At 64.6% G+C, this 56,036-nt stretch carries 55 protein-coding genes, 2 tRNA genes and 1 riboswitch (2 of these 58 cut by a window edge); of the genes, 25 read left to right on the forward strand and 32 right to left on the reverse strand.

Annotated elements, in window-relative coordinates:
• Positions 1-996, forward strand: partial view of a phosphoenolpyruvate carboxylase gene (locus tag CK222_RS23110; RefSeq protein ID WP_095801974.1) — the 3' end only. 1,689 nt of this gene lie to the left of the window's left edge; 996 of the gene's 2,685 nt are visible here — the last part of the coding sequence; the start codon falls outside the window, past its left edge; it ends in the stop codon at positions 994-996.
• Between the two features lie 146 nt (positions 997-1,142).
• On the opposite strand, the gene CK222_RS23115 is transcribed toward CK222_RS23110, so the two are convergent.
• Positions 1,143-1,227, reverse strand: a tRNA-Leu gene (locus CK222_RS23115).
• A gap of 240 nt (positions 1,228-1,467) precedes the next feature.
• Between CK222_RS23115 and lipB the strand changes: the two genes are divergently transcribed.
• On the forward strand, positions 1,468-2,211 hold the full coding sequence (gene lipB / locus CK222_RS23120; protein WP_067329200.1) for a lipoyl(octanoyl) transferase LipB: 744 nt from the start codon (positions 1,468-1,470) through the stop codon (positions 2,209-2,211).
• Between the two features lie 10 nt (positions 2,212-2,221).
• Here the strand turns inward: lipB and CK222_RS23125 are convergent, their stop codons facing one another.
• The 23 genes from CK222_RS23125 to CK222_RS23235 form a co-directional block, all read right to left on the reverse strand.
• Positions 2,222-3,343 carry a site-2 protease family protein gene (locus CK222_RS23125; RefSeq protein WP_245433195.1) on the reverse strand — a complete coding sequence of 374 codons (1,122 nt, stop codon included), beginning with the start codon at positions 3,341-3,343 and terminating at the stop codon, positions 2,222-2,224.
• A gap of 623 nt (positions 3,344-3,966) precedes the next feature.
• Entirely contained in the window at positions 3,967-4,650 is a 684-nt protein-coding gene (locus tag CK222_RS23130; protein ID WP_176477718.1) for an ABC transporter ATP-binding protein, read from the reverse strand.
• Entirely contained in the window at positions 4,647-5,930 is a 1,284-nt protein-coding gene (locus CK222_RS23135; protein ID WP_067001237.1) for a lipoprotein-releasing ABC transporter permease subunit, read from the reverse strand. The genes CK222_RS23130 and CK222_RS23135 overlap by 4 nt, the downstream gene beginning before the upstream one ends.
• On the reverse strand, positions 5,930-7,255 hold the full coding sequence (proS, locus tag CK222_RS23140) for a proline--tRNA ligase (RefSeq protein ID WP_095802024.1): 1,326 nt from the start codon (positions 7,253-7,255) through the stop codon (positions 5,930-5,932). The genes CK222_RS23135 and proS overlap by 1 nt, the downstream gene beginning before the upstream one ends.
• A 575-nt stretch (positions 7,256-7,830) precedes the next feature.
• Entirely contained in the window at positions 7,831-8,115 is a 285-nt protein-coding gene (locus CK222_RS23145; RefSeq protein ID WP_067001240.1) for a DUF1467 family protein, read from the reverse strand.
• The gene (mce, locus tag CK222_RS23150) at positions 8,112-8,516 is read right to left on the reverse strand and encodes a methylmalonyl-CoA epimerase (RefSeq protein ID WP_095801976.1); all 405 of its coding nucleotides are present in this window, start codon (positions 8,514-8,516) and stop codon (positions 8,112-8,114) included. Before mce ends, CK222_RS23145 begins: the two co-directional genes overlap by 4 nt.
• 93 nt (positions 8,517-8,609) lie before the next feature.
• On the reverse strand, positions 8,610-10,280 hold the full coding sequence (locus tag CK222_RS23155; protein WP_095801977.1) for a ribonuclease J: 1,671 nt from the start codon (positions 10,278-10,280) through the stop codon (positions 8,610-8,612).
• Positions 10,281-10,329: 49 nt separating this feature from the next.
• Positions 10,330-11,151, reverse strand: coding sequence for a biotin--[acetyl-CoA-carboxylase] ligase (locus CK222_RS23160; protein ID WP_067329185.1), 822 nt, complete (start codon positions 11,149-11,151; stop codon positions 10,330-10,332).
• Positions 11,152-11,155: 4 nt separating this feature from the next.
• Complete coding sequence (gene nuoN, locus CK222_RS23165) at positions 11,156-12,592, reverse strand: NADH-quinone oxidoreductase subunit NuoN (RefSeq protein ID WP_095801978.1); 1,437 nt, start codon at positions 12,590-12,592, stop codon at positions 11,156-11,158.
• Between the two features lie 13 nt (positions 12,593-12,605).
• The gene (locus CK222_RS23170) at positions 12,606-14,111 is read right to left on the reverse strand and encodes an NADH-quinone oxidoreductase subunit M (protein WP_095801979.1); all 1,506 of its coding nucleotides are present in this window, start codon (positions 14,109-14,111) and stop codon (positions 12,606-12,608) included.
• The gene (gene nuoL, locus CK222_RS23175; protein WP_095801980.1) at positions 14,111-16,084 is read right to left on the reverse strand and encodes an NADH-quinone oxidoreductase subunit L; all 1,974 of its coding nucleotides are present in this window, start codon (positions 16,082-16,084) and stop codon (positions 14,111-14,113) included. The genes CK222_RS23170 and nuoL overlap by 1 nt, the downstream gene beginning before the upstream one ends.
• Before the next feature lie 11 nt (positions 16,085-16,095).
• Complete coding sequence (nuoK, locus tag CK222_RS23180; RefSeq protein ID WP_066998791.1) at positions 16,096-16,404, reverse strand: NADH-quinone oxidoreductase subunit NuoK; 309 nt, start codon at positions 16,402-16,404, stop codon at positions 16,096-16,098.
• Position 16,405: 1 nt separating this feature from the next.
• The gene (locus tag CK222_RS23185; RefSeq protein ID WP_066998787.1) at positions 16,406-17,026 is read right to left on the reverse strand and encodes an NADH-quinone oxidoreductase subunit J; all 621 of its coding nucleotides are present in this window, start codon (positions 17,024-17,026) and stop codon (positions 16,406-16,408) included.
• Positions 17,027-17,261: 235 nt separating this feature from the next.
• Positions 17,262-17,753, reverse strand: coding sequence for an NADH-quinone oxidoreductase subunit NuoI (nuoI, locus tag CK222_RS23190; protein ID WP_066998784.1), 492 nt, complete (start codon positions 17,751-17,753; stop codon positions 17,262-17,264).
• Positions 17,753-18,796: an NADH-quinone oxidoreductase subunit NuoH gene (nuoH, locus tag CK222_RS23195; protein WP_066998780.1), complete on the reverse strand. Its 1,044-nt coding sequence runs from the start codon at positions 18,794-18,796 to the stop codon at positions 17,753-17,755. Before nuoH ends, nuoI begins: the two co-directional genes overlap by 1 nt.
• A gap of 2 nt (positions 18,797-18,798) precedes the next feature.
• The gene (gene nuoG / locus CK222_RS23200) at positions 18,799-20,880 is read right to left on the reverse strand and encodes an NADH-quinone oxidoreductase subunit NuoG (RefSeq protein ID WP_095801981.1); all 2,082 of its coding nucleotides are present in this window, start codon (positions 20,878-20,880) and stop codon (positions 18,799-18,801) included.
• Positions 20,881-20,952: 72 nt separating this feature from the next.
• Positions 20,953-21,633, reverse strand: coding sequence for an NADH-ubiquinone dehydrogenase (locus CK222_RS23205; RefSeq protein ID WP_095801982.1), 681 nt, complete (start codon positions 21,631-21,633; stop codon positions 20,953-20,955).
• Between the two features lie 71 nt (positions 21,634-21,704).
• Positions 21,705-23,009 (reverse strand): NADH-quinone oxidoreductase subunit NuoF, encoded by a 1,305-nt coding sequence (nuoF, locus tag CK222_RS23210; protein WP_066998771.1) that lies wholly within the window; start codon positions 23,007-23,009, stop codon positions 21,705-21,707.
• A 10-nt stretch (positions 23,010-23,019) separates the two neighbouring features.
• Positions 23,020-24,324, reverse strand: a complete 1,305-nt coding sequence (locus CK222_RS23215; protein WP_095801983.1) for an NADH-quinone oxidoreductase subunit E — start codon at positions 24,322-24,324, stop codon at positions 23,020-23,022.
• A 419-nt stretch (positions 24,325-24,743) separates the two neighbouring features.
• A complete protein-coding gene (locus CK222_RS23220) occupies positions 24,744-25,934 on the reverse strand; it encodes an NADH-quinone oxidoreductase subunit D (RefSeq protein ID WP_095801984.1) in 1,191 nt (396 codons plus the stop codon).
• A 9-nt stretch (positions 25,935-25,943) separates the two neighbouring features.
• Positions 25,944-26,549: an NADH-quinone oxidoreductase subunit C gene (locus CK222_RS23225; RefSeq protein ID WP_066998762.1), complete on the reverse strand. Its 606-nt coding sequence runs from the start codon at positions 26,547-26,549 to the stop codon at positions 25,944-25,946.
• Positions 26,550-26,553: 4 nt separating this feature from the next.
• Positions 26,554-27,135, reverse strand: a complete 582-nt coding sequence (locus tag CK222_RS23230) for an NADH-quinone oxidoreductase subunit B (RefSeq protein WP_013531090.1) — start codon at positions 27,133-27,135, stop codon at positions 26,554-26,556.
• The gene (locus tag CK222_RS23235; protein WP_027169002.1) at positions 27,126-27,491 is read right to left on the reverse strand and encodes an NADH-quinone oxidoreductase subunit A; all 366 of its coding nucleotides are present in this window, start codon (positions 27,489-27,491) and stop codon (positions 27,126-27,128) included. Before CK222_RS23235 ends, CK222_RS23230 begins: the two co-directional genes overlap by 10 nt.
• 334 nt (positions 27,492-27,825) lie before the next feature.
• On the opposite strand from CK222_RS23235, the gene CK222_RS23240 reads away from it, so the two are divergent.
• The 8 genes from CK222_RS23240 to CK222_RS23275 all read left to right on the forward strand — a co-directional run bounded on the left by CK222_RS23240 (position 27,826) and on the right by CK222_RS23275 (position 37,885).
• Positions 27,826-29,025 carry a winged helix-turn-helix domain-containing protein gene (locus CK222_RS23240; RefSeq protein ID WP_095801985.1) on the forward strand — a complete coding sequence of 400 codons (1,200 nt, stop codon included), beginning with the start codon at positions 27,826-27,828 and terminating at the stop codon, positions 29,023-29,025.
• 29 nt (positions 29,026-29,054) lie between these two features.
• Positions 29,055-29,255: riboswitch (cobalamin riboswitch) on the forward strand.
• Positions 29,256-29,293: 38 nt separating this feature from the next.
• Complete coding sequence (locus CK222_RS23245; protein WP_095801986.1) at positions 29,294-29,722, forward strand: DUF1636 family protein; 429 nt, start codon at positions 29,294-29,296, stop codon at positions 29,720-29,722.
• Position 29,723: 1 nt separating this feature from the next.
• A complete protein-coding gene (cobW, locus tag CK222_RS23250; protein WP_095801987.1) occupies positions 29,724-30,761 on the forward strand; it encodes a cobalamin biosynthesis protein CobW in 1,038 nt (345 codons plus the stop codon).
• A gap of 17 nt (positions 30,762-30,778) precedes the next feature.
• Positions 30,779-34,375 carry a cobaltochelatase subunit CobN gene (gene cobN / locus CK222_RS23255; protein WP_095801988.1) on the forward strand — a complete coding sequence of 1,199 codons (3,597 nt, stop codon included), beginning with the start codon at positions 30,779-30,781 and terminating at the stop codon, positions 34,373-34,375.
• Positions 34,372-35,733 carry a precorrin-3B synthase gene (gene cobG / locus CK222_RS23260; protein ID WP_095801989.1) on the forward strand — a complete coding sequence of 454 codons (1,362 nt, stop codon included), beginning with the start codon at positions 34,372-34,374 and terminating at the stop codon, positions 35,731-35,733. Before cobN ends, cobG begins: the two co-directional genes overlap by 4 nt.
• A gap of 3 nt (positions 35,734-35,736) precedes the next feature.
• Entirely contained in the window at positions 35,737-36,369 is a 633-nt protein-coding gene (locus CK222_RS23265) for a precorrin-8X methylmutase (RefSeq protein WP_095779767.1), read from the forward strand.
• A complete protein-coding gene (locus CK222_RS23270) occupies positions 36,366-37,124 on the forward strand; it encodes a precorrin-2 C(20)-methyltransferase (RefSeq protein ID WP_095801990.1) in 759 nt (252 codons plus the stop codon). Before CK222_RS23265 ends, CK222_RS23270 begins: the two co-directional genes overlap by 4 nt.
• Positions 37,121-37,885, forward strand: coding sequence for a precorrin-3B C(17)-methyltransferase (locus CK222_RS23275; protein WP_095801991.1), 765 nt, complete (start codon positions 37,121-37,123; stop codon positions 37,883-37,885). The genes CK222_RS23270 and CK222_RS23275 overlap by 4 nt, the downstream gene beginning before the upstream one ends.
• Here the strand turns inward: CK222_RS23275 and CK222_RS23280 are convergent.
• Entirely contained in the window at positions 37,849-38,616 is a 768-nt protein-coding gene (locus tag CK222_RS23280) for a cobalt-precorrin-6A reductase (protein ID WP_095802025.1), read from the reverse strand. The two genes, CK222_RS23275 and CK222_RS23280, sit on opposite strands and share 37 nt — an antisense overlap.
• Position 38,617: 1 nt before the next feature.
• Between CK222_RS23280 and cbiE the strand changes: the two genes are divergently transcribed.
• From cbiE to CK222_RS23320, 8 genes are all read left to right on the forward strand, one after another.
• Complete coding sequence (gene cbiE / locus CK222_RS23285; protein ID WP_095801992.1) at positions 38,618-39,859, forward strand: precorrin-6y C5,15-methyltransferase (decarboxylating) subunit CbiE; 1,242 nt, start codon at positions 38,618-38,620, stop codon at positions 39,857-39,859.
• Complete coding sequence (locus CK222_RS23290; protein WP_095801993.1) at positions 39,856-40,242, forward strand: cobalamin biosynthesis protein; 387 nt, start codon at positions 39,856-39,858, stop codon at positions 40,240-40,242. Before cbiE ends, CK222_RS23290 begins: the two co-directional genes overlap by 4 nt.
• Positions 40,239-41,003: a precorrin-4 C(11)-methyltransferase gene (gene cobM, locus CK222_RS23295; protein WP_095801994.1), complete on the forward strand. Its 765-nt coding sequence runs from the start codon at positions 40,239-40,241 to the stop codon at positions 41,001-41,003. Before CK222_RS23290 ends, cobM begins: the two co-directional genes overlap by 4 nt.
• Positions 41,000-41,815, forward strand: coding sequence for a uroporphyrinogen-III C-methyltransferase (gene cobA / locus CK222_RS23300; protein ID WP_176477719.1), 816 nt, complete (start codon positions 41,000-41,002; stop codon positions 41,813-41,815). The genes cobM and cobA overlap by 4 nt, the downstream gene beginning before the upstream one ends.
• Positions 41,812-43,128 (forward strand): cobyrinate a,c-diamide synthase, encoded by a 1,317-nt coding sequence (locus CK222_RS23305; protein WP_095801995.1) that lies wholly within the window; start codon positions 41,812-41,814, stop codon positions 43,126-43,128. Before cobA ends, CK222_RS23305 begins: the two co-directional genes overlap by 4 nt.
• Positions 43,125-43,895 carry an adenosylcobinamide-GDP ribazoletransferase gene (cobS, locus tag CK222_RS23310; protein WP_095801996.1) on the forward strand — a complete coding sequence of 257 codons (771 nt, stop codon included), beginning with the start codon at positions 43,125-43,127 and terminating at the stop codon, positions 43,893-43,895. The genes CK222_RS23305 and cobS overlap by 4 nt, the downstream gene beginning before the upstream one ends.
• A gap of 25 nt (positions 43,896-43,920) precedes the next feature.
• The gene (gene cobT, locus CK222_RS23315) at positions 43,921-44,946 is read left to right on the forward strand and encodes a nicotinate-nucleotide--dimethylbenzimidazole phosphoribosyltransferase (RefSeq protein WP_095801997.1); all 1,026 of its coding nucleotides are present in this window, start codon (positions 43,921-43,923) and stop codon (positions 44,944-44,946) included.
• Between the two features lie 133 nt (positions 44,947-45,079).
• On the forward strand, positions 45,080-45,370 hold the full coding sequence (locus CK222_RS23320) for a hypothetical protein (protein WP_095801998.1): 291 nt from the start codon (positions 45,080-45,082) through the stop codon (positions 45,368-45,370).
• 104 nt (positions 45,371-45,474) lie between these two features.
• Here the strand turns inward: CK222_RS23320 and CK222_RS23325 are convergent.
• Together CK222_RS23325 and CK222_RS23330 are read right to left on the reverse strand one after the other, a co-directional pair.
• Positions 45,475-45,550 (reverse strand) — tRNA-Lys (locus tag CK222_RS23325).
• A gap of 105 nt (positions 45,551-45,655) precedes the next feature.
• A complete protein-coding gene (locus tag CK222_RS23330; RefSeq protein WP_095801999.1) occupies positions 45,656-46,558 on the reverse strand; it encodes a PhzF family phenazine biosynthesis protein in 903 nt (300 codons plus the stop codon).
• Positions 46,559-46,690: 132 nt separating this feature from the next.
• Between CK222_RS23330 and CK222_RS23335 the strand changes: the two genes are divergently transcribed.
• The 3 genes from CK222_RS23335 to CK222_RS23345 are packed head-to-tail and all read left to right on the forward strand — an operon-like array spanning position 46,691 to position 49,898.
• Positions 46,691-47,977 carry an efflux RND transporter periplasmic adaptor subunit gene (locus CK222_RS23335; RefSeq protein WP_095802000.1) on the forward strand — a complete coding sequence of 429 codons (1,287 nt, stop codon included), beginning with the start codon at positions 46,691-46,693 and terminating at the stop codon, positions 47,975-47,977.
• A gap of 2 nt (positions 47,978-47,979) precedes the next feature.
• Positions 47,980-48,684: an ABC transporter ATP-binding protein gene (locus tag CK222_RS23340; protein ID WP_095802001.1), complete on the forward strand. Its 705-nt coding sequence runs from the start codon at positions 47,980-47,982 to the stop codon at positions 48,682-48,684.
• Entirely contained in the window at positions 48,681-49,898 is a 1,218-nt protein-coding gene (locus tag CK222_RS23345) for an ABC transporter permease (RefSeq protein ID WP_095802002.1), read from the forward strand. The genes CK222_RS23340 and CK222_RS23345 overlap by 4 nt, the downstream gene beginning before the upstream one ends.
• A 28-nt stretch (positions 49,899-49,926) precedes the next feature.
• Here the strand turns inward: CK222_RS23345 and CK222_RS23350 are convergent, their stop codons facing one another.
• Both CK222_RS23350 and CK222_RS23355 read right to left on the reverse strand, forming a co-directional pair.
• Positions 49,927-50,646, reverse strand: a complete 720-nt coding sequence (locus CK222_RS23350; RefSeq protein ID WP_095802003.1) for a hypothetical protein — start codon at positions 50,644-50,646, stop codon at positions 49,927-49,929.
• Positions 50,647-50,650: 4 nt separating this feature from the next.
• Complete coding sequence (locus tag CK222_RS23355) at positions 50,651-51,763, reverse strand: endonuclease/exonuclease/phosphatase family protein (protein WP_095802004.1); 1,113 nt, start codon at positions 51,761-51,763, stop codon at positions 50,651-50,653.
• Positions 51,764-51,925: 162 nt separating this feature from the next.
• Here CK222_RS23355 and CK222_RS23360 point away from each other — a divergent pair, with 162 nt between their 5' ends.
• Positions 51,926-52,522 carry a BA14K family protein gene (locus CK222_RS23360; RefSeq protein WP_067323296.1) on the forward strand — a complete coding sequence of 199 codons (597 nt, stop codon included), beginning with the start codon at positions 51,926-51,928 and terminating at the stop codon, positions 52,520-52,522.
• Positions 52,523-52,686: 164 nt separating this feature from the next.
• Positions 52,687-52,971, forward strand: a complete 285-nt coding sequence (locus tag CK222_RS23365; protein ID WP_067323293.1) for a PilZ domain-containing protein — start codon at positions 52,687-52,689, stop codon at positions 52,969-52,971.
• Between the two features lie 55 nt (positions 52,972-53,026).
• Here CK222_RS23365 and ilvC read toward each other — a convergent pair whose 3' ends face one another.
• The 3 genes from ilvC to CK222_RS23380 all read right to left on the reverse strand — a co-directional run bounded on the left by ilvC (position 53,027) and on the right by CK222_RS23380 (position 55,437).
• Positions 53,027-54,046 carry a ketol-acid reductoisomerase gene (gene ilvC / locus CK222_RS23370; RefSeq protein WP_067323290.1) on the reverse strand — a complete coding sequence of 340 codons (1,020 nt, stop codon included), beginning with the start codon at positions 54,044-54,046 and terminating at the stop codon, positions 53,027-53,029.
• Between the two features lie 102 nt (positions 54,047-54,148).
• Positions 54,149-54,853 (reverse strand): TetR/AcrR family transcriptional regulator, encoded by a 705-nt coding sequence (locus tag CK222_RS23375; protein WP_245433197.1) that lies wholly within the window; start codon positions 54,851-54,853, stop codon positions 54,149-54,151.
• Positions 54,854-54,981: 128 nt separating this feature from the next.
• Positions 54,982-55,437, reverse strand: coding sequence for a MarR family winged helix-turn-helix transcriptional regulator (locus CK222_RS23380; RefSeq protein ID WP_067323285.1), 456 nt, complete (start codon positions 55,435-55,437; stop codon positions 54,982-54,984).
• Positions 55,438-55,532: 95 nt separating this feature from the next.
• Here CK222_RS23380 and CK222_RS23385 point away from each other — a divergent pair, with 95 nt between their 5' ends.
• The gene (locus CK222_RS23385; protein ID WP_095802006.1) at positions 55,533-55,838 is read left to right on the forward strand and encodes a Rieske (2Fe-2S) protein; all 306 of its coding nucleotides are present in this window, start codon (positions 55,533-55,535) and stop codon (positions 55,836-55,838) included.
• Between the two features lies 1 nt (position 55,839).
• On the forward strand, positions 55,840-56,036 hold the beginning of the coding sequence (locus CK222_RS23390) for a glutathione S-transferase family protein (RefSeq protein WP_176477720.1). 523 nt of this gene lie beyond the right edge of the window; the window shows 197 of its 720 coding nt (coding positions 1-197); it begins with the start codon at positions 55,840-55,842; its stop codon lies beyond the right edge, outside the window.

The following is a 56,036-nucleotide window of genomic DNA, read 5'->3' on the forward strand; positions in this document are numbered from 1 at the left end:
CTGGCGAAAGCGCAAAAGCGCCTTGCCGCGATCGGGCGCAAGCACAAGGTCAGGATCAGTTTCTTTCACGGTCGCGGCGGCTCCGTCAGCCGTGGCGGCGCGCCGACCGGCCGGGCGATCGCGGCGCAGCCGGCGGGCACTGTCGCCGGCAGGATGCGGGTAACCGAGCAGGGCGAGGTCGTTTCTTCGAAATTCGCCAATCGCGGCACCGGCCTCAACCAGCTCGAGGTTCTCGCCGCCGGCGTTCTGGCCCACAGTGTCGGATCGCCCGCTGATGTCGGGCCGAAGGAAACGCCGGAGTTCGACGAAGCGCTCGAGGCTCTGGCGGGCATGTCGCAGGCATCCAATGCCCGGTTGATGGCCGAGCCCGGCTTCCTCGATTATTTCAACCAGGCGAGCCCCGTTGCGGAACTGGCGCTGCTGAAGATGGGCTCACGGCCGGATCGCCGTTTCGGCGCCAGCGGCATTGCCGACCTGCGCGCCATTCCATGGGTGTTCGCCTGGAGCCAGAACCGTCATCTGTTGACCGGCTGGTATGGCATCGGCAGCGCGCTGAACGCCTTCGTCACGGTGCGCGGCGAGGCCGGGCGCGAGCTTCTGGCCCGCATGTTCGAGCGCTCGCGCTTCTTCCGTCTGATCGTCGACGAGGCCGAGAAGACGCTCTACCAGTCCGACATGGAGATCGCGCAGCTCTACGCCGGCCTGGTAGCCGACGCCGATGCAGCTTGGCGAATCTACGGCCGCATCGGAGCCGAATACGAGCTGACGCGACGCCTGATCGGTGACCTCACCGGCGGCGATCTTTCCGCGCGCTTTCCGATGTTCAAGCGGCGTTTCGACAATCTGCGGCGACAGATGGACGACATCCACCGCCTGCAGGTCGATCTGCTGCGCGAGGTTCGGACCAGTCCCGGCACGGCGGATCGAAGGCGGACGACCGACGCCCTGCTCGTCTCGATCAATTGCATCTCGGCGGGCCTTGGCTGGACGGGATAGGCCCGGTTTTTTGTCAGAACTGAAGGGCTTGAAACCCAAAGCGGCGGTGCGGTCCTCAGGATCTGGCGCCGCTTTTGTTTTGGCCCGCAGGACGTCGGACGCGCCACCTCACGGGCTCATCCAAGCAATGCCTTTTTGGGGGAGAATGGTGCGGTCGAGAAGACTCGAACTTCCACGGGTTGCCCCACAGCGACCTCAACGCTGCGCGTCTACCAATTCCGCCACGACCGCACGTGGTAGGAGCCGGAACCGTCCGGCCCGGGGCCTGTAGCAAATCGTTTCCGGCGAAACAAGGGTGCCGTGCGGAATATTCGCTAATGCATGTCGCCCAAAAGTGCATGACGGTTTTGGGAGAACGACATGCATCAGACAAAGCTCCTGGCGCAATGCTCCACAGCCTCGACACGGGCCGGCCGAAACTGGACGTTTCAGCCAATTGCCGCCATATGAGGGGAGCATCGAGAAAGTTCCATGACAGAACGCAGCCAGATCGCCACGTCGTTCCTGCCCCTTCCCGGTTCGGCGCCGGTCGAGTGGGTCATCGAGCCCGGCCTGACGTCTTATCCCGACGCGCTCGCCTTCATGGAATCGCGCGCCGAGGCCATCCGCAATGGCGCTGCCGGCGAGATGGTCTGGCTGGTCGAGCATCCGCCGCTCTACACCGCCGGCACCAGCGCCCGTATCGAGGACCTCATCGACCCTGACCGCTTTCCCGTCTTCGCCGCAGGACGCGGCGGCGAATACACCTATCACGGCCCCGGCCAGCGCGTGGCCTATGTCATGCTCGACTTGAAGCGCCGGCGCGAGGATGTCCGCGCCTTCGTCGCCGCGCTCGAAGAGTGGATCATCGGCACGCTTGCCGCCTTCAACGTGCGCGGCGAGCGCCGCGAGGATCGCGTCGGCGTCTGGGTGGTGCGGCCGGATCGCCCTGCCATGCCTGACGGCAGGCCCGCCGAGGACAAGATCGCCGCCATCGGCATCAGGCTCAGGCGCTGGATAAGCTTTCACGGCATTGCCATCAATGTCGAGCCGGAGCTTTCCCACTTCGGTGGCATCGTGCCCTGCGGCGTTTCGGACCATGGCGTGACCAGCCTCGTCGATCTCGGCCTTCCGGTCACCATGGCCGATCTCGATCTCGCGCTGAAATCCGCCTTCGAGGACGTGTTCGGGCCTGCCGCGGCCCCGGTCGCCGAGCCGGCCCGAAAGGCAGGGTAATCCGGCGCGGCTACATCAGTTGCGCGGAGGCCCAGAGCACGCCATAGCCGTGAATGGAAAAGACCGCCAGCAGCGCGCCGGCCATGGCTAGGCGATCGAAGGCGTGGATCGGCTTCAGCTCGTGACGCGGTTTCACGCCGCTGCCGACCGTGAGCAGGCTGAGGACCGAGAACACCGCGCCGGCGACGAGCAGAAAGCTTGGCGAGAAGCCGGCGCGCCAGCCGAGCGCCAGCAACGCGAACAGCAGCAGGAAGGAGGCCAGCGCCAGCGCGATCGGGCCCGGGCAGATTTGGCGCAGCACTTGGCCGCCGTCGAATTTCCACACCGGCACCAGATTGGCGATGTTGAACAGCGACGCGCAGCCGGCAAGCGTCGCCAGCAGCACTGCCGCCGGGCGGTGTCCTTCGCTGCCGGCAAGGCCGCTGGCGGCGATCAGCAGAGGCACCAGGAAAGCGGAGAAGCCCGCACCCATCAGCGCCACGAAGGCGACCTCGAAGCGGCTGTCATACGGCCTGCCGCCCATGGCGATACCGCCGAGCAACGGAATGAAGATCATGCGCACCCGGCGATGCCCCGTCAGGCGGAATGCCGCCATGTGGCCAAGCTCGTGCAGCGCCACCACCGAAGTTAGGATGACAGCCAGCGCCAGTCCCCCGAGGTTGAGGCCGAAGAACGGCCACAGGATGAAGGCCGAAAGCACGGCAAAGCCTATCTGGCTCACCGGATGCTCGAACCAGCCGCCCCTGCGATACGTTCCGGTTCTCGCCCAGACCTGCAACTTGGCGAGCTCGCGGCGCATGGCGAAGTAGCGGAAGATCAGGAAGGCGACACCGCGATAGCGGTCGGTTTGCGTGAGCGTAACGCGCGTCGCATCGCCTTCGGGCGCGAGCGCGGTGGTTTCGCGATAGTCGGCCCAGAACGAGGGATCGAGAGCCGTGTCCTCAACGACTCGCATCGAGAAACGGCTGCCTTCCACCACATCGTCGAGCCGCGCCTTGCGTTCGATCGGCCGCCCGTCGCGCCCTTCCCAGGACAGTTTGATCAGCGCCGTCCCCTCGCCGTCCAGCGGTTCGACGGAAAGGATTTCACCCGACCAGCCGGCGTCGCTGCCGAACGGCCACAGCGCCTGCACAGGCGATTCCGGTCAGCCTCGATCACGCGGCTGACCGTAACCGTGCGCAGCCCGAGCGGCACCGTCATCAAGAGAAAGATCAGCTCGAGATTTCCGGCCACGAGTGTGACCGTGGCGATGACCGACACTGCCCTTGCTCCCTGTTTTTGCGAGCCAAGCTAGCGGGGGTGCGGCCAAGAAAAGCTTAACAATGGGCGAGCTCGTGCCCGTCCCAAACAGAGAGCGGACCCTTCGTCCGCCCAAGGGGGCGGCCGCCAGCCGCCTGCTCACATGGCGCCAATCCAGATCGCCATGGAAATGAGAAAGGTGCTCATGCAGACCAGCGAGACGACATCCTGAACCAGATCGGCCATAACTCTCTCCTGTTGTTAATATGTTCGCAATTTGTTCTAATTTTGTTCGAATGTCAACGATCAGCCGAGAGGCATGCTGGCGAATTCAGGCGATCCGTTTGCGCACGGTTAAGGAAAGGTTGACGAGACGATAGGCTCTTTTTGAGCGCGCGGAGGGCAAGTCGAGATCGGGCAGAGCCGAGGATAGTAAGTTCCGAGAACCGGAGACGGCGGTACTGTACGCGCAAGAAACTGCGGTCGAGGCCGGCCCCAGCCTAATATCGGCTTGCCTTAAAGCGGCACCACCTTGCCTTCTGCCAGCGTCACCCGCCGGTCCATGCGCGAGGCCAGCTCGTGATTGTGGGTGGCGATCAGCGCCGCCAGCCCCGACTGCCTGACCAGCGCCTCCAGCGCATCGAACACGTAAGAGGCGGTGGCCGGGTCGAGATTGCCGGTAGGTTCGTCGGCCAGCAGCACCAGCGGCGCATTGGCGACCGCGCGCGCGATCGCCACGCGCTGCTGCTCGCCGCCGGATAGCTCGGCCGGCCGGTGCTGCGCCCGCTTGCCGATCTGCATGTAGTCGAGAAGCTGCGCCGCCCGCTCGGATGCCTCCTTGCGGCCGAGCCCCTTGATCAGCTGCGGCATCATGATGTTTTCGAGCGCGGTGAACTCCGGCAGCAGATGATGGAACTGGTAGACGAAGCCGACATCGTTGCGGCGGATAGCGGTGCGCTCGTCATCCGACAGCCGGCCACAGGCGCGGCCGCTGAGGATCACGTCGCCGGCGTCCGGCCGCTCGAGCAGCCCCGCCGTATGCAGCAGCGTCGACTTGCCGGTGCCCGACGGCGCCACCAGCGCCACCATCTCGCCACGCCTGAGCGAGAAGTCGGCGCCGTTCAGAATGGTCAGCTTGCGCGGCCCCTGGACATAGTGCCGCTCGACGCCCTTCAGCTCGATAATGGCTTCGGCCATCACTCGTACCTCAAGGCTTCGACCGGATCGAGCCGGGCTGCGCGCCAAGCCGGAAACACCGTGGCCAGGAAAGACAGGGTGAGCGCCATGATGACGACATAGGTGGTCTCGCGCGGGTCCATCTTCGCAGGCAACTGGCTGAGGAAATAGAGCTCGGGATTGAACAGGATCCTGCCGGTCATCCAGGAGAAGAACTGGCGGATCGATTCGATGTTGAGGCAGATGACGACGCCGAGCAGCACGCCGGCGATAGTGCCGGTGACCCCGATCGCAGCCCCCGTCATCAGGAAAATGCGCAGGATCGCGCCGCGCGACGCGCCCATGGTGCGCAGGATCGCGATGTCGTGGCCCTTGTCCTTCACCAGCATGATGAGGCCGGAGATGATGTTGAGCGCCGCCACCAGCACGATCAGCGTGAGAATCATGAACATGACGTTGCGCTCGACCTGCAGCGCCGAGAAGAAGGTCTCGTTGCGCTGGCGCCAGTCGACGAGGTCGACCGGCCGCTGCGCCGCCTGCTCGACCAACGGCTTCAGCGCATCCACATTGTCCGGATTGTCGACATAGATCTCGATGGTCTGCGCCCGTCCGTCCATGTTGAAATAGAGCTGCGCTTCCGAAAACGGCATGTAGACGATCGAGCTGTCATATTCCGACATGCCGACCTCGAAGATCGCCGCCACCTTGTAGCCCTTCATGCGCGGCGTGGTGCCAAGCGGGGTAACGTCGCCTTCGGGTGAGATCAGCGTGATGGTGTCGCCGAGCACCAGCCCGAGATTCTCGGCCATGCGCTTGCCGATCGCCACGCCATCGCCGGTGTCGAAACCGTCGAGCGTGCCCTGCTTGATGTTGCTGGACACAATCGAGATCTTGTTGAGATCCTCGGCGCGAATGCCGCGCACCAGCGCGCCGGTGCCGCCGCCGACATTGCCTTGCGCCAGCACCTGCCCGTCGATCAGCGGGATAGCGTATTTGACGCCGGCAACGCCGTTGATGCGGCTCGCCACCTGCGCATAGTCCTCCAGCGGCGAATCGAGCGGCTGCACGATCAGATGGCCGTTGACGCCGAGGATGCGGGTGAGCAGCTCGGCGCGAAAACCGTTCATCACTGCCATGACGACGATCAGCGTGGCGACGCCCAGCATGATGCCGAGGAACGAGATCGAGGCGATGACCGAGATCACCGTCTCCTTGCGCCGCGAACGCAGGTAGCGCCACGCCACCATGCGCTCGAAGCCTGAAAAGGCGCCTGCCGGCGATCGAGCTGCAGCCGCCTCGCCCATCAGGCGATACCCAGGCGTTTCTGGGCCTCCGCAATCGGCAGCGTCTCGCGCTCGCCGCTCCGGCGGTGCTTGATCTCGACCTCGCCGCTAGCCACCCCGCGCGGTCCGACGATCACCTGCCAGGGCAGACCGATCAGGTCGGCGGTTGCGAACTTGCCGCCCGGCCGCTGGTCGGTGTCGTCATAAAGCACGTCCTTGCCGGCCGAGGTCAGCGCTGCGTAGAGCTCGTCGCAGACGCGGTCGCATTCGGCATCGCCGACCTTCATGTTGATCAGACCGATATTGAACGGCGCGACCGCTTCCGGCCAAATAATGCCGTTATCATCATGGCTCGCCTCGATGATTGCCGCGACCAGCCGCGACGGGCCGATGCCGTACGAGCCGCCCGAAGCATAATGGTCCTTGCCATCGGGACCGGTGACCTTCGCGTTCATCGGCTTGGAATACTTCTCGCCGAAATGGAAGATATGGCCGACCTCGATGCCGCGCGCCGAGAGCCTCTCGCCTTCGGGCACCTTCTCCCATGCCGCTTCGTCATGCATCTCGTCGGTGGCGGCGTAAGGAGTCGTCCATTTCGTCACGATGCCGCCGATCTCGGCATCGTTGGAGAAGTTCGTATCCGCGCCGGGCACGTCGAGCGACAGATAGGCGCGGTCGCAGAACACCTGGCTCTCGCCGGTCTCGGCCAGGATGATGAATTCGTGGCTGAGGTCGCCGCCGATCGGGCCGGTATCGGCGCGCATCGGAATGGCCTGCAGGCCCATGCGCGTGAACGTCCTCAAGTATGAGACGAACATGCGGTTATAGGCGGCTCTGGCGCCTTCAAAATCGAGATCGAAGGAGTAAGCGTCCTTCATCAGGAACTCGCGCGAGCGCATCACGCCGAAGCGGGGGCGCACCTCGTCGCGGAACTTCCACTGGATGTGATAGAGGTTGAGCGGCAGGTCCTTGTAGGACTTGACGTAGGCGCGGAAGATCTCGGTGACCATTTCCTCATTGGTCGGACCATAGAGCATGTCGCGGTCCTGCCGGTCCTTGATGCGCAGCATCTCCTTGCCGTAGTCATTGTAACGGCCGCTCTCGCGCCACAGATCCGCCGACTGGATGGTCGGCATCAGGATTTCCAGCGCGCCGGCTCGATTCTGCTCCTCGCGGATGATCTGGCAGACCTTGTCCAGCACGCGCTTGCCGAGCGGCAGCCAGGAGAAGCTGCCCTGCCCCTGCTGGCGGATCATGCCGGCGCGCAGCATCAGCCGATGCGAGACGATTTCGGCCTCACGGGGGTTTTCTTTGAGAATGGGCAGGAAGTAGCGCGACAAACGCATGGACTGGTCCGTGAATGAAAAAATGGCGGCGCGGGGAATCGGCGCAACCGAGGCTGCTTGCCCGGGCTTCATAGCCATTTCATGACCGAATGGAAACCCGAGCGCTCCAAAGTGTTGCGGCGTTCTGCGCATGATCAAAAGGCCCGTTTTGGCCACCAAAGTGCCGCATCTGGCCTTTTGATCGATTCACAAGCAAGCGCTGCCCCACTATTGTGCAGTGCAGCACGATATTGCCTATTTGGGGGCAAAATTCTTCGTGACATTTTCACCTGCCTTGGTCTAGTGTGCGCCGATAACCGAGAGGGCGGAGAAAAATCTGCTCTCCTACGCGGTCAAAGTCTTGGGAGGATGCGATCTAGGCGCGGTTACTCGCTGCCGCCGGACACCGGAAACAGATCGGACGCGTTTAAATTGCAAGGCCTCGTGCCTTGCATTTTTTTTGTGCAATCATCTGCTTAGGACCACGACCTGCCAAACAGCATTATGCTGCGTTAGCCCTCAAAATCGGAAGTCGGTTTCCGATTTCAACCAGCACGGGCGCGGGTTGATCAATACTTGCGGAACTGTGCAGGGCGCTAGCGGCCGGCAGTATGAGTAAAGTCCGGCACGATGTGCGGGATGTCGTCGAAGCCGAAGCCGAGCCCCCTTGTCAGGCCGTAGAAAATGCCGATCACGATCGCGGTGACGACCGTCGTGCGGATCGCCGCGCGCAGCATGTGCGGTCCCTTCGGCGCGCTCGAGACCGTGCCGAGCGTCACGTCCTTGTCCTCATCCTGGGTGCGCAGGCTGAAGGGCAGCACCGCAAACAGCACCAGCCACCAGGTGACGAAGAACAGTGCGACAAAGGAAACCCAGTTCATGCCTGCTCCAATTCGACCAGCGTGCCGAAGAAATCCTTGGGATGCAGGAACAGCACCGGCTTGCCATGCGCGCCGATCTTCGGATTGCCGTCGCCGAGCACGCGCGCGCCGCTCGCCTTGAGCTGGTCGCGCGCGACGAGGATATCGTCGACCTCGTAGCAGACATGATGCATGCCGCCCGACGGGTTCTTCGCGAGGAAAGCCGCGATCGGTGAAGCGTCGCCCAGCGGCTCCAGCAGCTCGATCTTGGTGTTGCCGACATCGACGAACACAACCGTGACGCCATGTTCCGGCAGCGCCTGCGGCTCGCTCAGCCGAGCGCCCAGCGTATCGCGATACGCAGCTGTCGCCGCAGCCAGGTTCGGCACGGCAAGCGCGACATGATTTAGGCGTCCGAGCATAAGCGCTCCGAAAGTTAGGGGAGTAGGGGGGTAGGAAAAACTCCGAGCTATTTGCTATTCCCTTCTCCCTTATTCCCGTACTCCCCTACTCCCTTATCTAGTGACAAACACCGTCACCAGCGGCTTCTTGCCCCAGGCTTCGTTGGCGGCGCCGCGGACGGCGCGGCGCACGGCCTCCTGCACAAGGTCGAGGTCTTTTCTGCGCTGGCGGGGGATCGAGTCCACCGCGCCGATTGCCGCATCGAGCATCAGGTCCTCTAGCGTCTCGCCGCTGGCATCGGCCTCGGCGACGCCGATCGCCACCAGATCGGGATCGCCGGCTAGCTCGTATTTCTCGTCGAGCACGACGTTGACCGCGACATGCCCGGCATAGGACAGCTTGCGCCGGTCGCGTATGCCCATCGCCTGGTCGGTTCCGATCAAGTATCCATCCTTGTAGAGGCGGCCGAACGGCACCTGGTCGATGATCGTGGCCGGACCGGGCCAGAGCCTCAGCATATCGCCGTCGCGCACCTGTGCCACCTGGCCGATGCCCGACATCGACATCAGCGAGCCCTGCGCCACCAGATGCGCCGCCTCGCCGTGCACCGGCACGCCGATCTGCGGCCGCACCCATTCATACATCTTGCGCAATTCGCTGCGGCGCGGATGGCCGGAGACATGCACCAGCGCGTCGCCGTCCTCGATGATCTTCATGCCGAGGTCGATCAGCCGGTTCTTGATCTCCAGGATCGCCTTCTCGTTGCCGGGAATGGTGCGCGAGGAAAACACCACCGTGTCGCCGGCCGTCAGCGCCACCGACTTCATCTCGTCGCGCGACAGCTTCGCAAGTGCGGCCAGCGGCTCGCCCTGGCTGCCGGTGCAGATGACCACCAGATTCTCGCGCGGGATATAGCCGTAATCCTCCTCGGCAATGAATTCCGGCAGGCCGTCCATGTAGCCGAGTTCGGTCGCGACATCGATCACGCGCTTCAGCGAGCGGCCGAGCACAAGGCACTGCCGGCCGGCGTCCCGCGCAGCCTTGGCGATCGAAACGATGCGCCCGACATTGGAGGAAAAGGTGGTGACCGCGACGCGGCCCTTGGCGTTTTCGATGACGCCTTTCAGGCCCTCGCCGACCGCCACTTCCGACGGCGACTCCCCTTCCCGCAGCGCATTGGTGGAATCGCAGATCAGCGCCAGCACGCCCTTGTCGCCGTAAGCGCGGAAGCGCGCCTCATCCGTCTTGGGGCCGATCGTCGGCGCCGGATCGATCTTCCAGTCGCCGGTGTGGATTACCGTGCCGGCGGGCGTAGCGATCGCCAGCGACATCGGCTCGGGAATGGAATGCGCAACCGGGATGGCTTCGATCTCGAACGGCCCGATAGTGAACGTCTCGCCGGCCCTGTAGATCATTGCCGGGATTTTTGGCGCGTTCTGCTCGCCCTGCCGTTTGGCCTCCAGCAGGCCGGCGGTGAACGGCGTCATCCAGACCGGCACTTTGAGCTTCGGCCAGATATCGAGCAGCGCGCCGTAATGGTCCTCATGCGCATGGGTTACGACCACGCCGCGCAAGCCGTCGAGGTTCTCCTCGATGAAGCGTGTGTCGGGCAGGATCAGATCGACGCCCGGATGCGCGCTGTCCGGAAATGTGACTCCGACATCGACTACGATCCATTCGCGCGCGTCCGCGGGCCCGTAGCCATAGAGGGCGAAGTTCATGCCGATCTCGCCGACGCCGCCGAGCGGCGCGAAGACGAGTTCGGCGTTCTCAGTATTCGCCATAAATCCTTTCCTTCCTGGCCAGTCAGGCCAAGCCAATCAAATCAAGTCGTCAAAGACGGGCCGACGCGACCGCGCCGAAATGCACGTCGCCGGCCGCGATCGTCAAAACAGTTCCGTCATCGTCGCGGATCACGAAACGGCAGTCCTCGTCAATGGTTTCGAAGACGCCGCGCACCACATTGCCGTCAATTCTGACAGCAACCTCGCCGCCGAGCCCCGCGGCGCGCGCCAACCAGCGTTTCCTGATCGCGCTAAGTCCCCGCCCGTCGTCCCACAATCTGAAATTCTCGCTCCAGGCATCCGAGAGCGCCAGGAACAGCATCTCGGCATCGCAATTGGCACCCAGCGCCTGCAGCGACGTCGCCGGATAAGGCAGATCCTCGGGGTATGCCACGACGTTGACGCCGATGCCGACGGCAACCGCGAAACGGCCGCCTTCGAGCAGGGTCGATTCCAGCAGGATGCCGGCAAGCTTGGCGCCGGTGGCGAGCACGTCGTTCGGCCATTTCAGCTCGAAGCGGTTGCGTCCTTCGCTGGCTCCGTCCAGGCCAACGGCGATCCGGCCTTGCGGGACGACGGCATCGAGCGCGTCGGCCAATGCAAGCCCGGCGACGAAGCCAAGCGTCGCGGCGAGCCGCAGCTCGCCATTCGGAACCAGAAGCAGCGTCGCCGCCAGATTGCCTTCAGGCGTCGCCCAGGCGCGGCCGCGCCGACCGCGTCCGCTTTCCTGCTTCTTCGAGACGACCCAGAGTTTTCCCGGATCGCCCGCGCGCGCGTGCTCCAGCGCCAGCGCGTTGGTCGAGCCGACGCTGTCATGGGCCTCGAGCCGGAACCCCTCCGACGCCGCGGTTGGAGCCAGCCGAAATGCCATCCCGTCAGAAGAAGGTCTTGGCGGCGGCTTCGGCATAGCTGCCGATCGGCCCGCCGATCAGCACATAGAACAGCACGAAGGCGCCGCTGACGCCGAGCACGAGGCGCAATTCGCTGGCCATCGGCACAAAGCCGCCGACAGGCTCGTCGAACCACATGATCTTGATGATGCGCAGGTAATAGTAGGCGCCCACCACCGAAGCCAGCACGCCGATGATCGCCAGGGCATAGAGATGCGCGTTGATGGCGGCGAGGAACACGTACCATTTCCCCCAGAAGCCGGCGAGCGGCGGAATGCCGGCCAGCGAGAACATCAGGATGGTGAGGATGGTGGCCATGATGGGATTGGTCGAGGCGAGGCCCGCCAGATCGCCGATCTGCTCGACATTGCCCTCCTTGCGCCGCATGGCGAGGATGAAGGCGAAGGTGCCGAGCGTCATCACCAGATAGATCAGCATGTAGATCGCCAGGCCGCGCACGCCGGCCTGACTGTTCGCGGCAAGGCCGACCAGCGCGTAGCCCATATGGCCGATCGAGGAATAGGCCATCAGCCGTTTGATGTTGGTCTGGCCGATCGCGGCGAAGGCGCCGAGCGCCATCGAGGCGATCGAGATGAAGACGACGATCTGCTGCCAGTCGGCGGCGATCGGCTTGAAGGCGCCCATGGTGACGCGCACGATCAGCGCCATCGCCGCCATCTTCGGGGCGGCGGCCAGGAAGGCGGTGATCGGCGTCGGCGCGCCCTCATAGACGTCCGGCGTCCACATGTGGAACGGCACCGCCGAGATCTTGAAGGCGAGGCCGGCGAGCACGAAGACCAGGCCGAAGACAAGGCCGAGCTGACGTTCGCCGCTGCCCAGCGCCGTCGCGATCTCGTGAAAGCCGGTGTTGCCGGTATAACCGTAGACCAGCGAGATGCCGTAGAGCAGCATGCCCGACGACAGCGCTCCGAGAACAAAATATTTGAGGCCGGCCTCGGTCGAGCGGACATTGTCACGGTTGATCGCCGCCAGCACATAGATCGCCAGCGACTGCAGCTCGAGCCCGAGATAAAGGCCGATCATGCCGTTGGCCGAGATCATCAGCATCATGCCGAGCGTGCACAGCACGATCAGCACCGGATATTCGAACTTGTCGAAATGCTCCTGCCTGGCAAACCGCATCGACATGACGAGCGTGACGGCCGAGCCGATCAGCGCCAGCATCTTCATGAAGCGGCCGAAGGAGTCCTGGACGAAAGCGCTGCCATAGGCAGACCCCTCGCCGCCGGAGAAAGCCAGCCAGAGGCCGGCGATCACAAGCACCGCGACCGCGAGCCCGGTCACCGTCGTGGTGTTGTTGGAGCGCGAATAGGCACCCACCATCAGAAGCGCCAGCGCGCCGATGGCGAGGATCAGTTCCGGCGTTGAGAGCGAAAGGCTGGAGAGAAGGTCCGGCGTCATGGTATTTCCCCGGTCAGTTCGCCGCCGCGGTCTGCGCGGAATTGATGGAAGCGGTGACGTTGGTGACGAGCGCCTTGACCGACTGCGTGGTGGCATCGAAGACAGGCGCCGGATAGACGCCCAAGAAGATCACCAGCACCACCAGCGGGTAGATGATCGCCTTCTCGCGCGTCGAAAGATCGAGCAGGTTCTTCAGGCTCTCCTTGGTCAGCGCGCCGAAGATCACGCGGCGGTAGAGCCAGAGCGCGTAGGCTGCCGACAGGATCACGCCGGTAGCGGCGAAGAACGCCACCCAGGTGTTCACCCGAAACACGCCGAGCATGGTCAGGAACTCGCCGACGAAGCCGCTGGTGCCCGGCAGGCCGACATTGGCCATGGTGAAGATCATGAACGCGGTCGCGTATTTCGGCATGTTGTTGACCAGCCCGCCATAGGCGTCGATTTCGCGCGTATGCATGCGGTCATAGATGACGCCGACGCACAGGAACAGCGCGCCGGAGACGAGCCCATGGCTGAGCATCTGGAACATCGCGCCCTGCACGCCCTCCTGATTCATCGCGAAGATGCCCATGGTGACGAAGCCCATATGGGCGACCGACGAATAGGCGATGAGCTTCTTCATGTCCTCCTGCATCAGCGCCACCAGCGAGGTGTAGATGATGGCGACGACCGAGAGCGTGAAGATCAGCGGCGCGAACATCTCCGACGCCAGCGGGAACATCGGCAGCGAGAAGCGCAGGAAGCCGTATCCGCCCATCTTCAACAGGATGCCGGCCAGGATGACCGAACCCGCCGTCGGCGCCTCGACATGCGCGTCGGGCAGCCAGGTGTGCACCGGCCACATCGGCATCTTCACCGCGAAGGAGGCGAAGAAGGCGAGCCACAGCCAGGTCTGCATGTTGGCCGGGAAGTTGTGCGTCAGCAGCGTGGTGATGTCGGTCGTGCCGGACTGGAAGAACATCGCCATGATGGCGAGCAGCATCAGCACCGAGCCGGCAAGCGTATAAAGGAAGAACTTGAACGAGGCATAGACGCGCCGCTTGCCGCCCCAGACACCGATGATGATGAACATCGGGATCAGGCCGCCCTCGAAGAAGACGTAGAAGAGCACGATGTCGAGCGCGCAGAACACGCCGATCATCAGCGTCTCGAGGATCAGGAAGGCGATCATGTAGGCCTTGACGCGCTTCTCGATCGCATCCCACGAGGCCAGGATGCAGAGCGGCATCAGGAAGGTGGTCAGGATGACGAACAGCATCGAGATGCCGTCGACGCCCATATGGTAGGAGATGCCCGAATCCAGCCAGGCGTGCTTCTCGACGAATTGGAAGCCGGCCTGCGAATTATCGAAGTCCTTCCAGATGAACAGCGACACCACGAAGGTGAACGCCGTCGTGATGAAGGCGATCGAGCGGATGTTGCGGCGCGCGTTTTCGCTGTCGTCGCTGATCGGCAGAATGAGCAGAACACCAACCAGCGGCAGGAAGGTGACCAGCGAGAGGATTGGCCAGTCGGTCATCAGAGCATCATCCAGGTGACGAGAGCGGCCACGCCGATCAGCATGGCGAAGGCATAGTGGTAGAGGTAGCCGGTCTGCAATTTGACGACGCGGTTGGTGACGTCGACGACGCGCGCCGAGATGCCGTCCGGGCCGAGCCCGTCGATGATGGCGCCGTCACCGGTCTTCCATAGGAACCGGCCGAGGCGCTTCGCCGGCCGCACGAAAAGGAAGTCGTAGAGCTCGTCGAAATACCATTTGTTGAGCAGGAAGCCGTAGAGCAGGCGATGGTTGGCGGCGACGCTCCGGGGCAGTTCCGGCGAGCGGATGTAGAACTTCCACGCGACCGCAAAGCCGATGACCATGGCGATGAACGGAGCCAGTTCCACCCACAACGGCAATTCGTGGATCTCGTGCAGGATGTGGTTGTCCGGCAGCGTGAACAGCGAGGCCTTCCAGAACTCGGCATAGCCCTCGCCGATGAAGGCGCCGTGGAAGATGATGCCGGCAAACAGCGCGCCGGCAGCCAGCACGTAGAGCGGCACCAGCATCACCGGCGGCGATTCATGCACGTGATGCATGACCTCGTGGCTGGCGCGCGGCTCGCCGTGGAAGGTCATGAAGATCAGCCGCCAGGAATAGAAGCTTGTGAAGGCGGCGGCGATCACGAGCAGCACGAAGGCAAAGCCCGCGACCGCGTTGTGGCTGGCAAAGGACGCTTCGATGATGGCGTCCTTGGAGAAGAAGCCGGCGGTGCCGATCACCGTCGCCGGGATCCCGACGCCGGTCAGCGCCAGGGTGCCGATCACCATCATCCAGTAGGTCTTGGGGATGAGCGTCCTCAACCCGCCCATCAGGCGCATGTCCTGCTCGTCGGAGACGGCGTGGATGACCGAGCCCGAGCCGAGGAAGAGCAGCGCCTTGAAGAAGGCATGCGTGAACAGATGGAAGATCGCCGCGCCATAGGCGCCGACGCCGAGCGCCACGAACATATAGCCGAGCTGCGAGCAGGTCGAATAGGCGATGACGCGCTTGATATCGTTCTGGACAAGGCCGACGGTGGCAGCGAAGAAGGCGGTGAAGGCGCCGATGAAGGTGACGACGGTCAGCGCCGAATGCGACAGCTCGAACAGCGGCGAGAGCCTCGCCAGCATGAACACGCCGGCCGTCACCATGGTCGCGGCATGGATCAGCGCCGAGACGGGCGTCGGGCCTTCCATGGCATCGGGCAGCCAGGTGTGCAGCGGCACCTGCGCCGACTTGCCCATGGCGCCCATGAACAGCAGCAGGCAGACCACCGTTAGCGAAGTGTGCTTGTCGAGCGCATGGCCGAGGAAGGTGAGCACCGCGGCGCCCTCCGGCGCGCCTTCGGCCGGAAGGAAGGAGGCTGCGTTGGCAAAGACTGTGCCGAGATTGACCGAGCCGAACAGCACGAAGACGCCGAAGATGCCGAGCGCGAAGCCGAAGTCGCCGACGCGGTTGACGACGAAGGCCTTGATCGCCGCGGCGTTGGCGGAGGGCTTCTTGTACCAGAAGCCGATCAGCAGATAGGAGGCGAGGCCGACGCCTTCCCAGCCGAAGAACATCTGCACCAGATTGTCGGCCGTCACCAGCATCAGCATCGCGAAGGTGAACAGCGACAGATAGGCGAAGAAGCGCGGCCGGTTCGGATCGTGGTGCATGTAGCCGATCGAATAGATATGGACCAGCGCCGACACGGTGTTGACGACGACCAGCATCACCACCGTCAGTGTGTCGATCCTGAGCGCCCAGGCGACGTCGAGCCCGCCCGCCTGGATCCAGCGCAGCACCGGCACGGTGAACACTTCGCCATGGCCGAAGCCGACGGTGAAGAAGGCGATCCACGACAGCACCGCCGCGATCACCAGGAAGCCGGAAGTGATGTATTCGGATGCCTTGGCGCCGAGCGAATTGCCGAACAGACCGACAATCAGGAAGCCGAGCAGCGGAAGGAAGACGATGGCCTGGTACATGGTTGTTCCCGTCAACCCTTCATCTGGTTCACGTCTTCGACCGCTATCGAGCCGCGGTTGCGGAAGAAGACGACAAGAATGGCAAGTCCGATCGCGGCTTCCGCCGCGGCGACCGTCAGCACGAACAGGGCGAATACCTGCCCTACGAGGTCATGCAGCGCCGCCGAGAAGGCGACGAAGTTGATGTTGACCGCGAGCAGGATCAGCTCGATCGACATCAGGATGACGATGATGTTGCGGCGGTTCAAAAAGATGCCGAACACGCCGAGCGTGAACAGGATCGCCGATACGGTCAGATAATGCGCGATGCCGACGACCATCTCAGATACCCTCGCCCGACTTGACCTTGCGGATTTCCATGCCCGTTGCCGGCGTGCGGCCGACCTGCGCGGCGATCGACTGCCGCTTGACGCCTTCCTTGTGGCGCAGCGTCAGCACGATGGCACCGATCATGGCGACCAGAAGCACGAGGCCGGCGATCTGGAAATAATAGAGATAGTCCGTGTAGAGGATGTCGCCGAGCGCCGCCGTGTTGGAGCGCGCGGCGAGGTCCGGCGTTGCCTTGGCCACCGTCGAGGCAAGCTGCGGCGCGAAGCTGTAGCCGCCGAGCACGACGATCAGCTCCGCCGCCAGGATCAGCCCGACCAGCGCGCCGATCGGCGCATATTGCAGCGCGCCCTGCTTCATCTCCGCGAAGTCGACGTCGAGCATCATGACGACGAACAGGAACAGCACCATCACCGCGCCGACATAGACGACGAGCAGGATCATCGCCAGGAACTCGGCGCCGGTCAGCATGAACAGGCCAGCGGCATTGAAGAAGGTGAGGATCAGGAACAGCACCGAATGCACAGGGTTGCGCGACGAAATGACCATGAAAGCCGACGCCACGGCGATAAAGGCGAAGAGGTAGAAAAAGACCGCCTCTAGTCCACTCAGCATGGGGTTCCCTCGGGTTCCTGTCCGAACACTGGCTCAGCGCCCCTGCTCGATGTCGCCGCCGCCTCCGGCTGGCAAAGTTGCGTGTTCCTATCGCATGTTCCGATCGGGTTGAAAGACCCGATCGAAAGAAACATGCGACACTCTTTTCATTCCGGAGGATGATCTGGTCCGAAAGTCTGCAACTTTTCGGGGACCATCCTTTGGACGAGGCCTCGCCCCGTCCATGCGTCAAATGTCAGCGATAGGGCGCGTCCAACGCGATGTTGCGCGCCAGCTCACGCTCCCAGCGATCGCCGTTCGCGAGCAGCTTTTCCTTGTTGTAGTAAAGCTCCTCGCGCGTCTCGGTCGCGAATTCGAAATTCGGCCCCTCGACGATGGCGTCGACCGGGCAGGCTTCCTGGCAGAAGCCGCAATAGATGCACTTCACCATGTCGATATCGTAGCGCACGGTGCGCCGCGTACCGTCGTTGCGGCGCGGGCCGGCTTCGATGGTGATCGCCTGTGCCGGACAGATCGCCTCGCAAAGCTTGCAGGCGATGCAGCGCTCCTCCCCATTGGGGTAGCGGCGCAGCGCGTGCTCGCCGCGGAAGCGCGGGCTGGTCGGTCCCTTCTCGTGCGGATAGTTGATCGTCTCCTTCGGCGCAACGAACTGGCGCATCGACAGGAAGAAGGCGCTGACGAAATCCTTCAGCAACAGGGCCTTTGCGGCTTGGGCAAGAGCGGACATCACGCAAACCCCGTGATCTTGAGGAAGGCCGCGGTGGCGACGACCATGAACAGCGAGATCGGCAGGAAGACCTTCCAGCCTAGCCGCATCAGCTGATCATAGCGGTAGCGCGGCACAAACGCCTTCACCATCGAGAACATGAAGAACACCAGGCAGACCTTGAGCACGAACCAGATCAGGCCGGGCACCCAGGTGAAGGGCGCGAAGTCGAACGGTGGCAGCCAGCCGCCGAGGAACAGGATGGTGGCCAGCGCGCACATCAGGACGACGGCGACGTACTCGCCCAGGAAGAAGAGCAGGAACGGCGTCGACGAATATTCGACCATGTGTCCGGCGACGAGTTCCGATTCCGCTTCCACCAAATCGAAGGGCGGACGGTTCGTCTCGGCCAGCGCCGAGATGAAGAACACGATGAACATCGGGAACAGCGACAGCCAGTGCCAGTCGAGGAAGGTGTTGGGCAGGCCGAGCTTGGTGCCGAGGCCATCCTGCTGCGAGAGCACGATGTCGGAGAGGTTGAGCGAGCCGACGCAAAGCAGCACGGTGACGATGACGAAGCCGATCGACACCTCGTAGGACACCATCTGCGCGGCTGAGCGCAGCGCGCCGAGGAACGGATATTTCGAGTTCGACGCCCAGCCGCCCATGATCACGCCGTAGACCTCGAGCGAGGAGATGGCGAAAACATAAAGGATGCCGACATTGATGTTAGCGATAGCCCAGCCTTGATTGACCGGAATGACCGCCCAGGCCGAGATCGCGAGCACGGCTGAGACCAGTGGCGCCAGCAGGAAGACGCCCTTGTTGGCGCCCGACGGGATCACCGGCTCCTTGAAGACGAATTTCAAAAGGTCGGCGAAGGCCTGCAGCGTGCCCCAGGGACCGACCACGTTCGGGCCGCGGCGCAGCTGCACCGCAGCCCAGATCTTGCGGTCGGCATAAAGCACGTAAGCCACAAAGATCAAAAGAACGACGATCAGCACGACCGACTTCAACAGGATCAGCAGCGCCGGCAGCACGTAGAAGGAAAAGAAGGTGTCCATGCTTATTCCGCCGCCTGCTTGAAGCCGCTCTTGGCCAGCGCCGAGCACTCAGCCATCACGGCCGAGGCCCGCGCGATCGGGTTGGTGAGATAGAAGTCCTTCACCGGCGAGGTGAAGGTGCCCTTGTTCAAGCGTCCGCCGAGCTTCGCCGCCCTGGCAACGCCGTCGGCGCTGCCCGCCGCCACATGATCGACGCGGGCAAGATGGGGATGTTCGCCATAGAGCTTCGCGCGCAGCTGCGCCAGCGAATCGAACGGCAGCTTCTTGCCGAGCACATCCGACAGCGCCCGCAGGATCGCCCAGTCCTCGCGCGCTTCGCCCGGGGCGAAACCGGCGCGGTTGGTCTGCTGCACGCGGCCTTCCGTGTTCACATAGGTGCCGGACTTTTCGGTGTAGGCAGCAGCCGGCAGGATGACATTGGCGCGGTGCGCGCCCGCATCGCCATGCGTGCCGATATAGACGACGAAGGCGCCGCCGGTCCTGGCCATGTCGATCTCGTCGGCGCCAAGCAGGAACAGGAGATCCGTCGCGCCCAGCATGCCGGCGACATTCTTGCCGCCCTCGCCCGGCACGAAGCCGACGTCGAGCCCGCCGACTCTGGCCGCCGCGTTGTGCAGCACCGCGAAGCCGTTCCACTCGGCCGTGACGGCATTGACGGTCGTCGCCAGCCTTGCCGCCTGGCCGAGCACTGCCGCGCCGTCCGAGCGCGCCAGGGCGCCCTGGCCGACGATGATCAGCGGATGCGCTGCATTCTTCAGCACCTCGAAGAACTTGCCGTTGCCGTCGGCCAAGTCCTTCAAGGATTCTGGGCCGGCGCCGATGAGCTCGTAGTCATAGCGCGTGTCGCCGATCTCGCCGATGACGCCGATCGGCAGGTTGCCGACGCGCCAGCGCTTGCGGATGCGGGCGTTGAGCACGGAGGCCTCGAAGCGCGGATTGGCGCCGACGATCAGCACCGCGTCGGCCTGCTCGATGCCTTCTATGGTCGGATTGAAGATGTAGCTCGCGCGGCCGAGCGACGGATCGAGCGCAGCGCCGTCCTGGCGGCAGTCGATGTTCTTGGAGCCGAGCGCCGCCATCAAAAGCTTGAGCGCATAGATTTCCTCGACCGCGGCGAGGTCGCCGGCGATCGCACCGACGCGCTCAGGGGCGGTCTTCGACACCTCGTCCTTGATCGCCGCGAAGGCTTCCGCCCAGCTTGCCGGAGCAAGCTTGCCGTTCTTGCGAACGTAGGGACGATCGAGGCGCTGGGTGCGCAGGCCATCCCAGATGAAGCGCGTCTTGTCCGAGATCCACTCCTCGTTCACGGCCTCGTTGACGCGCGGCAGGATGCGCATCACCTCGCGGCCGCGGCTATCGACGCGGATCGCCGAGCCGACGGCGTCCATGACGTCGATCGACTCCGTCTTGGTCAGCTCCCACGGCCGCGCCTGGAAGGCGAACGGCTTGGAGGTCAGCGCGCCGACCGGGCAAAGATCGATGACGTTGCCCTGGAGCTCCGAGGTCATCGCCTGTTCGAGATAGGTGGTGATCTCGGCATCCTCGCCGCGGCCGATCAGGCCGAGTTCGGAGATGCCGGCGACCTCGGTGGTGAAGCGGACGCAGCGCGTGCAGTGGATGCAGCGGTTCATCACCGTCTTGACCAGCGGACCGATATACTTGTCTTCGACCGCCCGCTTGTTCTCATGGTAGCGCGAGGAGTCGACGCCGAAGGCCATCGCCTGGTCCTGCAAGTCGCACTCGCCGCCCTGGTCGCAGATCGGGCAATCCAGCGGATGGTTGATCAGCAGGAACTCCATCACGCCTTCGCGGGCCTTCTTGACCATAGGCGTGTTGGTGAAGATTTCCGGCGTTTCGCCATTCGGGCCGGGGCGCAGGTCGCGCACGCCCATGGCGCAGGAGGCCTGCGGCTTGGGCGGGCCACCCTTCACCTCGATCAGGCACATGCGGCAATTGCCGGCGATGGACAACCGCTCATGGAAGCAGAAGCGCGGCACTTCCGCGCCGGCGTCCTCGGCCGCCTGCAGCAGCGTGTAATGGTCGGGTACCGTGATCTCTTTCCCGTCGACCTTGAGCTTTGCCATTCGCCTCAAACCCTCGCGGATTTCCCGCAATCTTTCGTTCCGGGGCGCGACTGCGCCCGGCATTTCATCTCACTATTTGGCGGCCAGCGCCGCCGCTTGGCCAGTCCAGTCGTCGCGGCCGACGCGGCCGGCGAGCGACAGGTAATCCTCGACCCAGGCGATCTCTTCCAAGGTCCAGGCAGCGATCTGGTCGTAGGACCAGATGCCAAGACCATTCAGCACCTTCTCCAGCTTCGGCCCGATGCCCGATATCGCCTTCAGGTCGGACGGCTTTGCCGGCTTGTCGATCGCCTTGGGCTGCCTGAAATCTTCCGGCATCAGACCGGTCGCGGCCGTTCCGGCTACCGTGTCGCCTCTCGCGTCGAGCGCCTTCTCAGCGCTGGCGTTCGCCGCGATGTCGGTCACATCCCTGGCGAAGGTCTGCGCCTCGGCGATCAGCGTCTCGGTCGCCTTGCGCGCCTTGGACGAATTGTTGGCGGCTTCGGTCCGCGCCTCGAGATCGTCGAGGAACGGCTGGAGCATGCGCTGCGAGGCTTCGACGGCGCCGGAGAACGCGCCCATCCAGACACCCAGGGCATGGTTGGCGAAACCGATGCCTACCGCCGATAGTGCAGCCACGCCCGCGACAGGATGCGCCATCAGGTTGACGGCGCTGGCCATCTCCCTCGGCATCATCTTGGTCAGGTCCGGGTTCATCTTCTCGAGTTCGTCCAAATAAGGCATCAGCGGGTAGGCTATCGAATACGGCGCCATAGACATCTCCTGGTCGTTTCTTCGTACGCCCCGCCATGCTTTCCGTCCCGGGCAATGCCCGTCTTGCAAATCTATTCCGCCGCCGCCATCACCGGCTCGACCCGGTGCGCGTTGCGCGAAAACTCGTCGATGCGGCGCTCCACCTCGCCACGGAAATGCCGCATCAGGCCCTGGATCGGCCAGGCCGCGGCATCGCCCAGCGCGCAGATCGTGTGACCTTCCACCTGCTTGGTGACATCGAGCAGCATGTCGATCTCGCGCTTCTGCGCTTCGCCGCGCACCAGCCGTTCCATCACCCGCCACATCCAGCCGGTGCCTTCGCGGCACGGCGTGCACTGGCCGCAGCTCTCATGCTTGTAGAAGTAGGAAAGCCTGGCGATCGCCTTCACGATATCGGTCGACTTGTCCATGACGATGACAGCCGCGGTGCCGAGGCCGGATTTGAGGTCGCGCAATGCATCGAAATCCATCGGCGCGTCGATGATCTGCTCGGCCGGCACCAGCGGCACCGAAGCGCCGCCCGGGATGACCGCGAGCAGATTGTCCCAGCCGCCGCGAATGCCGCCGCAATGCGTCTCGATCAGTTCGCGGAACGGGATCGACATCGCCTCTTCGAAGGTGCACGGATTGTTGACGTGCCCGGACACGCAGAAGAGCTTGGTGCCGGCATTGTTCGGCCGGCCGAAGGACGAGAACCAGGCAGCACCCCGGCGCAGGATCGTCGGCGCCACGGCGATGGATTCGACGTTGTTGACCGTGGTCGGGCAGCCATAAAGGCCGACATTGGCCGGGAATGGCGGCTTCAGTCGCGGCTGGCCCTTCTTGCCCTCGAGGCTTTCGAGCAGCGCCGTCTCCTCGCCGCAAATATAGGCGCCGGCGCCGTGGTGCATATAGACGTCGAAGTCGTAGCCGGAGGTGTTGTTCTTGCCGATGAGCTTGGCCGCATAAGCCTCGTCGATGGCGCGCTGCAGCGCCTCGCGCTCGCGGATGAACTCGCCGCGCACATAGATGTAAGCAGCGACCGCGCCCATGGCGAAACCGGCGACCAGCGCGCCCTCGACCAGCGTATGCGGATCGTTGCGCAGAATGTCACGGTCCTTGCAGGTGCCAGGCTCGGATTCGTCGGCATTGATGACGAGATAGCTCGGCCGGCCATCGCTCTGCTTGGGCATGAACGACCATTTCAGGCCGGTCGGGAAGCCGGCGCCGCCACGGCCGCGCAGGCCGCTTGCCTTCATTTCGTTGATGATCCAGTCGCGTCCCTTGGCGATCAGGCCGGGTGTATCGTCCCACATGCCGCGCGCCTGCGCTCCGGCCAGCGACTTGTCGAAGAGGCCGTAGATGTTGGTGAAGATGCGGTCTTTGTCCTGAAGCATTGTTCGTCCCTCAGACCGGCTTCTTGCCGAAGACTCGGATGTACTCGGCGACGCCGCCCTTGGCGAGCGCCTTGGCCTGCTTCGCCCAGTCGTCGCGCTCGATACGGCCGCGGAAATTGAGATAGCCGTCGACCCATTCGCGCTCGGCCTTCCTCCACGCAGAGACCTGCGCGAAAGTATAAATGCCAAGCGAATGCAGGACGCCTTCGATCTTCGGACCGACACCGGAGATCAGCTTCAGATCGTCGACCGTTGCCGGACGCGCGATCCCGGCCGGGCGGTTCTTGTCCTCGAGCGAAGGCTTGGCCGTCTTGGTCGCAGGCTGCTTCGCTTCCGGCGACTTGAAGGCGGACGCCGGCTCGGCCTTGGCCTTCGGCCCGCTGCGCGGCTTCGAAACCGCCTCGACTTCCGGAGAAGCCTGGTTGGCATTGGCTGCGGAGTGGCGCGGCGCCCTGACGCTGGCCGCCTTCTCGGTGGCGGGCGAAACCTTGACCGGCGACGGTGTCCTTAGTGCCGGACTGGTTTCGGGCGCGTCGGTTTTCGGCTTGCCGGATTTCGATGGCCCGACAGGGGCCGAGGGCGGCGCGGCAGGCGCCTGCGAGACGACGGCGGCGGATGCAGTAGCCGGCGCTGCGGCAGCGGCTTGTCTGGCTGCCTTCGCGGCGGCCTTGGCTTCCTTGTCGCGGGTGGATTTCAGGATTGCCTTCTCGCTCTTCAGCGTCGTCAGGCCCGTGGCCGGCTCCGAACCGATGCGGCCGTTCTGCGGACCGGGCTTCACCTCGGCGCCTTTGCCGGCTTCATAGAGATCGATGATCTCGGCAAGGCGCTCCGGCGTCAGGTCTTCGAACGTGTCCTTGAAGATCATGACCATCGGCGCGTTGACGCAGGCGCCGAGGCATTCGACTTCCTCCCACGACAGCGTGCCCCTGTCGTTGGTATGGAACTGGTCGTGATGGATCTTAGACCGGCACACATCCATGAGCGCTTCCGAGCCGCGCAGCATGCAGGGCGTGGTGCCGCAGACCTGGATATGGGCGCGGGTGCCGACCGGATTGAGCTGGTATTGCGTGTAGAAGGTGGCGACCTCGAGGCCGCGGATGCGCGGCATGCCGAGCATATCCGAGATCGTCTCGATCGCCGCTTTCGTCACCCAGCCTTCCTGTTCCTGAGCGATCATGAGCAATGGGATGATGGCCGACTGCTCGCGTCCCTTCGGATATTTGGCGATCCACTGCTGCGCCGCCGCAGCGTTCGCCTCGTTGAAGGCGAAGGAGGCTGGCTGGACGCTGGCATCTGCGAGACGGCGGACTGACATTCTTGCTGACCCGATTTAGTTATAGGTGCGATAACAATTTTCGGTGGACCCGACCACACACACGAATTCCTCAGGCCCGCGTTTCAAACGCAAGAACTCGTCGTAGCGGTCGTTCCACCAAGTGACTCGCCCGCAATCGCGAGGTTTAGCAAGGCTCGGCATCTCGGCTACAAACGTCCTCTCGCCCTCACAAGGCGGCCCCGGAGGAGGTCCGAGAACAAAAATTCCTGAATCCAAAAGGACGTGACCACCGAGTTCACGTACCGTCAGGAGATCGCCCTCTGCCACAAGCTTAAATCCGTCGTGAAGAAGATCGGTCGACGTAAGACCGTCTTGGGGCCCAGCTAGGGATGCCTCTACGGAAGCGGCAACACAAGCCGCCGCCAGCAGTGCTTTGGATCGCTGAGTTGCTCCCAATCTCACCGATCGACCTCACCAAACACGATGTCGAGGGAGCCAAGCACGGCGGTGACGTCGGCCAGCATGTGGCCGCGGCACAGGAAATCCATGGCCTGCAGATGCGCAAAACCCGGCGCGCGCAGCTTGCAGCGATAGGGCTTGTTGGTGCCGTCGGAGACGAGATAGACGCCGAACTCGCCCTTCGGCGCCTCGACAGCCGCATAGACCTCGCCGGCCGGCACGCGATAGCCCTCGGTATAGAGCTTGAAATGATGGATGAGCGCTTCCATCGAGCGCTTCATCGCCGCGCGCTTCGGCGGCACCACCTTGCCGTCGAGGTTCGACACCGGTCCGGCGCTCTCCTTGCCGAGCAGAAGATCGACGCACTGGCGCATGATCTTGGCCGATTGGCGCATCTCTTCCATGCGCACGAGATAACGGTCGTAGCAGTCGCCGTTCTTGCCGATCGGGATGTCGAAATCCATCTCGGAATAGCATTCGTAGGGCTGCGCCTTGCGCAGGTCCCAGGCGGCACCCGAGCCGCGCACCATCACGCCCGAAAAACCCCAGGCCCAGGCTTCGGCGAGCGACACCGTGCCGATGTCGACATTGCGCTGCTTGAAGATGCGGTTGCCGGTGAGCAAGGCGTCAAGGTCGTCGACCGACTTCAGGAACGGATCGATCCACTTGCCGATATCCTCGATCAGCTTCTGCGGCAGGTCCTGATGCACGCCGCCTGGCCGGAAGTAGGCCGCATGCATGCGCGAGCCGGAGGCGCGCTCATAAAACACCATCAGCTTCTCGCGCTCGACGAAGCCCCACAGCGGCGGCGTCAGCGCGCCGACGTCCATCGCCTGCGTCGTCACATTGAGGATGTGCGACATGATGCGGCCCATTTCGGAATAGAGCACGCGGATCAGCTGGCCGCGCTTCGGCACCTCGATGCCGAGCAGGCGCTCGGCCGCGAGCGCGAAGGCATGCTCCTGGTTCATCGGCGCGCAATAGTCGAGCCGGTCGAGATAGGGCACCGCCTGCAGATAGGTCTTGGCCTCGATCAGCTTCTCGGTACCGCGATGCAGCAGGCCGATATGCGGATCGACGCGATCGACCACCTCGCCGTCCAGCTCCAGCACGAGACGCAAAACGCCGTGGGCAGCAGGGTGTTGAGGCCCAAAGTTAATGTTAAAATTGCGGACGGAGGTTTCAGCCATTGTGGCGCCTCAATTTGGCTTCGCCTTTTCATCGCCCGGAAGGACGTAATCCGTTCCCTCCCATGGGCTCAAAAAGTCAAAGTTTCTAAATTCCTGCTTCAATTCCACCGGCTCATAGATGACCCGCTTGGCCTCGTCGTCGTAGCGAACCTCGACGAAGCCGGTCAGCGGGAAGTCCTTGCGCAGGGGATGCCCTTCAAAGCCGTAGTCGGTGAGGATGCGGCGCAGGTCCGGATGGCCGGAGAAGAGCACGCCGTAGAGATCATAGGTCTCGCGCTCGAACCAGTCGGCGCCGGGATAGACGCCGGTCAGCGACGGCACCAGCGTCTCCTCGTCGGCCTGGACCTTGAGGCGGATGCGGACGTTCTGCTTCGGCGACAACAGGTGGTAGACGACGTCGAAGCGCTTGGCACGCGACGGATAGTCGGCGCCGCAAATGTCGATGATCGAGACGAACTGGCAGCGCGGGTCGTCGCGCAGGAAGGTCGCGACCTCGGTCAGGTTGCCCGGCTCGACGCAAACCGTCAGTTCGCCATAAGCAAGCACCGTTTCGCCGATGCGGCCGGAGAGCTTCTCGCCGAGATAGGTGGAGAGTTCGTGCAACGCCAAGGCCATTGGTTCACCGTTCGATCGTGCCGGTGCGGCGGATCTTCTTCTGCAACAGGAGAATGCCGTAGAGCAGCGCTTCGGCGCTCGGCGGGCAGCCGGGGACATAGATGTCGACCGGCACGATGCGGTCGCAGCCGCGCACCACCGAATAGGAATAGTGATAATAGCCGCCGCCATTGGCGCACGAACCCATCGAGATGACGTAGCGCGGCTCCGGCATCTGGTCGTAGACCTTGCGCAGCGCCGGCGCCATCTTGTTGGTCAGTGTGCCCGCGACGATCATGATATCGGACTGGCGCGGAGACGCGCGCGGCGCGACGCCGAACCTCTCTGAGTCATAGCGCGGCATCGAGGTGTGGATCATCTCGACCGCGCAGCAGGCGAGACCGAAGGTCATGAACATCAGCGAGCCGCTGCGCGCCCAGGTGATCAGCGCCTCGGTCGAGGTGACAAGGAAGCCCTTGTCGGCCAGCTCATTATTGATCTCGAGGAAGAAGGGATCGTCCTCCCCCACCGGCCTGCCGGTGTTGGGATCGATGATGCCCTTGGGCTTCGGCGCGACGAGGGTGCCTGAACTGTCGTTCAATCCCATTCCAGCGCTCCTTTTTTCCATTCATAGGCAAAGCCGATGGTCAGCACCGCCAGGAACACCATCATCGACCAGAAGCCGAGCATGCCGAGCTTGGAGAAGGACACCGCCCACGGGAACAGGAAGGCGACCTCGAGATCGAAGATGATGAACAGGATCGACACCAGGTAGAAGCGGATGTCGAACTTCATGCGGGCGTCGTCGAATGAGTTGAACCCGCATTCATAGGCGGAAAGCTTTTCCGGATCGGGATTGCGGTAGGCAACCAGGAACGGCGCAACGATCAGCGCCAGGCCGACGACCATCGCCACTGCGATGAAGAGCACGATGGGCAGATACGAACTTAGGAGTGCGCTCATGCGGCGACTTTCCTTCGGCGGCCAGTTCACTTTGATTACAGCAACGGACTCTAAGGCGGAAGCGTGACAGTTTAACCCGCTGAACCGTTTTAGGTGGCCTATGCTGCGACGCGGCGAGGGTTAGCGCAGCGGTTTCGGCGACGCAAGTCAAACCTTCTTCAAAATCCGGCCCTGGACGCCATATCGGAAGAAACTGGTCCGATCCGCTCCTGTTTGATTTCCTTCATGTTTTACTCCACTTTTCTATCCTGACATATCTCCCGCCATTTGCCTGCTAGCATGGCCGGAATCACCGACTGGAAACCCCGGCAAAGGATCAGGGCAAGGTAGCTGGATGAAAGAAAAGATCTCGCTCGCCGCAGCAAGGCGCATTGCGCTCGGCGCGCAGGGTTTTAGCGATGCGCGGCCTGCCGGCACGCCCGATCGTCGCCATCTCGCCCGCGTGCTTTCCCGAACTGGCCTGCTGCAGATCGATTCCGTCAGCGCCGTGGTGCGCGCCCACTATATGCCGCTCTATTCGCGCCTCGGCCCCTACCCGCTTGCGCTGCTCGACAACGCGGCCGTCACCCGCAAGCGAACCGTCTTCGAATACTGGGCCCATGAGGCTTCCTTCCTGCCCGTCGAGACCTATCCGTTGATGCGCTGGCGCATGCAGCGCGCCGAGCAAGGCGAGGAAATGTACCTCGGCCTCGCCAAATGGGGCCGCGAGCGCAAGGCGATGATCGAGGAGATCTACGGGCAAGTCGCGGAACGCGGGCCGATCGCCGCCTCCGACATCGAAGGCCACAAGGGCAATGGCGGATGGTGGGGCTGGAGCGAGGCCAAGCACGCTTTCGAATGGCTGTTCTGGGCCGGGCGCATCACCACCGCCTACCGGCGAGGATTCGAGCGCTATTACGACCTGCCTGAGCGGGTTCTGCCGCAGGCCATCCTCGACCTGCCGGTGCCCTCGGTCGAGGACGCGCATCGCCAATTGCTGCGCATTTCCGCCCGCGCCCATGGCATCGCAACCTATGGCGATCTGCGTGACTATTTCCGCCTGGCGCCTGGCGATACGAGAGCCAGAATCGAGGAACTGGTCGAGATGGGCGAACTGCTGCCGGTGAAGGTCGAAGGCTGGGACAAGCCCGCCTATCTCCACAAGGACGCCCGCTTTCCGCGCCGGATCGAGGCCCGCGCCCTGCTCGCGCCCTTCGATCCGGTGGTATTCGAACGCACCCGGACGGAAAAACTCTTCGGCTTCCGCTACCGCATCGAGATCTACACGCCGGCCGAGAAGCGCCAGTACGGCTACTACGTGCTGCCTTTCCTGCTCGGCGACCGGATCGTTGCCCGGGTCGATTTGAGAGCTGACCGGCCGGCCGGCGTGCTGCGCGTCCATGCGGCTTTTGCCGAAGCCGGCGCTCCCGCCGAAACGGCCGCACAGCTCTTCGATGAGTTGAAACAGATGCAGGCATGGCTCGGCTTGGAAACCATCGAGGTGACGCCGGCCGGCGACCTTGGGCCGGCGTTGGCCGACATTTCGGTGTCGTAGCCGCGCGTTGACATGCCAGCACCTCTAAGCCTAAATCCGTCGCAGACGGTCTCCTCCCGGCAAGGGGAGGAGCCAAGAGGGAATGCGGTGCGGGAAAACCCAAATCCGCGGCTGTCCCCGCAACTGTGAGCGACGAGCCTCAGCCGAAAACCACTGGGATGTTTCCCGGGAAGGCGGCGTAAGGCGACGACCCGCGAGCCAGGAGACCTGCCGTCTGAGACATGAGAATCCGATCGCTCGGCGGGTTTTCCGGGCAAGGAGCCTGGTTTTGGATCGCAACGTCAGTTTTCCGGCTAATACCGCGGACATTTCGTCCGAACCCCGCGACGCGCTATCGGAAGTGACCGTCATCGTCTGCTCCTCCTGCCGCGATGAGACCGGTTCGGACGCGCATCCGCGCGCCGGCGCCCTCCTTGCCGAAGACGCGCGTCGCGCCGCGCCGGACGAGAAAATCCGCATCCGCACCGTCGAGTGTCTCGGCAATTGCAAACGCCGCCTGAGCGCGGCGCTGCTGCGCGACGGCTGCTGGAGCTATGTCTTCGGTGACCTGGAAACGACCAGCGGCGCCGACCTCGTCATCGGCGCAAAGCTCTTTGCCACCTCGACCGACGGCCTCATCCCCTGGCGAGGCCGGCCCGATTCCCTCAAGCGCGGCCTGGTTGCCCGCATCCCGCCCCTCTACCTGCTGAAGGACTGACATGACCGCATCCCTCTCCCGTGTTCCCTGCACTGTCGTGACCGGCTTTCTCGGCGCCGGCAAGACCACGCTGATCCGCAACCTGCTCGAAAACGCCAAGGGCAAGCGGCTGGCGATCATCGTCAACGAATTCGGCGATGTCGGCATCGACGGCGAGATCCTGAAAGGCTGCGGCATCGACACCTGCCCGGAGGAAAATATCGTCGAGCTCGCCAATGGTTGCATCTGTTGCACCGTCGCCGACGATTTCGTGCCGGCGCTCGACCAGATCCTGTCGCGCACGCCGAAAGTCGACCACATCCTGATCGAAACCTCCGGCCTCGCTTTGCCGAAGCCGCTCGTCCAGGCCTTCCACTGGCCGACGGTGAAGAGCCGCGTCACCGTCGATGGCGTCATCGCCGTGGTCGACGGTCCGGCGCTGGCCGACGGCCGCGTCGCCTCCGACATGGACGCCCTGCAGGCGCAGCGCGCCGCCGACGATTCCCTCGACCACGACGATCCGGTCGAAGAGGTGTTCGAGGACCAGATCGCCTGCGCCGACCTCATCATCCTGTCGAAGAGCGATCTGATGGACGCGGCGGGCTCAGTCCGCGCCAATGCCGTTATCGGCGAGCACGTGGCGCGCGCCGTCAAGGTCGTGCCGACCGCGCAGGGCAAGGTCGACCCCTCCGTGCTGCTCGGTCTTGGCCTCGCGGTCGAGGACGACATCGAGAACCGCAAGACGCATCACGATGACGAGCTCGACCATGAGCATGACGATTTCGACTCCTTCGTCCTCGATATCCCGTCCATCGCCAGTCCGGATGAGCTGGCAAAGCGCGTCGCTCTCGCCGCCGAGCAGGAAAACGTTCTGCGCGTCAAAGGCTTTGTCGAGGTGGGCGGCAAGCCGATGCGGCTGCTGCTCCAGGCCGTCGGCCCGCGCGTCAACCACTATTACGACCGCGCCTGGACGCCGGACGACGACCGCCGATCGCGGCTCGTCGTCATCGGCCTCAAGGGGCTGAACCGCCCGGCGATCGAGCGTATCCTCGCCGGCTGAGGCAAGACCGAACCGCGATGCACATCCTCACCACGACATCCGCCTCGCTCGACGATCTCGCCGAGCCGATCGACCTCAGGCAGACGCCTGCGGATGTCGTGGCCCTGTCCTTCACCGACAGCGATCTCGCCGGCCTCGCCGCTGCGTGGAAGGCCGACGCCGCGCGGCTGCCGTCGATGCGGCTGGCAGCACTTCGCGATCTCCGCCATCCGATGTCGGTGGACCTCTGGATCGACAGCGTTGCCCGTCACGCCAAGGTGGTCCTCGTCCGCATCCTGGGCGGTTATGACTGGTGGCGCTATGGCTCCGACCAGCTCGCCGCGGTCGCACGCGAGCGCGGCATCAAGCTGGCGCTGCTGCCGGGCGAAAGCCATGACGAGGACCAGCGGCTGATCGAAGCCTCGACCCTGCCGCGCGCCGAACTCGACGCCCTGCTCGGCTATTTCCGCGAAGGCGGCCCGGCGAACATGAGCGCGCTGGTGCAAAGACTGGCAAGGCTCGCCGGGTCGGATACGGCCGTGGCCGAGCCGGTGAGCGTGCCGAAGGCGGGGTACTATCAACCAGGAATCGGAGTTGTCGCGAAATCAGTCTTCTTGAACGTCGGCGATCCGTCACACCTCCCTCTGTCCGGCAGGAGAGAGGGGGGTGTGGCGGAGCTCAACATCGACAGCGTCGGTGCCCCCGTCATCCCCATCCTCTTCTACCGCTCGATGCTGCTTGCCGCGGACGTCGCGCCAATCGATGCACTCGCAGATGCCCTTCGCTCGCAGGGCATGACGCCAATGCCGATCTTTGTTTCGAGCCTCAAGGACCCGGTATCGCTGGCTTTCGTCGAAACCGCCATCGCCTCGCTGAACCCGTCCGCCATCGTCACTGCAACCGCCTTCGCCTCCGGTGCCGAGCCGGGTGCCGAAACGCTCTTCGACCGTGCCCGCGTGCCCGTGTTCCAGGTCATCGTCGCCACGACGCGGCGCGAAGTCTGGGAGAAAAACCAGCGCGGCCTGGCGCCCGCCGACCTTGCCATGCATGTCGTGCTGCCCGAGCTCGATGGCCGTATCCTCGCCGGCGCGATCTCCTTCAAGGGCGAGATTGACACCGATCCGGCGCTGGCCTTCCGCGCCTTCGCCAACCGACCGGAAACGGATCGCGTCGCCCAGGTCGCCGCCCGCATCGCCGCATTCCTCCGCCTTCAACGGACGCAGCGGGCGGAACGCAAGCTGGCGATCCTGATTCCGGATTATCCAAGCGCGCCCGGACGTACAGGCTATGCCGTCGGCCTCGACGTTCCGTCGAGTGTGCTCGCCATGCTGCACGACCTCAAGGAACAGGGCTATGCGGTTGATGGGATTCCACAATCGCCACGCGGGCTGCTGGATGTGTTGGAGGTGGGTGGACTTGGTCTCACCTTACAGGAATATCTCGCCTTTTCTGCAGCGCTTCCCGAAGGTGCACGCGACACGGTTGAGGCAGCGTGGGGGAGAGCCAACGACAAAGCTCACGTCAATGCGCCCCCCTCTGTCCTGCCGGACATCGCCCCCTCTAGGGGGGAGATTGCGCCTGCATCGATGCTTTCGCCAATCATCAACGCTGGAGGAGAAGCGCCGTCAGCGAAACTGCCAATCTCCCCCCTTGAGGGGGAGATGTCCGGCAGGACAGAGGGGGGTGTTCAAGCGCCTCCTTCCGCAAGCTTCCCCTTCCGCGCCGCCACCTTCGGCAACGTCACCGTGGCGCTGGCCCCCGACCGTGGCCGCTCCGCAGACCGCCGCGCTGACTACCACGACCCGACCCTTCCCCCGCGCCACGAGCTGATCGCCTTCGGCCTGTGGCTGCAAAAGTCGCTCGGCGTCCACGCCATCGTCCATGTCGGCGCGCATGGCACGCTGGAATGGCTGCCGGGCAAGACGGTCGCGCTCTCCGACACCTGCTTTCCCGAGATCGTCACCGGCTCGCTGCCGGTTGTCTATCCCTTCATCGTCTCCAATCCCGGCGAGGCGGCGCAGGCCAAGCGCCGCATCTCGGCCGTCACGCTCGGTCACCTGCCGCCGCCGCTGACCGGCGCCGGGCTCGACGAGGCGCAACAGAGGCTTGAGCGGCTGGTCGACGAATACGCACAAGCCGACGGGCTCGACCGCCGCCGCCGCGACCGTCTGGCCAGGCTCATCGTCGAGACAGCGGAGAAATCCGGGCTGGCTGCCGAAGCCGGAGTTGCCGGAACCGACGTGCCGGACGAGGCGCTGCGCCGCATCGACGCGTGGCTGTGCGACCTCAAGGATTTTGCCGTCAAGGACGGGCTGCATGTCTATGGCCGCGCGCCGGAAGAAGAGGCCGATCCACTGCGCCGCCAAAGCGCCGAGACCGAAAAAGACGCCCTGCTCGCTGCGCTCGACGGGCGTCACATCAAGGCCGGACCGGCAGGCGCGCCGGCGCGCGGTCGTTCCGATGTCCTGCCCACCGGCCGCAACCTTTTCACCTCCGATCCGCGCACCATGCCGACGTCGACGGCCTATGATCTCGGGCAGGCGGCGGCGGAAGAAGTCGTGCGCAGCTACATGCAGAGCCATGGCGACTGGCCGCGCTCGTTGGTCATCGACCTCTGGGGCTCCGCCTCGTTGCGCACCGGCGGCGAGGAGATCGCGCAAGGCCTGGCGCTGATGGGCTGCCGGCCGCAATGGGATGCCGCAACGGGCCGCGTCACCGGCATCGAGGTGATGCCGCCGGCCGCCCTCGGCCGCCCGCGCGTCGACGTCACCTGGCGCATCTCCGGCCTGTTTCGCGATATGTTCCCGACCCAGATCGCGCTGATCGGCGCCGCCGCCAGCGCCGTCGCCGGTCGCGACGAGGACGATTCGGAAAATCCGCTTGCCGCCGCGGCCCGTGCCCAAGGCAAAATTGGTCCGCGCATTTTCGGCACCTCGCCCGGCACTTACGGCGCCGGGATCGAGGAATTGCTGTCGCGCGGCGAATGGAGCGCGCGCGAAGAGATCGGCCGCGCCTATCTCGAAGCAACCTCGCATGCCTATGGCGGCGCCGACGGTGAGGCCATCTCCGCGCCCGGCGTCTTCGAGGGCCGCATCGCCGACGCGGACCTGCTTGTCCACACCGGCGACGACCCGGGCCGCGACATCCTCGAAGGTTCGGCCGATGTCGCCTTCATTGGCGGGTTTTCGGCCGCACTTGCCGCGCTTGGCAGGAATGCCGATGTCATCGTGCTCGACACGACTGACCCTAAGAAGCCGAGGCCGCGATCGGTCGGCGAAGCGGTGTCGCGCGTGGTGCGGGCCCGCGCCGTCAATCCGCGCTTCATTGCCGGGCAGATGCGCCACGGCCCCCGCGGCGCCTCGGAATTCGCCGAGACGGTCGACCGCCTGGTCGGCTTCGCCGAGACCACGCATGCCATATCGGGCGCGCTGATCGAGGCGGTGCACGACGCCTATATCGGTGATGCGGAAGTCCGAGCCTTCTTGCTGCGCGAAAATCCCGCCGCCGCGAAGGTCATTGCTGAGCGATTCCTGGCTGCGCGACGGCGCGGTCTCTGGCATCCGCTCAGGAATTCCATCGACGACGATCTCACGGCCTTGATCGCCGAGGCGCAGGCAAGCGGGGTGGCGGCATGAACGCCTTCTCGCGCCGCGGCGCCTGCCCTGCGTTGAGCGCGCCGATGCAGACCGGCGATGGCCTGCTGGTGCGGCTCAATCCGGTTGCTGGAGGGCTTGCACCCAAGTCGCTGATCGGTCTTTGCGAATCCGCCTTGCGCCACGGCAACGGCATCATGGAAGTGACCGCTCGCGGTAGCCTGCAGATCCGGGGCCTGACAGCAGACAGCGCTGGGCTGCTGGCGGCGGAAGTGGATGCGCTGGGCATCGCCGTGCGGACGGGCGTGCCGGTGGAGACCGGGCCGCTCGCGGGTATCGACCCGCAGCAGATTGCAGATTCGCGCCCGCTGGCGGAACGGATCAGGGCGGCGGTTGAAGAGGCCGGGCTGACGCCACGGCTGGGGCCGAAGGTGTCGGTAGTTGTCGACGGCGGCGGGGAGTTGGCTGTGGATGCGCTGACGGCTGACGTGCGGCTGAAGGCGGTGCGGACTGTGGCCGGCGTCCAGTGGAGCGTGTCGGTTGCCGGTGACAGCCAAAGCGCGAAGTCACTCGCCACTGTTGACGAGGATACGGCACGCAACATCGCGTTGGCTGCACTAAGGATGGTGGCCGAAAAAGGCCGCGAGGCGCACACGCGGGAATTGTCGGAGCGGCAGTTGGCTTCTCTCGCAGGCTGGCATTCCTTCGCGCCCCCCTCTGTCCTGCGGGATATGTCCGGCGGGACAGAGGGGGGCGCCGTAGGGCGTCAGCATTCGCCCATCGGCCTCTTCGACCTGAGCAGCAGCCACGCCCTCGGCTTCGGCCTGCCCTTCGGAAGCATGCCGGCCCAGAACCTCATCGACCTCGCCGCCCAGGCTTCAGATCTGGGCTCGACCGAAATCCGCCTGGCCCCAGGCCGCGCCCTGCTTTTCCTCGGCCTCACCGCATCCGCCTGCCCTCCCCTCCAAGCCTCCGCCGCCGCCCTCGGCTTCGTCACCAAGGCCGCCGATCCGCGCACCCGCATTGCCGCCTGCCCCGGAGCGCCCGCCTGCGCTTCCGGCCGCATCGCCACCCGCGCCATCGCCGAAAAAATGGCAACGGAAAGCCCCGACCTCCTCGATGCCTCCCTCACCCTCCACATTTCCGGCTGCGCCAAGGGCTGCGCCCATCCCGGCCCAGCGGGCCTCACCCTGGTCGGCGACGAAAACGGAGCCGGACTTGTCGTGGACGGGACGGCAAAGACCCTTCCTGCCGGATACAGGCCGGGCTATGACGCCGCGCGCGGGGTCGCCGGCATTGCGGCGGCGATCCGCAACGCACGGCATCCCGGCGAGACTGCCGCCGCTTGCCTCACAAGGCTCGGCGCGACTGAGATCGCCGAACTCTATCGACGGAACTGAAGAATGGCCGCCTACGACTATATCCATGACGGGATGGCGATCTACGAGCGCTCTTTCGCCATCATCCGCGCCGAGGCGGACTTGTCGCGCTTTTCCGAGACAGAGGCCGATGTCGCGATCCGCATGATCCACGCCTGCGGCCAGGTCGAGGCAGCCAGCCAGTTCGTGTTCTCCAGCGGTTTCGTTGAAGCGGCCCGTGCCGCCCTTGCCGCCGGGGCGCCGATCTTCTGCGATGCCGAGATGGTCGCCCACGGCATCACCCGTGCCCGCCTGCCGGCCGGAAACGAGGTGATCTGCACGCTGCGCGACCCGCGCACCGTCGATATCGCCAAGGAAATCGGCAACACGCGCTCGGCCGCCGCTATCGACCTTTGGAGCGAGCGCATGGCAGGTTCGGTGGTCGCCATCGGCAACGCACCGACCGCGCTGTTCTATCTGCTCGAAAAACTGCGCGACGGCGCGCCGAAGCCGGCCGCCATCATCGGCATGCCGGTTGGTTTCGTCGGTGCTGCCGAATCCAAGGATGCACTGGCGGAAAACTCCTACGGTGTGCCTTACGCCATCGTGCGCGGCAGGCTGGGCGGCAGCGCCATGACGGCCGCAGCACTCAACGCATTGGCGAGGCCAGGCCTGTGAACGCTTTCCCCAAAGGCCGGCTCGTCGGCGTCGGCACCGGTCCCGGCGATCCGGAGCTGTTGACGCTGAAGGCGGCGCGCGCGCTGGCCGAGGCTGACGTTGTCGCCTATTTCGCCAAGCGCGGCAACAACAGCAACGCGCGCGCCATCGTCGAGGCGCGCTTTCGCCCGGATATGGTCGAGCTGCCGCTGCTCTATCCGGTGACGACCGAGATCGACAAGGATCACGACGACTATCGCTCGCAGATCACCGATTTCTATGAGCAGTCCGCCGAACAGGTCGCTGGGCATCTCGGCGCCGGCAAGATGGTGGCCGTGCTGTCGGAGGGCGATCCGCTTTTCTACGGCTCCTATATGCATCTGCACGTGCGCCTCTCGCACCGATTCCCGACAGAAGTCATTCCCGGTATCACCGCCATGTCCGGCTGTTGGTCGGCGACCGGCCTGCCGATCGTCCAGGGCGACGATGTGCTGACCGTGCTTCCCGGCACGATGAGCGAGTTCGAGCTGACGCGACGGCTGGCCGATACCGATGCCGCCGTCATCATGAAGGTCGGCCGCAATCTGCCGAAGATCCGCCGCGCGCTGGAAGCGACCGGCAAGCTGACGAAGGCCGTCTATGTCGAGCGCGGCACCATGCCGGGCAGCGTGTCGATGCGGCTCGCGGAAAAGCCGGACGACAAGGCCCCCTATTTCGCCATCGTGCTGGTCGCCGGCTGGTCGGCGCGTCCCGGAGTTCCCGGAGCCAAGCCTTGAGCGGCCGCCTCACCGTGATCGGCCTCGGCCCCGGCAATGCCGATCAGGTCACGCCGGAGGCGATCCGCGCCGTGACGGAGGCTTCCTTCTTCTATGGCTACAAGCCCTATCTCGACCGGCTCGAGCTGCGACAGGACCAGACCCGCATCGCCTCCGACAATCGCGAAGAGCTAGCCCGCTCGAACGAGGCGCTGGCCAAGGCAGCCGAAGGTCACAGCGTCGCTGTCGTGTCCGGCGGCGATCCCGGCGTATTCGCCATGGCGGCCGCCGTCTGCGAGGCGATCGAAGCCGGTCCGCCAGAATGGAGGTCAATCGACCTCGCGGTCGTTCCCGGCGTCACCGCCATGCTCGCGGTCGCAGCCCGCATCGGCGCGCCGCTTGGCCATGATTTCTGCGCCATCTCGCTCTCCGACAATCTAAAACCCTGGGAGCTGATCGAGCTGCGTCTGCTGGCGGCGGCCGGCGCCGGCTTCGTCATTGCGCTCTACAATCCGATCAGCAAGGCCCGCCCCTGGCAGCTCGGCCGCGCCTTCGAATGCCTGAAGGCCATTCTGCCGGGCACCACCCCGGTGATCTTCGGCCGCGCCGCCGGCCGGCCCGAAGAGCGCATCGAGGTGTTTCTGCTCGCCGACGCCGATGCGGCAAAGGCCGACATGTCGACCTGCGTCATCATCGGCTCGCCCGAGACCCGCATCATCAAGCGCGGCGACAAGCCCGCGCTGGTCTACACGCCGCGTTCGGCAACTGGGTCGAGAAAATGATCGACCATCGCAGCCAGCTGATCGACGGTCTCGGCCGACGCAACGTCAGGCAGCGGCGGCCTGCGCACCATGATCAACTCGATGCCGAGCGCGCGCGCCGCGGCGATCTTGCCGTAGGTCGCCTCGCCGCCGCTGTTCTTCGAAACGACGGTATCGATGGCGTATTTTTCAAGCAGCGCGCGCTCGTCCGCTTCGGGGAACGGCCCGCGCGCCAGAAGGTAAACTGCGTCAGGCACAGCCAGCTTTGGCTCGATCGGGTCGACGCTGCGAATGAGATAGCGATGCTGCGGAGCGGCCTCGAACGCGCCGGCTTCCTGCCGGCCGATCGCCAGCAAGACTCGTCGCGGCGCCGTGCCAAGCGCCTTGGCCGCTTCAGCGACGCTCTCCACGAAAGTCCAGCGATCACCCGCGACAGGCTCCCAGCCGGCACGCCGCAGCGCAACCATCGGCACGCGGGTTTGCCTGGCCGCCTCAGCGGCATTGGCCGACATACGGGCCGCGTAAGGATGCGTGGCGTCGACCACCAGATCGACCTGTTCCCGATGGAGGTAGGCGGCCAATCCCTGCATGCCGCCAAAGCCGCCGCTACGCATGGGCACGCCTTGCGCCATGGGGCTTTCGGTGCGGCCGGCGAGCGACAGCGTGATCGAGAAATCCTTCCGGCGAGCCAGCTTGCCCGCCAGCTGCCGGGCCTCCGTGGTTCCGCCGAGAATCAGAATACGGTGGGTCATCATGCCTGCTGAGGGTTCGCGCGCTGCCAAGCCGGTCGCAAGATGGCTGACCATCGTCGGCATCGGCGAGGACGGTGTAGCGGGTCTGGGCGACGAGGCCAAGCGCAGGATCGCCGAGGCCGAAGTCATCTTTGGCGGCAAGCGGCACCTCGCGCTCGTCTCAGACTTGGCCAAGGGCAAGGCGCGACCGTGGCCGACGCCGTTCGATGCCGAGATGCATGATGTGCTGGCGCTCGAAGGCAAAAGCGTCTGCGTGCTGGCTTCCGGCGACCCGTTCTTCCACGGCGTCGGCGTCACGCTCGCGCGCAAAGTGAAACCGGATGAGATGCTCGTCCTGCCGGCGCCGTCATCGCTGTCGCTAGCCGCCTCCCGTCTCGGCTGGGCGCTGCAGGATGTCGAAACCATCTCGTTGCATGGCCACTCGATCGACCTCCTCCGCCCCCTGCTCCACCCCGGCGCACGTATCCTTGCGCTCACATCCGACAGCGACGCGCCGGTCGCCATCGCCGCGCTGCTCGACGAACTCGGCTTCGGTCCGTCGCGGTTGACGGTTCTCGAAGCGCTTGGCGGCCAGGGCGAAACGCGCCACGCTGTCCGCGCCGACGCCTTCGATCTCAAAAACATCAATCCGCTCAACGTGCTGGCGCTCGAAATAGAATCGACTCCGGATGCGCGCATCCTGCCTTTGACCGTCGGCCTTGCCGATCATCTGTTCGAGCATGACGGCCAGATCACCAAGCGCGAGATCCGCGCCATGACGCTGTCGGCGCTGGCGCCGCGGCGCGGTGAACTGCTCTGGGACATCGGTGCCGGCTCCGGCTCGATCGGCATCGAATGGATGCGGGCTCACCCTTCGATGCGGGCGATTGCCATCGAAGCCGACAGCGAGCGCGCCGCCCGCATCCATCGCAACGCCGCGCATTGCGGCGTGCCCGGTCTCGTCGTCATCGAAGGCTCGGCGCCGAAAGCGCTGGCAACACTGGCGACACCAGACGCCATCTTCATCGGCGGCGGCGGCAGCGATGCCGGCGTGCTGCAGACAGCGATCAAGTCGCTGCGCGCCGGCGGCCGGTTGGTCGCCAATGCTGTGACGCTGGAAATGGAGGCGCTGCTGCTTGACCAGCATACCAGGCGCGGCGGCGACCTTCTGCGCATCGCCCTCTCGCGTGCGGCGCCGGTCGGATCCATGCAGGCCTGGCGTCCGGCCATGCCGGTCATGCAATGGAGCTGGGTAAAGCCATGATGGTCGCGGGTATCGGCTGCCGGAAGGGTGTGATGGCGCGCGACGTGCGCGCCGCGATCGAGACCGCGCTCGAAGCGCATGGGTTGCCAAAGACCGCGCTTTCAGCGCTGGCAACGGGCGAAATGAAACGCGACGAGCAAGCGATCTTTCTTGCCGGTCGCGACCTCGACCTGCCCGTGCTCGTCGTCTCCGACGACGCCTTGCAAACCGTCTCATCCGGCACGATCAGCCAATCCGAATGGTCGCAGGCTCACGCCGGCACGCCGTCGGTTTCGGAAGCGTCGGCCCTGGCCGCGGCCGGCAAAGAGGCGAAACTGCTTGGACCACGTACTGTTCTTGGTCCTGTTACCTGCGCCATCGCCCTTGGTGGAGGCCCAAAATGACCGTCCATTTCATCGGCGCCGGCCCTGGTGCTGCCGACCTCATCACCTTGCGCGGCAGCCGCCTGCTGGCCTCCTGTCCGATCTGCCTCTATGCCGGCTCGATCGTCGCGCCGGAACTGCTCGAACACTGCGCGCCCGGCACAAAACTGATCGACACCGCGCCGATGTCGCTCGACGAGATCGAGGCCGAATATCTTGCCGCCCACGAAGCCGGCCAGGACGTCGCGCGCCTGCATTCCGGCGACCTTTCGGTGTGGAGCGCAGTGGCCGAGCAGATCCGGCGGCTCGAGAAGCGCGATATCCCCTACACGCTGACGCCGGGCGTGCCTTCCTTCGCGGCGGCGGCGGCGGCGTTACGGCGCGAGCTTACCATTCCCGAGCTCGGGCAGAGCCTCGTGCTGACCCGCGTCTCCGGCCGCGCCTCGAAAATGCCGCCCGGCGAGACGCTTGCCGGCTTCGGCCGCACCGGTGCAACTCTAGCCATCCATCTCGCCATCCATGCCATCGCCCGCATCGTTGCCGAACTCACGCCGCTCTACGGCGCAGAATGCCCAGTGGCGGTCGTCTTCCGCGCTTCCTGGTCGGACGAGCGCATTCTGACCGGCACGCTGGGCACGATCGAGGCGCAGCTTGCGCAAAATCCGATGGAGCGCACGGCGATCATCTTCGTCGGCAGCGCATTGGCCGCGCAGGATTTCGGCGAGAGCTCACTTTACGACGCCCACTACCAGCGGCGTTTTCGCGGACGGGACGGATTGTGAACGCCAGCACCAACAGAAACGGACGGGCAACGGTGGAGCAGGCGCTGGCGCGGCTGAACTTCAAGCCGCGCGCGCTGGAGCCCGGCCATGTCTGGCTGGCCGGCGCCGGCCCCGGCGATCCCGGCTGCCTGACGCTCGAAGTGCTGGCGGCACTCGGGCAGTGCGATGCGCTGGTCTATGACGCGCTGGTCTCGCCCGATGTCGTCGCGGTTGCTGCAGGCGCGGAGCTCTTCTACGCCGGTAAACGCGGCGGCCAGCCCTCGATGAAGCAGGACGACATCAACGCCCTGCTCGTGCGGCTGGCGCGCGAGGGCCGCCGCGTCGTGCGGCTCAAGGGCGGCGATCCCTATATTTTCGGCCGCGGCGGCGAAGAGGCGTTGTCGCTGGCACGGGAAAACATACCATTTCGGGTGCTCTCCGGCCTCACCTCCGGTCTCAGCGCATTGGCCGCCACCGCCATCCCTGCCACCATGCGCGGCATCAACAAGGCGGTCATCCTTGCCACGGGCCATGCCGCCGGCACCGATGACGACATCGACTGGGCCGCAATCGCGCGCACCGGCCAGCCGGTCGTCATCTATATGGGCATGGCCAATCTGCCGGTGATAGCGGCAAAGCTGCTCAGCGGTGGCCTCGCGCCGTCGACGCCTGCCGCCGTGATCGTCGCAGCGACCACGCCGCAGGAGCGCATCGTTGTCGCCACGCTCGCCACAATCGCCGAGGAGGCCGCTGCCGCCGGGCTCGCCTCCCCGGCGCTGATCGTCGTCGGCGGTATCGTCGCCATGCGCGCGGCACTGGCGGGCGGGGCATGACGGCGCGCGCGATCATCATCGGCGCGCCGCGCTCCGGCTCGGGCAAGACCAGCGTCACCATAGGCCTGTTGCGCGCGCTTGCCCGGCGCGGGCTGAAGGTGCGCGGCGCGAAGTCCGGACCGGACTATATCGATCCCGGCTTCCATACCGCCGCCACCGGCCTCTCCGGCGTCAATCTCGACAGCTGGGCGATGCCGCCTTCCCTGCTCAACGCGCTGGCGAACCAGGCAGCGTGTGGTGCCGAGTACGTCATTCTCGAAAGCGCGATGGGCCTTTTCGACGGCATTCCCGCGCCGGAAGGCCGTTCGGGTTCGGCCGCCGATCTCGCCCGGCTCTATGGCCTGCCGGTGCTTCTGGTGCTCGACGTTTCCGGTCAGTCGACCACGGCCGCCGCCGTCGCCAAGGGTTTTGCCACCTACGATCCGGATGTGCGCATGGCCGGCGTCGTGCTCAACCGCCTCGGCAGCGAGCGCCATCGCCGGCTGGCGGGCGACGCGATCGAGGCCATCGGTCTGCCGGTGGTCGGCGCCATCATGCGCGATCCGACGCTCAACCTGCCGGAGCGGCATCTCGGCCTCGTCCAAGCAGGGGAGCACGAGAACCTCATGGCGCATCTCGACCGGCTTGCCGACATGGTCGAGAAGTCGCTCGATATCGACGCCATTCTCGCGCTGGCGAGCCCGCTCGAACCCACGGCCGGCGACTTCGGCGAGGCGTTACAGCCGCCAAGCCAGCGCATTGCACTGGCCGAGGACGCCGCCTTCACCTTCCTCTACCCGCATGTCGCCTCATACTGGCGAAACGCTGGCGCCGAGATCGTGCCCTTCTCACCGCTTGCCGACGAAGCGCCGAGCCAAGATTGCGATGTCTGCTGGCTGCCAGGCGGTTATCCAGAACTGCATGCCGGCAAGATTGCGGCCGCTGGCAACTTCCGTGCCGGAACGGCCCGTTTCGCCGCGAGGAAGCCAGTGCATGGCGAGTGCGGCGGCTTCATGGTGCTGGGCGAGGCGCTGGAGGATGCGGAAGGCGAGAGCCATAAAATGCTTGGCCTGCTTGGCCATTCGACCAGCTTCGCCAGGCGCAGGATGAACCTCGGCTATCGCGAGGCGCGGCTGCGCGCCGGGTGTCCGCTTGGCAGCGAAGGCATGCTCATCCGCGGCCATGAGTTCCACTATGCGCAGATGACCGCCACAGGCAATGACGAGCCGCTGGCGGACCTCGCCGACGGCCAGGGCAATCCGCTGGGCGCGTCGGGTTACCGGCGCGGCCATGTCAGCGGCACTTTCTTCCATGCTATTGCGAGGGGCGCATGAGCGGCGGCCTTTCAGAGCCTCGGCGATTGCTGGACGACATAGGCCTCAGCCTTGTCTTCTTGACGCGGCTGAGGCTGCCGTCGAGCGATTTCGGCGGCCGCAGCCTAGCCGAAGCGATCTGGGCGGCACCCTTTGCCGGTCTCGCCGTCGCCGTCATCGGCGCGCTTGTCTACGCCATCGTTGGCGCCCTGGGCCTTGCCGCCGGTCCGGCTGCGGCGCTCGCGCTTGCAGCGACGATGCTTGTCACCGGCTGCCTGCACGAGGACGGGCTCTCCGATATCGCCGATGGACTCGGCGGCGGCCGGACGCGCGAGAAGAAGCTGGAGATCATGCGCGACAGCCGCATCGGCGCCTATGGCGCCGCGGCGCTCGGCATCTCGCTGCTCATCCGCTGGAGCGCGCTTTCGGAACTGGCCGGCCCTGGCCACATCTTCCTGGCGCTTTTGGCAGCGCACGCCGCCTCGCGCGGCCTGTTCGGCGCCTTCATGCATCTTCTGCCGCCGGCGCGCTCCGATGGGCTGTCGGCCGACGCGGGCTCGGTCACTGCCGAAACCGCCGTCGTTGGTGCCGCGCTCGGAGCCGTGGCGCTGTTGGCGCTCGGCCTCGGCGGCGCAATTGCCGCGGTGATCCTGCTTGGCCTGCTGTTTGCCGCCTTTCGTGCGCTCTGCCTCAGCCAGATCGGCGGCCAGACCGGCGATACGATCGGAGCGCTGCAGCAGCTCGGCGAGATCGCCGTGCTGCTTGTCGCTTCCGCTTGCCTTTCCTGATTCTTCTTTCGGAGACCTTACCCTCATGTCCCCTCAAACAACGTCGTTCAAATCGCTCGAAGACCTTCGCGCCGCCTGCCTCGATCTGTCCGCCGGCAGCGATACGGCCGCCGCCGCCGTTGCCCGTCGCCAGGACACGCTGACCAAGCCGCAGGGCAGCCTTGGCCGTTTGGAAACGATCGCCGCCTGGTTGGCCCGCTGGCAGGGCCGCGACATGCCGAAGCTCGACGCGGTCAAAGTCTTCGTGTTTGCCGGCAATCACGGCGTCACCGCGCAGGGCGTTTCGGCCTATCCTTCGGAAGTCACGGTGCAGATGGTGGCGAACTTTGCCGGCGGCGGTGCTGCCATCAACCAGCTCGCCCGCGTCGCCGGCGCCAGGCTCGACGTCATCCCGTTCGATCTCGATCATCCGACAGGCGATTTCACGCAAGCGCCGGCGATGGACGAGCAGACCTTCCTCGCCGCGGTCTCGGCCGGCTACGACGCCGTGACCAACGATCTCGACCTCGTCTGTTTCGGCGAGATGGGCATCGGCAACACCACGCCGGCAGCAGCGATCTCGGCCGCTCTTTTCGGCGGCGGCGCGGAAAAATGGACCGGCCGCGGCACCGGCGTCGATGATGCCGGATTGATCCGCAAGATCACCGCCATAGAGGCGGGCCTCAAGCGCCATGCCGATTCGCTTTCCGACCCGCTGAAGATCGCCGCCGCCCTTGGCGGACGCGAGCTTGCGGCGATCTTCGGCGCCACGCTGGCCGCGCGCAAGAACAACGTGCCGGTGTTGCTCGACGGCTTCGTCTGCACCGCCGCCGTCGCGCCGCTGGCAAGGCTGCACCCGACCGGGCTGGCGCACACCGTCGCCGCCCATGTCTCGGCCGAAGCCGGTCATCGCCGCCTGCTCGAAGCGCTGGGCCTGCCGCCGCTGCTCGACCTCGGCATGCGGCTCGGCGAAGGCTCCGGCGCCTGCCTTGCCGTCAACATCGTCCGTTCGGCGCTCGAGTGTCATACGAGGATGGCGAGCTTCGCCGAGGCTGGCGTTTCGGAAAAATAATCTTCCTTCAAAATTTCAACGCTGTTGAAATGACGAAATAACGTCGTCTTGATTGTTTCGTGCGACAGAGATGTCTCCGGGAGATCGAATGATGTATTTGAAGGCCTAAATATTTGTTACGTTTCTTGCTGGGATGGCACTGCCGGCCCTTGCCCAAGACCAATATGTTCGCCCGCTGCGCCCCGGCGAAGACGGATCTGCCAGAATCCAATCGTCGATTTCGATGACCCTTCCGGTCAAGGACGACGAAGACGCAGCCGCCCAGCAGCAGGCCGCACTTCGGTCTTTCTACAAGGTCGCGGCCGTCAGTTGCGCCATGGTGGTCGAGACTGTCGCCGACACCTGCGAAATCACTGGCATGACAACTAACGTCAATGCCGGGACCGCAATGTCGGCGGTTATGGCGGATCGCAGGTTACGGTGACCGGCCAGATCACGATGAAGGTCAAGTTCAAGGCCAGCTTGAACAGGACAGCGCAGTAGGACTGGTGCCCGTCTCGCTTGTTTGCCCGTTTTATGAGAAGACTTTGGTGGGTGTGCACAGGATCGAACTGTGGACCCGCTGATTAAGAGTCAGCTGCTCTACCAACTGAGCTACACACCCACACCGCTGGGAAATCCAGCGTCGGCGGCGCATATAGCCGCCGGTTTGAGCGATGTCCAGCCCTGCCGGATCATTTCCCGACAAATCGCCGAATTGCCGCAGGTGTCACACAAAAAGCTGGCCTTCCGCCACTTTGATCGCATGGCCTCCGATACGCGCGGAGGCCAGTTTTCCGCCGTCGACGTTGAGCTCGAGCCGGATGCGCGAGGGTCTGCCCATCTCCAGCCCCTGCTCGATCCAAAGCTGCGAGATCCCGTCCGTTGGACCGTCGAAATGCATAATGGCGCCGGCAAAGGCCGCCGCCGCGGAGCCGGTCGCCGGATCTTCGTAGGAGGGATTGCCAGGCACGATCATGCGCACATGGAAGGCGCTGTCGTGATGCACCGTCTCGCGGCAATAGACGTATGGGCTGGCGAAGGCCCATTCGCTCTTGCGCGGCGCGAGCTCGGACCATGCCTGGTTGTCCAGCCTGACTTTTGCGGCCGCTTCGAGGCCGGCAACCGGAATGGTGACATAGGGCACGCCGGCCGACCAGAAGGAGACGCGGTGATTCTCGAAGCCGAGCTCGTGCGGGCCAAGGCCAAGGGCTGCGCCGATCATTTCCGGTTCGGCGGCGAGTTCCAGCCGCTCAGGCAGTTTCGCCAGGTCGAATTCGGCGAAGGTGGCGCCATCATGCTTGCTGACCGCGCAACGCACGGGGCCGATATTTTCCTCCAGCACAAAGATGCCAGTCGCTTCGCCAGCCTGCTCCGCAAGCGCGATAGCCGACCCAACGGTCGGATGGCCCGCGAACGGCATCTCATAGTCGGGCGTGAAGATGCGGATACGGTTGCGGTGCTTGGGATTTTCGGGCGGCAGCACGAACACCGTCTCGGACAGGTTGAATTCGCGCGCGATCGCTTGCATGGCAGCCGTGTCCAGCCCCTGGCTGTCGAGCACCACGGCGAGCGGATTCCCTGCCAGCCGCTCGGTCGTAAACACGTCGTAAAGCAAGTAGTCGCGCGTCATTTGGAAAACCTTCCGCTTCGTCCCGAATTTCTGCTCGATCCCAACATGAGGGAAATTTAATTTGAAATTCGAACCTCAAGGCATGATTTGTTCACGGATAGGGACATCAATTTGTCGTTATAGGGGTCCGTGGTGGACCAGCTTGTCAATCCGCCAAACGCAGAATCCGATACTTCCATCGAAACGGCTCTCGGGCTCGACCGCAAACGCGTGAGCCGCAAGCGCCGCCGGTTCTGGCTCTACGCGCTGCTGGCGCTGGCTGTCGTGGCGGCCGCGATCGCCGGCTACCGGTGGAACGCCGTCTCGCCGCCCCGGATCGAATACACGATCGCGCCGGCGACGATTGCCGACCTGACCGTCAAGGTGTCGGCGACCGGCACGCTGCAGCCGCTGACGCAGGTCGACATCTCCAGCGAGCTTTCCGGCATCGTCCGCTCCGTCGCCGTCAACGAGAACCAGCAGGTCAAGAAGGGCGACATCCTGGCGACGCTCGACACCGCCAAGCTCGAGGTCCAGATCGAGCGCGCCACGGCCTCGGCAAAGGCGGCGGCGGCCGTCGTCGAGGATGCCAAGGTCACGCTGCAGGAAAACGAGAACGCGGTGGTCCGCGCGAACGCCCTCACCAAGCGCGGCATGGCGACGGATCAATCGCTTGAGGCCGCGACCGCGACACGCGATCGCTCCAAGGCCGCGCTCGACAGCGCCGAGGCCAATCTCGCCATCGCTGAGGCTGATCTGAAGGCCCAGCAGACCGACCTTGCCAAGAGCACCATCTACGCGCCGATCGACGGCATCGTGCTCACGCGCTCCGTCGATCCGGGGCAGACGGTCGCTTCTTCGCTGCAGGCGCCGGTGCTGTTCGTCATCGCTGCCGACTTGCGGAACATGGAGCTGCAGGCGGCGGTGGACGAGGCCGATATCGGCCAGGTCAAGCCCGGCCAGCATGCCCGCTTCACGGTCGATGCTTTCCCGGACCGTCCCTTCGACGCCGAGATCCGCGACATCTCCTATGCCTCCGTCACCACCGACGGCGTCGTCACTTACAATGCACGGCTGGAAGTCGACAACGGCGAGCTTCTGCTCAGGCCAGGCATGACCGCCACGGTCGCCGTGGTGACCAGGCAGGCCAAGGGCGTGCTCACCGTGCCGGCCACAGCCTTCCGTTACCGCCCGGCGCAACAGGCGGCCCGCGGCTGGAGCCTGCGCGACCTCTTTACCGGCCGCATGGGCCCCCCCAACCGGCAGCGCGAGGCGACGAAAGCGCCGATCGACGGCTCTCACACGCTCTATGTGCTGGACAACGGACGGCCGCATGCCGTCAACGTCAGGATCGGCTCGACCGACGGCGAACTGACCGAGATCACGTCCGGCCTCGAGGAAGGCGCAGAGGTCATCACCGGCTCGCAGCAACGGAGCTGACCGTGTCCGCTCCCCCGCTCATCACCTTCGACAGTGTATGGAAGAGCTATGGCGAGGGCGAAGCGTGCGTGCACGCACTTGCCGGCGTCGATCTTGCCATCCGCAGAAGTGAGTTCGTCGCCATCATGGGACCGTCCGGCTCGGGCAAGTCGACGGCGATGAACATCATCGGCTGTCTCGACACGCCGACGGCCGGAACCTACCGCTTCAAGGGCGTGGATGCAGGCCGGCTCGACCGCAACCGCCGCGCCCTGCTGCGCAACCTTTATGTCGGCTTCGTCTTCCAAGGCTACAATCTCCTGCCCCGCACCACGGCGGCGGAAAATGTCGAGCTGCCGCTGATCTATCGCGGCGTTTCCGCCCGCGAGCGCCGGGAGCTGGCCATGCAGGCGCTCGCCCAGGTCGGACTTGTCGGGCGCGAACATCACACGCCGGCCGAGCTCTCGGGCGGCCAGCAACAGCGCGTGGCGATCGCGCGTGCCATCGTCACCAAACCGACCCTGCTCGTCGCCGACGAGCCCACCGGAAATCTCGACACCGCGCGCACGCACGAAATAGTGGAATTGCTGACCAGGCTGAACGCCGAACTCGGCCTCACCATCGTTATGGTGACGCACGAAGCCGACGTCGCGGCATATGCCGGGCGCACGGTGCGCTTCCTCGACGGCCACGTCGCTTCAGATACACCGAAAGCCGAGGCAGCATGATTTGGGAAACCGTCCGCCTTTCGCTGATTTCCATCCGCCGGAACGTGCTGCGCTCGTTCCTGACCCTGCTCGGCATCGTCATCGGCGTCGCCGCGGTCATCGCCATGCTCACCATCGGCTCCGGCACCACCGAGAAGGTCAAGGCCGACATCTCGAAACTCGGCAGCAACCTGCTCGTCGTCCGCTCGGGCCGTCCGGCAGGGCCTGGCGGCCCCGGCGGGCTCGACCAGGTCACCCGACCGCTGGCCGCCAAGGACCTCGAAGCACTGGTTGCCCATCTCAGCGGCGCACGCGCCATCGCACCGGCGTCGCAAAAACAGGTGCGGGTCATCTTCGGCACGGAGAGCCTGACGTCGGGCGTTACCGGCACCGACAGCGCCTATCTCGACGCGCGCGACTGGAAGCTGGTGTCGGGCCGCCCCTTCAGCGATTCCGAGGCGCGCGCCGGCGCCCGCGTCTGCCTGATCGGCGAGACGGTGCGGCAGCAGTTCTTCGGCGCCGGCGATCCGGAGGGCGAGACGATCCGCGTCAACCGCACCTCCTGCCGGATCATCGGCCTGCTCGAGCCGAAGGGTTACACCGGCTTCGGCCAGGATCAGGACAATGTCGTGCTGATGCCGCTGGCCGCCTACCAGCGGCGCATCGCCGGCAACCGCGACATCGACTCGATCTACATCGCCGCCGACGACAGGACGCCGACCACCGAACTGCAGCCGCGCGTCGAGGACATCCTGCGCGACACGCGCCGCATCACGCCGGACCGTGATGCCGATTTCTCGATCCGCGACATGACCCAGATCGCCGACGCCATGGCCAGCGCCACCACCACCATGACCGGCATGCTGGGTGCCGTCGCCGGCGTCAGCCTTCTGGTCGGCGGCATCGGCATCATGAACATCATGCTGGTATCGGTCACTGAGCGCACGCGCGAGATCGGCATCAGGCTGGCGATCGGTGCGCACGAAAAACACATCCTGATCCAGTTCCTGGTCGAGGCGACGGTGCTGTCGCTGCTTGGCGGCATCATCGGCATCCTGATCGGACTGGCGCTCGCAGGCCTGGCCTCGGTGACGCTGACGATACCCTTCGCGCCGAGCCCGGCGGTCATCCTGCTCGCCGTCGGTTTTTCGGCGCTGATCGGCATGGTGTTCGGCTTCTTCCCGGCATTGCGCGGCGCGAGGCTCGATCCGATCGAGGCGCTAAGGCACGAGTGAACCGCCGCGTCGTCGGCCCGTGAACGAGTCAGACCAGCTCGTTGGCGAAATGCCACTTGATCAGCGGCTTCATGTGCCCCATCAGCCCGACCGGCAGGTCGGTTGCGTTGCGGATGATGACCGGACCTTCGATCTCCGGGTCCGCCTCGGCCGCGACGAACATCTTTATGTGCTGCGCGATCTCGTCGGCAGGCTCGGCCACCCGAAAGCGACGGAAGATCACCGTGCCGCTCGATGTCGACAGCGCGTAGTAGCGCTGTCCACGTGCGGCGCCCGACAGATCGATCCCGGTTTCCTCGCCCACCTCGCGGATCATGTTGAAATCGATATCGACGAGGCCGTCGCGGAAATCGATCGGCTCGAAGGAGCCGGCGGCGAAATAGACGCGGCCGGCGTTCACCGTGTGCGAGCCCATCCGGATCGCCACCAGCGCATTGTCGCCGGCAACCAGCACGGCGTGCGCATAGGCATGTTCGGCGCCGCTCAGCTCCCGGTTTTTGCGCCACAGCATGAAAGTCGAGTACTTCACCGCATGACAGCGACCGATGAGCCGGCTGTCGCGATAGCTCAGCGCTGAAAGCAACACCACGGTGCCGTCATATAGCGCCGGCTTCATCTCCATTTCGCGGCGCCAGTTTTCCGCGATCGCTGTCTGATTGTCGCGCTCGAACGGATGCGGGCTGGCAACGAGCCGTACGTCGACCGCGTCGACCGGCAAAATGACATTGCGCGGCAGGTCGAAGCTCACGGGCTCAGGCCATGTCCAGGTTGATCACCACCGGGCAATGGTCGGAGGCCTTCGGCCTGTCCCACCCGGCACGCGGAAAACGCTCGACTTCCTGGCCAGGCGGAAAGATGGTGCGCCAAGGCTGACCGTTGCGGATGATCTCCGGAACCGCGGTGGCGTTCTTCGCCGCCAAGGCCTTCGACAGCAGGATATAGTCCAATTGGCACAAATGCCGCTCTTGCGGACCGCGCGTGTGATAAAAACTCCAGCGGTCCATCTCGGGCCGCCGCTCGACGACATTTTCGCAAAAGCCGCCGGCGGTCAGAACGTTGATCGAGGACTGCGCTTCGTCGACGACCTGGAAGCGATAGCCGTCGAAGCTGTCGCCTTCGATCTTCACGCGCTGCCGATAATCATTCATGTCGCCGCAGATTGCCCAGCGCTTGTCGGCCGCATGGTCCTTGCCGAAGCGGTCCTCGATGATGCGGCGCACGGCCTGCGCCTCGGCGATGCGCAGTGGCATCGTCGCCTCGCGGCCATCGAGACCGTTGCGCGGCGAGCCCATTGACTTGAAATGCACGAGGTACAGCGTAAGCGGCACGCCGCCGACCGTTATGTCGATTTCCAGGCAGTCACGCCGGAAGACGCGTTCGGTGGCCAGGTGCCCGAACGCCGCCAGTTCCGGCGTGAACAGTCCGAACTGCTCGAACGTGACATAGGCATGGCTGGTCATGCGCACGAATTCGATCGGCTGCCCCTGCGCGGTCTCGTTGCGCATCATCACGGCGACGTCGATGCCGCGGGAGTCGTTGCCGGCGGTGGTGTATTTCTGACGGTAGCCCTGCCCGATCATCTTGAAGAGATAGCCATATTCGAAGGCCTTCAGCCCCTCGATATTGTCCACCTCCTGCATGCAGATGACGTCGGCGCGTGTCGCGGCTATGGCGAGCGCGGTAAGCTGGCGGGTGTCATCGGACTGGGCGATGGCGCGCGCCTGTTCGAGCAGCCTGTATTCTGCTTCGCTCTGGATGTCGAACAGCGCCAGCGTTCGGTCCTCGTTGAGCTGGTTGCGATAGCCGGAGAAGTCGAACCTGTTCATCAGGTTCTCGACATTGAAGGTGGCGAGGCGCAGCGACATGGCCGAGACCTTTGCCCGCAAGCAATGGCGAACACAAGAGCATACGCACGCCCGTTATGGTTGACGGAACCTTTCTGTTCATCTTCCGTTCAGATGGAAAGTTCCATCAATAGGCCTATTCCCGAGCGTTTTGGGCGTGGGGCCTTACTCGTGGAGAGTGAAATGAAACCGCTCTTGTCTTCCCTTGGATCCGGGCTTCTGGCCTTGGGTCTCTCCGCTGGGCTGACGGTGCCGTCGATTGCCGGCCCGGTCCTGCAGCCCGATATGTCGACCGTGACCAGCACGGCCGCATCCACCATCATCCCCGTTCGCGACAGCTGGGCCGGCGGCAACGACCGGCGGCAGATGTATGACTGGCGCTGGCGGCGCGGCGGTGACTGGCGCGGCCGCGATTTTAGATGGCGTGACGGCGACTTCCGCGCACGTCATTTCTCCCGCAACTGGGACGGAGATCGCAATTGGCGCTGGCGGCATCATCGCCATCATCGCCATCGCCACTTCGACAGCGGGGGCGCGGCCATCCTTGGGCTCGGCCTAGGCCTCGGTCTCGGCAGCCTCGCCTACAACAATTTCTACAATCCCTATTATTACGATCCCTATCCGCGCTACTATCAGCCGCGGCGCATTTACCGGACCGAGCGGCTTTCCAGGGCCCATGTCCAATGGTGCCACGACCGCTACCGGTCCTATCGGGCCTGGGACAACACGTTCCAGCCCTATAACGGCCCGCGCCGGCAGTGCATTTCGCCCTATATCTGAGCCCCTCGGCACGAAGCTCAACGGCGCCCGGCGGGCGCCGTTTCTTTTTGGCAAGGCGCGCCCGACGGCGACGCGATAACCTTAAATTTAGCAGATGCGTCTATCCGTCATGCGGTGCCCCATATGACGATCGCCAAGCTGCGATCCGCTAGGACGACTCCGCCATGACCGAGAACGAGTTGAGAGGCAAGCGCCGGCAACGCGTGCTGAAGGGCGCGGCGATCCTGACCGGCATCAACAATTCCGGGGTCATGTGCACGGTGCGCAACATGCATCCTGGCGGCGCCGAACTGAAGCTGCCTATCGAGGCGCATGTGCCCGACGAATTCCTGCTTTACGTGACGAAGGACCGGATCGGCTACAAGGCGATCGTCCGCTGGCGCCGCGACGACCGCATCGGCGTGGAATTCGCGGGCACCGAGCCGAAGCCGCATTGGCATTACGGCTGAGCGTGAGAGCCGGCGGATCGCTCCGCCGGCTTTCACGAAGCATGAATAGACCGAATTAATTTTTCGCCTTGTCGACCAGCTTGTTCTTGGCGATCCACGGCATCATCGCGCGCAGCTTCGCGCCAACCTCTTCGATCTGATGACTGTCGTTGTTGCGGCGGATGCCCTTGAAGCGTGACAGGCCGGCGCGATATTCCTGCATCCATTCCGAGGTGAATTTGCCGGTCTGGATGTCCTTCAGGATGCGCTTCATCTCGGCCTTGGTGTCGGCCGTGATGATACGCGGACCGGAGACATATTCGCCCCATTCGGCGGTATTCGAGATCGAGTAGTTCATGTTGGCGATGCCGCCCTCATAGATGAGGTCGACGATCAGCTTCACCTCGTGCAGACACTCGAAGTAGGCCATCTCCGGCGCGTAGCCGGCTTCCACCAGCGTCTCGAAGCCGGCGCGGATCAGCTCGACCAAACCGCCGCACAGCACCACCTGCTCGCCGAACAGATCGGTCTCGCATTCCTCGCGGAAATTGGTCTCGATGATGCCGGAACGGCCGCCGCCGACGCCACAGGCATAGGAGAGCGCCAGGTCGAGCGCATTGCCCGAGGCGTCCTGGTTGACGGCAACCAGGCACGGCACGCCGCCGCCCTTCTGATATTCGCCGCGCACGGTATGGCCAGGGCCCTTCGGCGCGATCATGACCACGTCGACCGAAGCCTTCGGCTCGATCAGGCCGAAATGCACATTGAGGCCGTGCGCGAAGGCGATGGCGGCGCCGTCGCGGATGTTCGGCGCGATCTCTGATCTGTAGATGTCGGCCTGCAACTCGTCGGGCGTTGCCATCATCATCAGGTCTGCCCACTTGGCGGCATCCGCCACGCTCATCACCTTCAGCCCGTCGGCCTCGACCTTGTTGGCGGTCGCCGAGCCGGCCTTCAGGCCGATGGCGATCTCCTTGACGCCGGAATCCTTGAGGTTCAGCGCATGCGCCCGGCCCTGGCTGCCATAGCCGATGATAGCGACCTTCTTACCCTTGATCAGATTGAGATCGGCGTCACGATCGTAATAGACACGCATTTCGTCTTCCTTCCCGTTTTTGAAGATCAGAGCATGATGCCGAAAAGTGTGAAGCGGTTTTCGGACGACATCATGCTCTATCTCTTGAATTTGGAGCCGGATTCAGATTTCAGGTCGACTTGACCTGAAATCATCCGGCTCCGGGCCTTGCGGCCGGTTGTTTGCTCTCCAGGTCCTTGAGCCGTAAAGAGCGAGAAACTGCTGCGTCGCGCGGGCGGCATCGCCGCCGATCGTCGCCTCGGTCAATTGCAGCCGGTCGCCGAGCAGAAGCCGTATCTGCACGTCGCGGCCGACCAGACCGAAAAACGTCCGGAACGCCGTCTCGGCGTCGTCTAAGTCGAGCAGCCCGGCCTCGCGTCCCGCTTCGAGCACGGGCTTCAGACGCCTGGCCAGCGCGAAACGCCCATTCTGCAGCACGATCGCGCCAAGGTCATCCTTCCCGGAGCCGGCATGGCCGACCGCGACACGGTTGAGCGCGATAGACGTATCGCTGGAGATGACCCTCAGCCAGTCGGAAGCGAAGCGTTCGAGGCTTGCGGTCAGCCAAGCGAGGTCGAGGCCTTTGCGGTCGACCGGCGCCACGCGCACTTTCGAGGCCTGCCATTGCACTGTCGCCGTCAGCAGCCCGTCGCGGTCGCCGAACCATTTGTAGAGTGTTTCCTTGGAGCAGCTTGCCCGCCGCGCCACCGCGGTCATGGTCAGGTTGTCGCCCTCTTCGACCAGTAGGCGAAGTGCTGCGTCCAGAACGGCCTGCTGCCGCTCGGTGAGCGTTTCGCTGCTGTCGGTGTCGGCGGCGGCTTGCAACACGTTTTCACCCGTTCCCGGTCGCTCAATAATGCGTACCGTACGTTACGGTTCGGCTTATTGCGCATTCGGGTTTCCATCGCAAGGGGCTGCGGCGAAAAAATCTGACGGTACCCACAAACACTCGTGAGCTAATCGCCGGCCGGTGGCTCGCGCAACCGCCCGAGCAGTGCAGCCAGCGTTTCCAGCTCCTTGGCGGAAAGCTTGTCGCCCATCAGCTCGGCAATGGACGCGCCATAGACCGCCCAGATGCGGCGGCGCATCTCCCGGCCGCTTGGCGTGATGCGCACTGTCTGGCCACGGCCGTCATCCGAGACAGGCAGCTTTTCCAACAGGCCATCCGCTTCCAGCCGGGCCAGCAGTCGCGACACGCTGTACTGCGCCAACAGAACGCGATCGATCAGCTCGAACGGCCGCAAGCCGCCCTCGCCCGCCTCGGCAAGCTCGTGCAGCACGTCGTACCAGGCGAGCGGCGGCAAGCCGCCGGCTTTCAGGGCATACTCGGTCTTTTCGACCAGCTGGCGCGAAACGCGCATCAGGCGGCCCCAGGCTTTGACGGCCTCGGGCGGAAGAGATTTTCTCGTCATCGAGGAACTTTATTCGATAGATGCAATTGCATCAAGCTTGACGGTCGATGCAAATGCATTCATATAGATGCAATTGCATCGATAAGGAGTTCCCGATGACACATGAGATCTGTAAAGTGGCCGACATCCCGCAGACCGGCAGCCTGATCGCGCCTTTCTTCGGCCGCGAGGTCCACGTCTGGCGCAGCGGCGAGCGTGTCCGTGCCGCAGCCAATGCCTGCCTGCATTTCGGCGGGCCACTCGACTGCAAGGACGGCGCCTTCATCTGCCAGTGGCACGGCGCCCGCTTCGACATGCAAAGCGGCGAGCGCCTCGTAGGCCCGGCGCCGAAGGGCTCGCGGCTGATGTTCCTGTCGACCCGCGTCGAGGACGGCGCGCTGAACTATGTCTGGGGAGAATAAGATGACGGCCAAACTCACCCTCGTCAGTCATCACCTTTGCCCCTACGTCCAGCGTGCGGCAATCGCCCTCGCCGAGAAAGGAGTGCCGTTCGAGCGCGTCAATGTCGACCTTGCCAGCAAGCCCGACTGGTTCAAGGCTATCTCGCCGCTCGGCAAGGTACCGCTGCTCTGCGTTCGAAACGGCAGCAAGGAGGAGAT

The organism is Mesorhizobium sp. WSM3866 (genome assembly GCF_002294795.1).
In the GTDB taxonomy this organism is placed as follows: Bacteria; Pseudomonadota; Alphaproteobacteria; order Rhizobiales; family Rhizobiaceae; genus Mesorhizobium.

What these genes read in the sequence shown, in the direction of transcription:
- CK222_RS23170 (WP_095801979.1), bottom strand. Translation starts at nt 14,111, where the DNA reads ATGACCGACTGGCCAATCCTCTCGCTGGTCACCTTCCTGCCGCTGGTT.
- nuoL (WP_095801980.1), bottom strand. Translation starts at nt 16,084, where the DNA reads ATGTACCAGGCCATCGTCTTCCTTCCGCTGCTCGGCTTCCTGATTGTC.
- CK222_RS23240 (WP_095801985.1), top strand. Translation starts at nt 27,826, where the DNA reads ATGAAAGAAAAGATCTCGCTCGCCGCAGCAAGGCGCATTGCGCTCGGC.
- cobS (WP_095801996.1), top strand. Translation starts at nt 43,125, where the DNA reads ATGAGCGGCGGCCTTTCAGAGCCTCGGCGATTGCTGGACGACATAGGC.
- CK222_RS23305 (WP_095801995.1), top strand. Translation starts at nt 41,812, where the DNA reads ATGACGGCGCGCGCGATCATCATCGGCGCGCCGCGCTCCGGCTCGGGC.
- CK222_RS23235 (WP_027169002.1), bottom strand. Translation starts at nt 27,491, where the DNA reads ATGAGCGCACTCCTAAGTTCGTATCTGCCCATCGTGCTCTTCATCGCA.
- CK222_RS23160 (WP_067329185.1), bottom strand. Translation starts at nt 11,151, where the DNA reads ATGGCATTTCGGCTGGCTCCAACCGCGGCGTCGGAGGGGTTCCGGCTC.
- CK222_RS23145 (WP_067001240.1), bottom strand. Translation starts at nt 8,115, where the DNA reads ATGAACTGGGTTTCCTTTGTCGCACTGTTCTTCGTCACCTGGTGGCTG.
- mce (WP_095801976.1), bottom strand. Translation starts at nt 8,516, where the DNA reads ATGCTCGGACGCCTAAATCATGTCGCGCTTGCCGTGCCGAACCTGGCT.
- CK222_RS23220 (WP_095801984.1), bottom strand. Translation starts at nt 25,934, where the DNA reads ATGGCTGAAACCTCCGTCCGCAATTTTAACATTAACTTTGGGCCTCAA.
- nuoF (WP_066998771.1), bottom strand. Translation starts at nt 23,009, where the DNA reads ATGCTTCAGGACAAAGACCGCATCTTCACCAACATCTACGGCCTCTTC.
- CK222_RS23345 (WP_095802002.1), top strand. Translation starts at nt 48,681, where the DNA reads ATGATTTGGGAAACCGTCCGCCTTTCGCTGATTTCCATCCGCCGGAAC.
- CK222_RS23355 (WP_095802004.1), bottom strand. Translation starts at nt 51,763, where the DNA reads ATGTCGCTGCGCCTCGCCACCTTCAATGTCGAGAACCTGATGAACAGG.
- CK222_RS23365 (WP_067323293.1), top strand. Translation starts at nt 52,687, where the DNA reads ATGACCGAGAACGAGTTGAGAGGCAAGCGCCGGCAACGCGTGCTGAAG.
- nuoN (WP_095801978.1), bottom strand. Translation starts at nt 12,592, where the DNA reads ATGACGCCGGACCTTCTCTCCAGCCTTTCGCTCTCAACGCCGGAACTG.
- cobG (WP_095801989.1), top strand. Translation starts at nt 34,372, where the DNA reads ATGAACGCCTTCTCGCGCCGCGGCGCCTGCCCTGCGTTGAGCGCGCCG.
- CK222_RS23230 (WP_013531090.1), bottom strand. Translation starts at nt 27,135, where the DNA reads ATGGGATTGAACGACAGTTCAGGCACCCTCGTCGCGCCGAAGCCCAAG.
- CK222_RS23385 (WP_095802006.1), top strand. Translation starts at nt 55,533, where the DNA reads ATGACACATGAGATCTGTAAAGTGGCCGACATCCCGCAGACCGGCAGC.
- CK222_RS23225 (WP_066998762.1), bottom strand. Translation starts at nt 26,549, where the DNA reads ATGGCCTTGGCGTTGCACGAACTCTCCACCTATCTCGGCGAGAAGCTC.
- CK222_RS23215 (WP_095801983.1), bottom strand. Translation starts at nt 24,324, where the DNA reads ATGTCAGTCCGCCGTCTCGCAGATGCCAGCGTCCAGCCAGCCTCCTTC.
- CK222_RS23185 (WP_066998787.1), bottom strand. Translation starts at nt 17,026, where the DNA reads ATGCTGAGTGGACTAGAGGCGGTCTTTTTCTACCTCTTCGCCTTTATC.
- ilvC (WP_067323290.1), bottom strand. Translation starts at nt 54,046, where the DNA reads ATGCGTGTCTATTACGATCGTGACGCCGATCTCAATCTGATCAAGGGT.
- nuoK (WP_066998791.1), bottom strand. Translation starts at nt 16,404, where the DNA reads ATGGTCGTCGGCATCGCGCATTATCTGACCGTATCGGCGATCCTGTTC.
- CK222_RS23330 (WP_095801999.1), bottom strand. Translation starts at nt 46,558, where the DNA reads ATGACGCGCGACTACTTGCTTTACGACGTGTTTACGACCGAGCGGCTG.
- CK222_RS23155 (WP_095801977.1), bottom strand. Translation starts at nt 10,280, where the DNA reads ATGGCGAATACTGAGAACGCCGAACTCGTCTTCGCGCCGCTCGGCGGC.
- CK222_RS23360 (WP_067323296.1), top strand. Translation starts at nt 51,926, where the DNA reads ATGAAACCGCTCTTGTCTTCCCTTGGATCCGGGCTTCTGGCCTTGGGT.
- lipB (WP_067329200.1), top strand. Translation starts at nt 1,468, where the DNA reads ATGACAGAACGCAGCCAGATCGCCACGTCGTTCCTGCCCCTTCCCGGT.
- CK222_RS23320 (WP_095801998.1), top strand. Translation starts at nt 45,080, where the DNA reads ATGGCACTGCCGGCCCTTGCCCAAGACCAATATGTTCGCCCGCTGCGC.
- CK222_RS23380 (WP_067323285.1), bottom strand. Translation starts at nt 55,437, where the DNA reads ATGACGAGAAAATCTCTTCCGCCCGAGGCCGTCAAAGCCTGGGGCCGC.
- nuoH (WP_066998780.1), bottom strand. Translation starts at nt 18,796, where the DNA reads ATGGACACCTTCTTTTCCTTCTACGTGCTGCCGGCGCTGCTGATCCTG.
- cobW (WP_095801987.1), top strand. Translation starts at nt 29,724, where the DNA reads ATGACCGCATCCCTCTCCCGTGTTCCCTGCACTGTCGTGACCGGCTTT.
- nuoG (WP_095801981.1), bottom strand. Translation starts at nt 20,880, where the DNA reads ATGGCAAAGCTCAAGGTCGACGGGAAAGAGATCACGGTACCCGACCAT.
- nuoI (WP_066998784.1), bottom strand. Translation starts at nt 17,753, where the DNA reads ATGTCCGCTCTTGCCCAAGCCGCAAAGGCCCTGTTGCTGAAGGATTTC.
- CK222_RS23205 (WP_095801982.1), bottom strand. Translation starts at nt 21,633, where the DNA reads ATGGCGCCGTATTCGATAGCCTACCCGCTGATGCCTTATTTGGACGAA.
- cbiE (WP_095801992.1), top strand. Translation starts at nt 38,618, where the DNA reads ATGCCTGCTGAGGGTTCGCGCGCTGCCAAGCCGGTCGCAAGATGGCTG.
- CK222_RS23290 (WP_095801993.1), top strand. Translation starts at nt 39,856, where the DNA reads ATGATGGTCGCGGGTATCGGCTGCCGGAAGGGTGTGATGGCGCGCGAC.
- CK222_RS23265 (WP_095779767.1), top strand. Translation starts at nt 35,737, where the DNA reads ATGGCCGCCTACGACTATATCCATGACGGGATGGCGATCTACGAGCGC.
- cobN (WP_095801988.1), top strand. Translation starts at nt 30,779, where the DNA reads ATGCACATCCTCACCACGACATCCGCCTCGCTCGACGATCTCGCCGAG.
- CK222_RS23135 (WP_067001237.1), bottom strand. Translation starts at nt 5,930, where the DNA reads ATGGGCGAGGCGGCTGCAGCTCGATCGCCGGCAGGCGCCTTTTCAGGC.
- cobM (WP_095801994.1), top strand. Translation starts at nt 40,239, where the DNA reads ATGACCGTCCATTTCATCGGCGCCGGCCCTGGTGCTGCCGACCTCATC.
- CK222_RS23280 (WP_095802025.1), bottom strand. Translation starts at nt 38,616, where the DNA reads ATGACCCACCGTATTCTGATTCTCGGCGGAACCACGGAGGCCCGGCAG.
- cobT (WP_095801997.1), top strand. Translation starts at nt 43,921, where the DNA reads ATGTCCCCTCAAACAACGTCGTTCAAATCGCTCGAAGACCTTCGCGCC.
- proS (WP_095802024.1), bottom strand. Translation starts at nt 7,255, where the DNA reads ATGCGTTTGTCGCGCTACTTCCTGCCCATTCTCAAAGAAAACCCCCGT.